This is a genomic window from Asanoa iriomotensis (assembly GCF_016862515.1).
Lineage (GTDB): Bacteria > Actinomycetota > Actinomycetes > Mycobacteriales > Micromonosporaceae > Asanoa > Asanoa iriomotensis.
Genome location: NZ_BONC01000052.1, coordinates 1 through 57,058, shown reverse-complemented (window position 1 = coordinate 57,058; position 57,058 = coordinate 1). Strand labels below are relative to the sequence as shown.

The 57,058-nt window shown below is 72.4% G+C and carries 51 protein-coding genes and 1 pseudogene; 13 read left to right on the top strand and 39 right to left on the bottom strand.

The window, feature by feature from the left end:
- The 5 genes from Air01nite_RS29255 to Air01nite_RS29235 form a co-directional block, all read left to right on the top strand.
- Positions 1-1,199, top strand: a 1,199-nt coding sequence (locus tag Air01nite_RS29255) for a hypothetical protein (RefSeq protein ID WP_203706559.1), incomplete at its 5' end; no start/stop codon positions are given.
- A gap of 125 nt (positions 1,200-1,324) precedes the next feature.
- Positions 1,325-2,047: an ABC transporter ATP-binding protein gene (locus tag Air01nite_RS29250; protein ID WP_203706558.1), complete on the top strand. Its 723-nt coding sequence runs from the start codon at positions 1,325-1,327 to the stop codon at positions 2,045-2,047.
- A complete protein-coding gene (locus Air01nite_RS29245; RefSeq protein WP_203706557.1) occupies positions 2,047-2,781 on the top strand; it encodes an ABC transporter permease in 735 nt (244 codons plus the stop codon). The genes Air01nite_RS29250 and Air01nite_RS29245 overlap by 1 nt, the downstream gene beginning before the upstream one ends.
- A 20-nt stretch (positions 2,782-2,801) precedes the next feature.
- Entirely contained in the window at positions 2,802-3,413 is a 612-nt protein-coding gene (locus Air01nite_RS29240) for a TetR/AcrR family transcriptional regulator (protein ID WP_203706556.1), read from the top strand.
- Between the two features lie 10 nt (positions 3,414-3,423).
- Positions 3,424-4,167, top strand: a complete 744-nt coding sequence (locus Air01nite_RS29235) for a class I SAM-dependent methyltransferase (protein ID WP_203706555.1) — start codon at positions 3,424-3,426, stop codon at positions 4,165-4,167.
- On the opposite strand, the gene Air01nite_RS29230 is transcribed toward Air01nite_RS29235, so the two are convergent.
- Both Air01nite_RS29230 and Air01nite_RS29225 read right to left on the bottom strand, forming a co-directional pair.
- Complete coding sequence (locus tag Air01nite_RS29230) at positions 4,164-5,960, bottom strand: ABC transporter ATP-binding protein (protein ID WP_203706554.1); 1,797 nt, start codon at positions 5,958-5,960, stop codon at positions 4,164-4,166. The two genes, Air01nite_RS29235 and Air01nite_RS29230, sit on opposite strands and share 4 nt — an antisense overlap.
- The gene (locus Air01nite_RS29225; RefSeq protein WP_373310488.1) at positions 5,957-7,804 is read right to left on the bottom strand and encodes an ABC transporter ATP-binding protein; all 1,848 of its coding nucleotides are present in this window, start codon (positions 7,802-7,804) and stop codon (positions 5,957-5,959) included. Before Air01nite_RS29225 ends, Air01nite_RS29230 begins: the two co-directional genes overlap by 4 nt.
- 175 nt (positions 7,805-7,979) lie before the next feature.
- On the opposite strand from Air01nite_RS29225, the gene Air01nite_RS29220 reads away from it, so the two are divergent.
- From Air01nite_RS29220 to Air01nite_RS29210, 3 genes are all read left to right on the top strand, one after another.
- The gene (locus tag Air01nite_RS29220; protein ID WP_203706552.1) at positions 7,980-8,609 is read left to right on the top strand and encodes a TIGR03085 family metal-binding protein; all 630 of its coding nucleotides are present in this window, start codon (positions 7,980-7,982) and stop codon (positions 8,607-8,609) included.
- A 76-nt stretch (positions 8,610-8,685) separates the two neighbouring features.
- The gene (locus tag Air01nite_RS29215; RefSeq protein ID WP_203706551.1) at positions 8,686-9,624 is read left to right on the top strand and encodes a terpene synthase family protein; all 939 of its coding nucleotides are present in this window, start codon (positions 8,686-8,688) and stop codon (positions 9,622-9,624) included.
- Positions 9,625-9,775: 151 nt separating this feature from the next.
- Complete coding sequence (locus Air01nite_RS29210) at positions 9,776-11,596, top strand: AMP-dependent synthetase/ligase (RefSeq protein ID WP_203706550.1); 1,821 nt, start codon at positions 9,776-9,778, stop codon at positions 11,594-11,596.
- A gap of 1,492 nt (positions 11,597-13,088) precedes the next feature.
- Here the strand turns inward: Air01nite_RS29210 and yczR are convergent.
- Positions 13,089-14,543, bottom strand: a complete 1,455-nt coding sequence (gene yczR / locus Air01nite_RS29205) for a MocR-like transcription factor YczR (protein WP_203706549.1) — start codon at positions 14,541-14,543, stop codon at positions 13,089-13,091.
- A gap of 60 nt (positions 14,544-14,603) precedes the next feature.
- Between yczR and yczE the strand changes: the two genes are divergently transcribed.
- Together yczE and Air01nite_RS29195 are read left to right on the top strand one after the other, a co-directional pair.
- The gene (gene yczE / locus Air01nite_RS29200) at positions 14,604-15,269 is read left to right on the top strand and encodes a membrane protein YczE (RefSeq protein ID WP_203706548.1); all 666 of its coding nucleotides are present in this window, start codon (positions 14,604-14,606) and stop codon (positions 15,267-15,269) included.
- Between the two features lie 82 nt (positions 15,270-15,351).
- Positions 15,352-15,780, top strand: a complete 429-nt coding sequence (locus Air01nite_RS29195; RefSeq protein ID WP_203706547.1) for a hypothetical protein — start codon at positions 15,352-15,354, stop codon at positions 15,778-15,780.
- A 124-nt stretch (positions 15,781-15,904) separates the two neighbouring features.
- On the opposite strand, the gene Air01nite_RS29190 is transcribed toward Air01nite_RS29195, so the two are convergent.
- From Air01nite_RS29190 to hisD, 9 genes are read right to left on the bottom strand one after another with little or no spacing between them, the layout of a single operon-like run.
- A complete protein-coding gene (locus Air01nite_RS29190; protein WP_203706546.1) occupies positions 15,905-17,146 on the bottom strand; it encodes an MFS transporter in 1,242 nt (413 codons plus the stop codon).
- Between the two features lie 42 nt (positions 17,147-17,188).
- Positions 17,189-17,944, bottom strand: coding sequence for an imidazole glycerol phosphate synthase subunit HisF (hisF, locus tag Air01nite_RS29185; protein WP_203706545.1), 756 nt, complete (start codon positions 17,942-17,944; stop codon positions 17,189-17,191).
- Complete coding sequence (gene priA, locus Air01nite_RS29180; RefSeq protein WP_203706544.1) at positions 17,941-18,663, bottom strand: bifunctional 1-(5-phosphoribosyl)-5-((5-phosphoribosylamino)methylideneamino)imidazole-4-carboxamide isomerase/phosphoribosylanthranilate isomerase PriA; 723 nt, start codon at positions 18,661-18,663, stop codon at positions 17,941-17,943. The genes hisF and priA overlap by 4 nt, the downstream gene beginning before the upstream one ends.
- Before the next feature lie 19 nt (positions 18,664-18,682).
- Positions 18,683-19,006: a hypothetical protein gene (locus Air01nite_RS29175; protein WP_203706543.1), complete on the bottom strand. Its 324-nt coding sequence runs from the start codon at positions 19,004-19,006 to the stop codon at positions 18,683-18,685.
- Complete coding sequence (gene hisH, locus Air01nite_RS29170) at positions 18,999-19,616, bottom strand: imidazole glycerol phosphate synthase subunit HisH (RefSeq protein WP_203706542.1); 618 nt, start codon at positions 19,614-19,616, stop codon at positions 18,999-19,001. The genes Air01nite_RS29175 and hisH overlap by 8 nt, the downstream gene beginning before the upstream one ends.
- Positions 19,613-19,777, bottom strand: a complete 165-nt coding sequence (locus tag Air01nite_RS29165; protein ID WP_203706541.1) for a CG2302 family histidine operon protein — start codon at positions 19,775-19,777, stop codon at positions 19,613-19,615. Before Air01nite_RS29165 ends, hisH begins: the two co-directional genes overlap by 4 nt.
- On the bottom strand, positions 19,774-20,385 hold the full coding sequence (hisB, locus tag Air01nite_RS29160; RefSeq protein ID WP_203706540.1) for an imidazoleglycerol-phosphate dehydratase HisB: 612 nt from the start codon (positions 20,383-20,385) through the stop codon (positions 19,774-19,776). The genes Air01nite_RS29165 and hisB overlap by 4 nt, the downstream gene beginning before the upstream one ends.
- Positions 20,382-21,452 carry a histidinol-phosphate transaminase gene (locus Air01nite_RS29155; RefSeq protein WP_203706539.1) on the bottom strand — a complete coding sequence of 357 codons (1,071 nt, stop codon included), beginning with the start codon at positions 21,450-21,452 and terminating at the stop codon, positions 20,382-20,384. The genes hisB and Air01nite_RS29155 overlap by 4 nt, the downstream gene beginning before the upstream one ends.
- Positions 21,449-22,768, bottom strand: coding sequence for a histidinol dehydrogenase (hisD, locus tag Air01nite_RS29150; protein ID WP_203706538.1), 1,320 nt, complete (start codon positions 22,766-22,768; stop codon positions 21,449-21,451). Before hisD ends, Air01nite_RS29155 begins: the two co-directional genes overlap by 4 nt.
- Before the next feature lie 91 nt (positions 22,769-22,859).
- Here hisD and Air01nite_RS29145 point away from each other — a divergent pair, with 91 nt between their 5' ends.
- Positions 22,860-23,636, top strand: a complete 777-nt coding sequence (locus tag Air01nite_RS29145) for an LON peptidase substrate-binding domain-containing protein (RefSeq protein WP_203706537.1) — start codon at positions 22,860-22,862, stop codon at positions 23,634-23,636.
- Here Air01nite_RS29145 and Air01nite_RS29140 read toward each other — a convergent pair.
- From Air01nite_RS29140 to Air01nite_RS29125, 4 genes are all read right to left on the bottom strand, one after another.
- Positions 23,629-24,516, bottom strand: a complete 888-nt coding sequence (locus Air01nite_RS29140) for a phosphotransferase family protein (protein WP_203706536.1) — start codon at positions 24,514-24,516, stop codon at positions 23,629-23,631. The two genes, Air01nite_RS29145 and Air01nite_RS29140, sit on opposite strands and share 8 nt — an antisense overlap.
- A gap of 3 nt (positions 24,517-24,519) precedes the next feature.
- Complete coding sequence (locus Air01nite_RS29135) at positions 24,520-25,710, bottom strand: DUF2567 domain-containing protein (protein WP_203706535.1); 1,191 nt, start codon at positions 25,708-25,710, stop codon at positions 24,520-24,522.
- Positions 25,711-25,905: 195 nt separating this feature from the next.
- Entirely contained in the window at positions 25,906-29,445 is a 3,540-nt protein-coding gene (gene dnaE, locus Air01nite_RS29130) for a DNA polymerase III subunit alpha (RefSeq protein ID WP_203706534.1), read from the bottom strand.
- Between the two features lie 781 nt (positions 29,446-30,226).
- Complete coding sequence (locus Air01nite_RS29125; RefSeq protein WP_203706533.1) at positions 30,227-30,520, bottom strand: Clp protease N-terminal domain-containing protein; 294 nt, start codon at positions 30,518-30,520, stop codon at positions 30,227-30,229.
- 22 nt (positions 30,521-30,542) lie between these two features.
- Between Air01nite_RS29125 and Air01nite_RS29120 the strand changes: the two genes are divergently transcribed.
- A complete protein-coding gene (locus tag Air01nite_RS29120) occupies positions 30,543-31,421 on the top strand; it encodes a hypothetical protein (protein WP_203706532.1) in 879 nt (292 codons plus the stop codon).
- Positions 31,422-31,441: 20 nt separating this feature from the next.
- Here the strand turns inward: Air01nite_RS29120 and Air01nite_RS29115 are convergent, their stop codons facing one another.
- From Air01nite_RS29115 to Air01nite_RS29095, 5 genes are all read right to left on the bottom strand, one after another.
- Complete coding sequence (locus tag Air01nite_RS29115; RefSeq protein ID WP_203706531.1) at positions 31,442-32,833, bottom strand: AAA family ATPase; 1,392 nt, start codon at positions 32,831-32,833, stop codon at positions 31,442-31,444.
- A gap of 157 nt (positions 32,834-32,990) precedes the next feature.
- The gene (locus tag Air01nite_RS29110; RefSeq protein ID WP_203706530.1) at positions 32,991-33,935 is read right to left on the bottom strand and encodes a hypothetical protein; all 945 of its coding nucleotides are present in this window, start codon (positions 33,933-33,935) and stop codon (positions 32,991-32,993) included.
- A 23-nt stretch (positions 33,936-33,958) separates the two neighbouring features.
- The gene (locus tag Air01nite_RS29105) at positions 33,959-34,840 is read right to left on the bottom strand and encodes an RluA family pseudouridine synthase (protein WP_203706562.1); all 882 of its coding nucleotides are present in this window, start codon (positions 34,838-34,840) and stop codon (positions 33,959-33,961) included.
- 38 nt (positions 34,841-34,878) lie between these two features.
- Entirely contained in the window at positions 34,879-35,508 is a 630-nt protein-coding gene (gene lspA, locus Air01nite_RS29100; RefSeq protein ID WP_203706529.1) for a signal peptidase II, read from the bottom strand.
- Between the two features lie 145 nt (positions 35,509-35,653).
- Complete coding sequence (locus Air01nite_RS29095; RefSeq protein WP_203706528.1) at positions 35,654-36,073, bottom strand: TraR/DksA family transcriptional regulator; 420 nt, start codon at positions 36,071-36,073, stop codon at positions 35,654-35,656.
- Positions 36,074-36,119: 46 nt separating this feature from the next.
- On the opposite strand from Air01nite_RS29095, the gene Air01nite_RS29090 reads away from it, so the two are divergent.
- Positions 36,120-37,202, top strand: a complete 1,083-nt coding sequence (locus Air01nite_RS29090; protein ID WP_203706527.1) for a hypothetical protein — start codon at positions 36,120-36,122, stop codon at positions 37,200-37,202.
- Between the two features lie 49 nt (positions 37,203-37,251).
- Here the strand turns inward: Air01nite_RS29090 and Air01nite_RS29085 are convergent, their stop codons facing one another.
- The 18 genes and pseudogenes from Air01nite_RS29085 to rsmH form a co-directional block, all read right to left on the bottom strand.
- Entirely contained in the window at positions 37,252-38,751 is a 1,500-nt protein-coding gene (locus Air01nite_RS29085; protein WP_203706526.1) for a potassium/proton antiporter, read from the bottom strand.
- Positions 38,748-39,050, bottom strand: a complete 303-nt coding sequence (locus tag Air01nite_RS29080) for a DUF167 domain-containing protein (protein ID WP_203706525.1) — start codon at positions 39,048-39,050, stop codon at positions 38,748-38,750. Before Air01nite_RS29080 ends, Air01nite_RS29085 begins: the two co-directional genes overlap by 4 nt.
- Before the next feature lie 700 nt (positions 39,051-39,750).
- Positions 39,751-39,936: pseudogene (locus tag Air01nite_RS41995) on the bottom strand (hypothetical protein); the annotation flags it as partial.
- A gap of 143 nt (positions 39,937-40,079) precedes the next feature.
- Positions 40,080-40,892, bottom strand: a complete 813-nt coding sequence (locus tag Air01nite_RS29070; protein ID WP_203706524.1) for a DivIVA domain-containing protein — start codon at positions 40,890-40,892, stop codon at positions 40,080-40,082.
- 51 nt (positions 40,893-40,943) lie between these two features.
- A complete protein-coding gene (locus tag Air01nite_RS29065; protein WP_203706523.1) occupies positions 40,944-41,237 on the bottom strand; it encodes a YggT family protein in 294 nt (97 codons plus the stop codon).
- A gap of 44 nt (positions 41,238-41,281) precedes the next feature.
- Entirely contained in the window at positions 41,282-42,016 is a 735-nt protein-coding gene (locus Air01nite_RS29060) for a cell division protein SepF (RefSeq protein WP_203706522.1), read from the bottom strand.
- A 196-nt stretch (positions 42,017-42,212) separates the two neighbouring features.
- Positions 42,213-42,929, bottom strand: coding sequence for a YggS family pyridoxal phosphate-dependent enzyme (locus tag Air01nite_RS29055; protein ID WP_203706521.1), 717 nt, complete (start codon positions 42,927-42,929; stop codon positions 42,213-42,215).
- 12 nt (positions 42,930-42,941) lie between these two features.
- Positions 42,942-44,051, bottom strand: a complete 1,110-nt coding sequence (gene ftsZ / locus Air01nite_RS29050; protein ID WP_203706520.1) for a cell division protein FtsZ — start codon at positions 44,049-44,051, stop codon at positions 42,942-42,944.
- A 190-nt stretch (positions 44,052-44,241) separates the two neighbouring features.
- A complete protein-coding gene (locus Air01nite_RS29045; protein WP_203706519.1) occupies positions 44,242-45,027 on the bottom strand; it encodes a cell division protein FtsQ/DivIB in 786 nt (261 codons plus the stop codon).
- Positions 45,027-46,505 (bottom strand): UDP-N-acetylmuramate--L-alanine ligase, encoded by a 1,479-nt coding sequence (gene murC, locus Air01nite_RS29040; protein ID WP_203706518.1) that lies wholly within the window; start codon positions 46,503-46,505, stop codon positions 45,027-45,029. Before murC ends, Air01nite_RS29045 begins: the two co-directional genes overlap by 1 nt.
- A 36-nt stretch (positions 46,506-46,541) precedes the next feature.
- Positions 46,542-47,651 (bottom strand): undecaprenyldiphospho-muramoylpentapeptide beta-N-acetylglucosaminyltransferase, encoded by a 1,110-nt coding sequence (gene murG / locus Air01nite_RS29035; protein ID WP_203706517.1) that lies wholly within the window; start codon positions 47,649-47,651, stop codon positions 46,542-46,544.
- Entirely contained in the window at positions 47,651-49,048 is a 1,398-nt protein-coding gene (locus Air01nite_RS29030) for an FtsW/RodA/SpoVE family cell cycle protein (RefSeq protein WP_239091040.1), read from the bottom strand. The genes murG and Air01nite_RS29030 overlap by 1 nt, the downstream gene beginning before the upstream one ends.
- A gap of 229 nt (positions 49,049-49,277) precedes the next feature.
- Positions 49,278-50,411, bottom strand: coding sequence for a phospho-N-acetylmuramoyl-pentapeptide-transferase (gene mraY, locus Air01nite_RS29025; RefSeq protein ID WP_203706516.1), 1,134 nt, complete (start codon positions 50,409-50,411; stop codon positions 49,278-49,280).
- Positions 50,408-51,796 carry a UDP-N-acetylmuramoyl-tripeptide--D-alanyl-D-alanine ligase gene (locus Air01nite_RS29020; RefSeq protein ID WP_203706515.1) on the bottom strand — a complete coding sequence of 463 codons (1,389 nt, stop codon included), beginning with the start codon at positions 51,794-51,796 and terminating at the stop codon, positions 50,408-50,410. The genes mraY and Air01nite_RS29020 overlap by 4 nt, the downstream gene beginning before the upstream one ends.
- Positions 51,793-53,382, bottom strand: a complete 1,590-nt coding sequence (locus Air01nite_RS29015; protein ID WP_203706514.1) for a UDP-N-acetylmuramoyl-L-alanyl-D-glutamate--2,6-diaminopimelate ligase — start codon at positions 53,380-53,382, stop codon at positions 51,793-51,795. Before Air01nite_RS29015 ends, Air01nite_RS29020 begins: the two co-directional genes overlap by 4 nt.
- 23 nt (positions 53,383-53,405) lie before the next feature.
- Positions 53,406-55,667 carry a peptidoglycan D,D-transpeptidase FtsI family protein gene (locus Air01nite_RS29010; protein WP_203706560.1) on the bottom strand — a complete coding sequence of 754 codons (2,262 nt, stop codon included), beginning with the start codon at positions 55,665-55,667 and terminating at the stop codon, positions 53,406-53,408.
- A gap of 2 nt (positions 55,668-55,669) precedes the next feature.
- Entirely contained in the window at positions 55,670-56,188 is a 519-nt protein-coding gene (ftsL, locus tag Air01nite_RS29005) for a cell division protein FtsL (protein WP_203706513.1), read from the bottom strand.
- A partial coding sequence (rsmH, locus tag Air01nite_RS29000) for a 16S rRNA (cytosine(1402)-N(4))-methyltransferase RsmH (RefSeq protein ID WP_203706512.1) occupies positions 56,185-57,058 on the bottom strand: 874 nt, incomplete at its 5' end. The genes rsmH and ftsL, both read right to left, overlap by 4 nt.

Here is a 57,058-nt window from a genome sequence, read left to right as displayed (position 1 = left end):
AAGCCGACGCCGAGCCGGAAGCCATCGTGGAAGCGGTCGCTGACGACGCGACCGAGGCTGAGACGGAGCCCGAGGCGACCGCCGACGCCGACGTGGAGCCCGAGGCCGCCACCGACGCGGACGGCGAAGCCGAAACCGAGGCAGTCGCCGACGATGCGACCGAAGCCGAGGCGGAGCCCGAGGCAGCGGCCGACACCGAAGCGGAGTCGGAGGCCGCCGCCGACGCGGGCGACGAAGCCGACGCCGAGCCGGAGGCGGTCGCCGACGTCGAGCCCGAGGTGACCGCTGAGGCCGACGCCGAAGAAGGCGACGCGGAGCCCGAGGCCGCCACCGACGCTGATGCGAGCGACGAGGCCGAAGCCGTCGCCGACGTGGCGGGTGACGCCGCGCCCGAAGAAGTCGCTGATGATGAGGCCGACGTGGAGCCGGCGGCTGTCGCCGACGAAGCTCAGGCGGACGCCGAGCCGGAAGCCGTTGCCGAGGCAGTGGCCGACGACGAGGCCGAAGGCGACGCGGAGCCTGAGGCGGTCGCCGACGCCGAGCCCGAGGCCGTCGTCGAGGCGGAAGACGAGGCGGAAGCCGTCGCGGAAGACGCCGAAACCGAGCCCGAGGCGGTCGCCGAAACCGGCGGGGCCGACGCCGACGAGGTCGAGCCCGAGGCGGTCGCTGAGGCCGTGGAGCTGGTTGACACCGCGGCCGTCGATGCGCCGGCCGTGGAGGCGGCCGCCGACGCCGAGGGTCTGGTGGAGACCGCCGCGGCGCCTGAGCCCGCTGCCGCGGCGGACGCCGAGGAAGCCGACGAGGACGACGAGCCGGCAGCAGCAGCGGCCGCGGTCGTGGCGGCACCGAGTTTGGCTGACATCGGGTCGCCGGCCGCGGACGTGCGGCCGGTCAGTGGGCCGCCGATGCGGCCCGGTGACGTGCCCGAGACCCGGATCGCCGTCTGGAGTGCCGAGGCTGCCGACGCGTTGCGGGCCGAGTGGCACGAGGTCAAGGCGCAGTTCGTCGACGAGCCGACCGATGCCCTCGACCACGCACAGGCGCTGGTCGGTCGGGCCGTGCAGCAGCTCGCCGAGACGCTGCTCGCGCAGCAGCTCGAGCTCGACCCCCGCCGGGCGGACGAGGCTCCGGACACCGAGGCGATGCGGGTGGCGATGCGCCGTTACCGCGACTTCCTCGACCGGGTGCTCGCGCTCTAAAGACACACCCGGAAGCCCCGGTCTCCCCCACCACGCGGGGAGGCCGGGGCTTTCGCTTGCGTACACCCTTCTATTTCATCTACCGTTGAGTTCAACAGGCGTTGAATTTCAGAACAGGAGGACCGATGGAGACCGCGATCGAGGTCACCGACCTCGTGATCAACCGCGGAAAGCGGGAGGTGCTGCACGGTTTGAGCTGCGCGATCCCGCGCGGCAGCATCACCGGGCTGCTCGGGCCCAGCGGCAGCGGCAAGACCACCCTGATGCGCGCCGTGGTCGGCGTGCAGCTCGTCGCCTCCGGGCGGGTCACCGTCCTCGGCGAGCCGGCCGGCTCACCGGCCCTGCGGCACAAGATCGGCTACCTGACACAGGCGCCGAGCGTCTACGACGACCTCACGGTGCGGGAGAACGCCCGCTACTTCGCGAGCCTCTACCGGCTCGGCGCGGCCGACGCCGACGCGGCGCTGGCGGCGGTCGGACTCAGCGACGCCGCACACCAGCTCGTCGCCAACCTCTCCGGCGGCCAGCGCAGCCGCGCGAGCCTCGCCTGCGCGATCGTCGGCCGGCCGGAGGTGCTGGTCCTCGACGAGCCCACCGTCGGACAGGACCCGGTGCTCCGCGACGACCTCTGGGGCCGGTTCCGCTCCCTGGCCGCGGCCGGCACCACGATCCTCGTCTCCAGCCACGTCATGGACGAGGCCAACCGCTGCGACCGGCTGCTGCTGATCCGCGACGGCCACCTGATCGGCGACGACACCCCGGCCGCGATCAAGAGCACGGCCGGCACCGACGACCTCGACGAGGCGTTCCTGCGCATCATCCGTCAACAGGAGAAGGCGGCCGCGTGATGTCCCCCCGCACCCTCGCCAGCACCATCGACCGGATCGTCCGCCAGCTCCGCCACGACCGCCGCACGGTCGCGATGGTCATCGTCGTACCCCTGCTGCTGTTGACCCTGCTCTACTACATGTTCGACGGCGGGCCGCTGTTCGACCGCATCGCGCTGGTCATGCTCGGCATCTTCCCGTTCATCATCATGTTCCTGATCACCAGCATCGCGATGCTGCGGGAGCGCACCAGCGGCACCCTCGAACGCCTCTTCACCACCCCGGTCGGCAAGCTCGACCTGCTGTTCGGCTACGGCATCGCGTTCGGCCTGGTCGCCGCCGTGCAGGCCGCGGTCGCCGCGGGTCTGGCCTACTGGCTGTTCGACCTGAGCACCGCCGGCAGCGCCTGGCTGGTCATCGTGATCGCGGTGGCCAACGCGGTGCTCGGCGTCGCGCTCGGCCTGCTCTGCAGCGCCTTCGCGCGCACGGAGTTCCAGGCCGTGCAGTTCATGCCGGTCGTGGCGCTCCCGCAGATCCTGCTGTGCGGCCTGTTCGTGGCCCGCGACCAGATGGCCGGCTGGCTGAGGGCGATCAGCGACGTGCTGCCACTGTCCTATTCGGTCGAAGCGCTCACCGAGGTCGGCCGGCACCCGGACCCGACCGGCACGATGTGGCGGGACCTTGGCATCGTGGTCGGCGCGATCATCCTCGCGCTCGTCCTCGGTGCTGCGACGCTGCGGCGCCGCACGGCTTGAACCAACGAAAGGCAGAGAAAGTGGTACGACGGACCGGACGCCGGCCCGGCAACCCCGACACCCGCGACGCGATCCTGGCGGCGGCGCGCAGCGCGTTCGCGGAGAAGGGCTACGACGGCGCGTCGATCCGCGCGATCGCGACCGGCGCCGGGGTCGACCCGGCGCTGGTCCACCACTATTTCGGCACCAAGGACAAGCTGTTCCTGGCCGCGATGAACATGCCGCTCGACCCCGGCGAGATCATCCCGGAGGTGCTGGCCGGCGATCCGGAGGGCCTGGGCGAGCGGTTGGTCAGGATGTTCCTCACCGTCTGGGACTCGCCGGCGGGAAAGGCCGGGGTCGGCCTGCTGCGGTCGGCGATGAGCAGCGACTGGACGGCCCGGATGTTCCGCGATTTCGTGGTCACCCAGGTGCTGCGCCGGGTGATGAACGCCGTGCCGATGCCACCGGAGGAGGCACCCCTGCGGGTCAGCCTGGTGGCCAGCCAGCTCGCCGGGCTCGCGATGGTCCGCTACGTGCTCAAGGTGGAGCCGCTCGCCTCGACCCCGCGCGAGGTGCTGGTCGCCGCCGTCGGCCCGACCATTCAGCGCTACATCTTCGGCGACCTGCCCAAGCCCAAGGCGGCGGACTAACCTGGCGCGCATGGCCGAGTCACTGCCGTTCGACCGCGTCGCCGACACCTACGACGAGACCCGCGGCGGCGAGCGGCGCGGGCGCGAGTTCGCCGCCGTCCTGGCGCCGCACCTGCTGCCCGGCCGCACGCTGGAGATCGGCGTCGGCACCGGGTTGGTGGCCGATGCCCTCAACCGCCGGCACGGCGCGTCCGCGGTCGGTGTCGACCTCTCCCCCGCGATGCTGGGCCACGCGCACGCCCGCCTCGGCGCGCGGGTCACGGTCGGCGACGCGCGGCGGCTGCCGGTCCGCACCGGCAGCGTCGACAACGCGGTGTTCGTCGGCGCCCTGCACGTGATCGTCGACCTGGCGGCGGCGCTGGCGGAGGCGGCGCGGGTGGTCCGCCCCGGCGGCCGGGTCGTCTCGCTCACCGCCGCGACCGAGCGAGGCAAGGGCGACGAGTTCGGCGACCTGCTGGCCGGGCTGCCCGGCCGCGACCGGGTCGACACGCCGGCCGCGGTGCTCGCGGCCGCGACCGCGGCCGGCCTCCACACGCTGCAGAGCGGCGAGGTGACCGCGCGGTCCTTCGCGGAGTCGCCGAACCAGCTCGCCGAGATCATCGAGAACCGCGTCTGGTCGAACCTCTGGAACGTCGACGGCGCGGTCTGGGCCACCACGGTCGAGCCCATCGTCCAGGGCCTGCGCGACCTCCCGGACCCCGACGACCCACGCGACCGCCGACTGCCCTTCCAGCTCTCCGTCTTCGGGCGCTAGCGGGTTTGTTCGAGCCAGCTCGCATAGAGCTTGGCGTAGACCGAGTCCGTCTCCTGGACCAGCTGGTCGTGCGGGCCGCGCTGGACGATGCGGCCCTTGTCGACGACGATCACCTCGTCGGCGGCCTGCGCCGTGGAGAGGCGGTGCGCGATCGCGACCGTCGTGCGGCCGCGGGTCACGGCGTCGAGGGTCCGCTGCAGCCGCACCTCGGTCGCCGGGTCGACGGCGCTGGTCGCCTCGTCGAGGACCAGCAGGTCCGGATCCGCCACGTACGCCCGGGCCAGGGCGACCAACTGCCGCTCGCCCACGCTGAGCGCCTCACCGCGCTCGCCGACCCGGGTCGCCAGGCCCTGCGGCAGCCCTTCGACCCAGTCGATCAGGCCCAGCTCGGTGAACGCCAGCTCGAGGTCGGCGTCGGACAGGTCCGGCCGGGCGAACCGCACGTTGTCGGCCACCGTCGTGTCGAACAGGAAGCCGTCCTGCGGCACCATCACCACGCGGGAGCGCAGCGAGTCGAAGCGGACCTGGTCGAGCGGCACGCCGGAGAGCCGCACGCTGCCCGTGGTCGGGTCCATCAGCCGGGTCAGCAGCTTCGCGAATGTCGTCTTGCCGCTGCCCGTCTCGCCGACCACCGCGACCCGGGTCTTCGCCGGGATGTCGAGGTCGACGTCGTCGAGGACGATCGGGCCGCCGTACGTGAAGGACACGTCCTGGAACCGCACGTCGACCGGCCCGGGCGGCAGCTCGGCGCCCTGCTCGCCGGGATCGGCCACGTCGGGGCGCACGTCGAGGACGTCCAGCACACGGCGCCAGCCGGCCACCGCGTTCTGGGCCTCGTTGAGCACCTCGGTGGCAATCTGCACCGGCTGGATGAAGAGCGTGACCAGGAAGAGGTACGCGGTGAGCTGGCCGATCGACAGCGTGCCGCCGACGCCGAGCTGCACGCCGACGACCACCACGGCCGCGGTGGCCAGCCCCGCCGCCAGCTCGCCGCTGGAGAAGCCGATGACGCTGGTGCGCAGCGCCCGCATCTGTGAGGTCCGGTGGTCGTCGATGGCGGTGTTGAGCCGGACCCGGGTGCGGTCCGACACGCCGTACGCCCGGATGACGGGAGCGCCCACGACGCTCTCGGACACGGCCGCGAGCAGCGTGCCCATCTTTTGCCGGACGGTGCCGTAGGCGCCGGCCAACCGCTTCTGGAAGGCCCGGATGACGAAGACGGCGGGCGCGAACGCGATCAGCACGACGAGCGTGAGCTGCCACGAGTAGTAGGCCATCACGCCGGCGGTGACGACGAGCTGGCCGGCGCTGATGATCAGGATGACGCCGCCCCATTGCAGGAACTGCGTGATCTGGTCGATGTCGCTGGTGACCCGCGAGACGAGCGAGCCGCGCCGCTCGGACTGCTGGTGCAGCATCGAGAGGTCGTGGATGTGCCGGAACGTGCGGACCCGGACGTTGGCGAGCGCGGTCTCGCTCACCGTGAACAGCCGTCGCATCATCAGGTAGCCGCAGAGCGTGGTGATCGCCAGCACGCCCGCGGTGATCGCGACGACCGTGCCGACGAAACCGACGTCGAGCCCGCCCGGGCCGGCGATGCCCCGGTCGATGCCCTGCTGGATGGCGACCGGGACGGCGGCGCGGCCGATCATCGAGACGACGGCGAAGAACAGGGTGCCGCCCAGGCCCAGCCGCAGCTCGGGCGAGAGCGCCAGGCCGCGCTTGATGGTGGCCCAGGTCGACTCCGGCGCCTCCGCCTTGTCGACCGCGGCCGCTGCGGTGGGGGCGGTCACGCGGTCACCGCCCCTTCCTCGTCGTACGCGTGGTCGCGTTCCCGCTCGGCCTCGGCCCGCTCGTAGGCGGTGACCAGGTCGGCGTACCCCGGTGTGGTGGTGAGCAGTTCGTGGTGTGTGCCGGCGGCGACCACCCGGCCGTGCTCGACGTAGACCACCTCGTCGGCGAGCGCGATCGTGGCCCGGCGGTAGGCGACCACCAGGATCGAGGTCGGCTGCTCGCCGCCCCGCAGGCCGGCCAGGATGGCGGCCTCGACCCTCGGGTCGACGGCGCTGGTGGCGTCGTCGAGCACGAGCAGGCGGGGCCTGCCGGCGAGGGCGCGGGCGAGCGTCAGCCGCTGGCGCTGGCCGCCGGAGAGCGACGTGCCGCGCTCCCCGACCATCGTGTCGAGGCCCTCGGGCAGGCGGCGGATGAAGTCGTCGGCCTGGGCGAGGCGCAGGGCGGCCCAGACGGTCTCGTCGTCGATGCCCGGCCGGTCGAGGGAGACGTTGGCGCGCACGGAGTCGTCGAAGACGAACGGGATCTGCGCGACCAGGGCGGCGGTGCCGGCCAGCGCGGTGGCGGTGAGGTCGCGCAGGTCGTGTCCGTCGATGTCGACCGTGCCGGTGGCCGGGTCGACCAGGCGGACGGCCAGCGAGGCGATCGTGGACTTGCCGGAGCCGGTCGGGCCGACCAGGGCGACGGTCTTGCCCGCGGGAACGACCATGCTGATGTCGTGCAGGACGGTCGGGCCGTGCTCGTCGGCGGTCGCGTTGATCATGTCGTCGCCGTCGGTCTCGGCGCCGGCGGGATAGGCGTAGTCGACGCGGTCGAAGGCCAGCTTGGCCGGTGTGTCCGACTTTTCCGGACTTATCGTGCCGTAACGCATCTCGCCCGTGGCCGTGAGCACGTGCTGGAGGCGGTCCCAGCCGGCCACGCTGCGCGGCAACTCGGCCAGCACCCAGCCGATCGCGCGCACGGGGAAGGCCAGCACCGTGAACAGGAACGCGACGCTGACGAGGTCGGTCACCGAGATGTCGCCGCTGCGCAGCCGGAACGTGCCGACCACCAGCACGGCGAGGGTGCCGAGGCTGGGCAGCGTCTCCATCAGCGGGTCGAACAGGCCGCGAAGCCGGCCGACGGAGATCAGCGCGTCGCGCAGCTCACGGGCCCGGCCGGCGAACCGGTCGGTCTCCTCGGTCTCGCGGCCCATGGTCTTGACCACGAGCGCGCCGTCGAAGCTCTCGTGCGCGATCGCACTGACCTCGCCGCGCATGAACTGGGCCCGGGCCTGACGCGGTGCCATGCGGCGCGAGTAGAAGACGTTGATCAGGAACAGCCCGAAGAACGTGGCGACGCCCACCAGGGCCAGCACCCAGTCGGTGAAGAACAGCGAACCGACAGCGCCGAACAGCATCACCACCGTGCCGACGGCGAACGGCAGCGGCGCGATCGGGAACCAGGCCGCCTCGACGTCGGAGTTGGCGTTGGACAGCAGCGTGCCGGTCGCGTGCCGGTGGTGCCAGGACAGCGGCAGGTCGAGGTAGCGGCCGGTGACCAGCCGCCGGTAGCGGGCCTGGAGGCGGAACTGCATGTAACCGGCGCCGAGCCGGCGGCCGAAGATGCCGACGACCCGGAGCACGCTGACCGCGAGCACCGCCATCGCGCCGAGCCAGAGCAGCGCCTGGTTGATCTCGCCGTCCTCGATCGCCGGCACGATGACGCCGCCGACGATGTGCCCGATCACGTAGGCGCTGCCCACGACGAGGCCGCCGAACAGGACGCTGCCGCCGACCGCGAAGGCGAAGATGCGCGGTTCGTCGCGGATTGCCCGGCCGAGCACGCGGAAGCCCCGGGCGAGCACGTCCCGGCTGGTCACGCTCGCCACTGTGGTTGCCCCTCTGCCTGTCGACGCGGCCACACGTAAGCCGCTTGTTGCACAGTCATCCTTACCGGACCCAAGCCTCCGGTGCGAGCGGGTATTCCGTGTGTCCGCCGTCACAGAGGCCGGTTCGCGCGCCCTGGCTACGATTCTCGCCATGTCCCGGTTCGTGCGGTCCGAACGCGAGAAACTGGCTGACCTTTTCGCCACAGTCGGGCCCGAGGCGCCGACGATGTGCACCGGCTGGGTCGCCCGCGACCTGGTCGCGCACCTGGTGATCCGGGAGCGCCGGCCCGACGCGAGCCTCGGCATGTTCGTCCCACCGCTGCGGGGGCACGCCAAGAACACGCTGCGTTCGTTCGCCGCGCGCCCGTACACCGAGCTGGTCGATCTGGTCCGCAACCCCCCGATGTGGAGCCCGGTGAGCAACCCGCTGACCGAGGGCATGACCAACACGCTCGAGTTCTTCGTCCATCACGAGGACGTGCGCCGGGCGCAGCCCGACTGGCAGCCGCGCGAGCTGCCCAAAGAGGACCAGGCGACGCTCTGGCGCAACGCGTCGCTGATCGCCCGGTTGCGGCTGCGCCGATTCCCGGCATCGCTGCTGGTGCAGGCGCCCGGGTTCGGCGAGGTCACCGCGGGCGCCGGCGGCGAGCGACTGCGGCTGGTCGGCGCGCCCGGTGAGCTGGCCTACTTCCTCTCCGGGCGGCAGCGCGCGGCCCGGGTGCAGATCGACGGTCCGCCGGCGTTGACCGAACGGCTGCGGACCGCCCCGCTGAAGATCTGATTCGCCGGGCCGATCCACTCTTTCCCTCCGGCCGACGCGCCTACATCATCGGGAGACCGGCCTTCCGGAGGGAAGTATGCGGACGTTCGCGGCGACGGCGTTGACTCCCCCGCCGTATGACGCGGTCGTCCACCCCGCCGTCGACGAGATCGCGGCGCACTCCGCGGACTGGGCCGAGGCGTTCGGCCTGGCGCCGACGCCGGACGCCCGCGAGCGGCTGAGTCGGGCCAACGCGGCCGAGTTGGCCGCCCGGGCCTGTCCCGACGTGCCGGAGCCCGCGGTGCGGTTGCTCGCAGACCTGATGACGTGGCTGTTCGCCTTCGACGACCGGTGCGACGAGGACGCGATGGGCACCGACCCGGGCCGGCTGGCCCCGGCGTTGGCGCCGTTGCTGGAGGTGGTCGACCGGTTCGGCACGGTCGCGCACTACCAGCCCGCGGGCCCGACCGCGGCGGCCCTGCACGACCTGTGCCGGCGGATCCGCGCCCTGGACAAGCCCGGTGGGCTGCTGCGGTTCTCGGCGGCGTTCCGGGAGTACCTGTTCGCGCTGCTCTGGGAGGCGACCAACCGGCAGCTGCACCGGGTGCCACGGTTCGCCGAGTACGTGCAGATGCGCCGGCACACGGGCGCGGTGCTGCCGAGCTTCGCGCTGACCGACCTGGCCGCCGACGGCCTGGCCACGACCACGGACCGGGTAGACCCGCGGGTGGTCCGGCTCGACCTGCTCGCCGCCGACCTCGTGTGTTGGTGCAACGACGTCTTCTCGTACGGGAAGGAACGGCTGCGGGACGGGCACAACCTGGCGAGCGTCATCGCACACGAGCTGAACTGGCCGGAGCGGGCGGCGCTGACGGAGGCGGCGGCGCGCTACAACGCGGGTATCGCCGCATACCGGGCGCTGGAAGCCGAGGTGCTGGAGGACGCGGACGGCCGGCTGTCGCGGATGCTGATGTCCCGGCGCCGTTGGCTGCGCGGCACCTACGACTGGTCGATGGGCGCCCGCAGGTACTCCTGAGCGTGGCCCTTCGCTGAGTCTGCTATGAAGACCCTGGTCAGGCCATGATCGACACGGGCCACTGGGACTGGCATCCGTGCCGTTGTTGGCCATACTCTTCGGTAGCAAGTGACCACGATCACATGGCCAAACTAAAGGTGGGTTTCCGGATATGTCGCTCGATGTCCCTTACCGGTCGATTCCCGACATGTTCCTCAAGCGTGTCGCCGCGTCGCCCGACGCGCGGGCGTTCGGCTACCCGGGCGCCTCGGGTCCGCAGTGGATGACGTGGCAGCAGGCGGGCGAGCGCGCCCGCGCGCTCGCCGCGGGCCTGCACGGCCTCGGCGTCGGTGCCGAGGAGCGGGTGGCCATCCTGGCCAACACCCGCATCGAATGGGTCATCGCCGACCTCGGCATCATGTGCGCGGGCGGCGCGACCACCACGGTCTACCCGACCACCGAACCGGAGGACGCGACGTTCATCATCGCGGACTCGGGTTCCAAGGTCGTCATCGCGGAGAACCCGATGCAGGCGGGCAAGCTCGCCGGCGCTTCGCTGCCGACGGTGACGCACGTCGTGCTCATCGACGGCGAAGCCGACCCCGCGGCGACCCCGCCGCAGATCACGATGGCCGACCTCGAGAAGCAGGGCGCCGCCGCGCTGGCCGGCGACCCGGACCTGATCGAGCGCCTGGTTTCACCGATCGCCCCGGACCACCTCGCGACGCTGATCTACACGTCGGGCACGACGGGCCGCCCGAAGGGCGTGGAACTGCTGCACGCGGGCTGGTGCTGGGAGGCGGTGGCACAGGCCGACCTGGGCATCCTGCGCGCCGACGATCTGCAGTACCTGTGGCTGCCGCTGTCGCACTCCTTCGGCAAGACGCTGCTGTGCGGCATCATCCACGTCGGCCTGCCGACCTATGTGGACGGTCGCATCGACGTCCTGGTCGACAACCTCGGCATGGTCAAGCCGACGCTGATGTGCGGCGCGCCCCGGATCTTCGAGAAGGTCTACAACCGCGCGATCACCAACGCCACGTCCGAGGGCGGCGCCAAGGCCAAGATCTTCGGCTGGGCGGTCGCCACCGGCAAGCGCAAGGTCAAGCTGGAGCAGGCGGACCAGCCGGTCCCGGCGGGCCTGAAGCTGCAGTACGCGCTCGCGAACCGCCTGGTCTTCAGCAAGCTCCAGGCCCGCCTGGGCGGCAACATCCGCACGCTGGTCTCGGGCGCGGCCCCGCTGAGCGTCGACATCGCGGAGTTCTTCGCGGCGGCGGGCCTGCCGATCTCGGAGGGCTACGGCCTGACGGAGACCAGCGCCGGCAACTTCGTCAACCGCCCGGGCGGCCTGCGCATCGGCACGGTCGGCCAGCCGCTGGGCGACCTGGAATGCAAGATCGACGAGGACGGCGAGGTCCTGCTGCGGGGCACGCCGGTGATGCGGGGCTACCACAACCTGCCGGAGGAGACGGCGGCCGCGTTCACGGACGACGGCTTCTTCCGCACCGGCGACATCGGCGAGATCTCCGAGGACCGCTACCTGAAGATCACGGACCGGAAGAAGGACCTGGTCAAGACCTCGGGCGGCAAATACATCGCCCCGTCGCACATCGAGGGCCTGTTCAAGGCGCTCTGCCCGTACACCTCGCAAGCGATCGTCGTCGGTCAGGCCCGCAACTTCTGCACGATGCTGATCACCCTGGACCCGGACGCGGTCGTGGGTTGGGCCGCCGGCGGCGAGCTGGCCGGCAAGTCCTACGCGGAGATCGTCACGTCACCGGCGGCCAACGCGATGGTCGAGGGCTACATCACGGAACTGAACGCGAAGCTCAACCGCTGGGAAACGATCAAGAAGTTCACGATCCTCCCCCGCGACCTGACCATCGAGGACGGCGAAATGACCCCGTCCATGAAGATCAAGCGCCGCGGCGTGGAGTCGAACTTCGAGGCGGAAATCAACAAGATGTACGAGGGCTCGGTCGCCGAGATCTGAGCCTCCCCGCAGTCGGGCCCGCCAGGATTCGTCCCGGCGGGCCCGAACGTTTCCCGGGCTGACCGCGCCCACCCACGCATTCCGCCGTGTGGCGGCCGAGAACGCGTCGGGCGTGCCGGGTGTCAACCCCACCTGTTCGTCCTGGGCCGACCATCCCTGCTCGCCGCAGCTTCCGTCGTGCGTGGGGCATCCACCCCGAGCCCGATCGCCGGCCGCGCCCGGCCGGCGGAAGCTGATTCCAGCGCGATCGCGGGCGGGTCGTGCGAAAGCGGGCGCACGCATTGGTCGGGTCTCCGAAACTCTCCGCCGCGCAGGCGTCGGTCGCGGTGCGAGTGCGGGCGCACGCACAGGTCGGGTCCCCCAAACTCTCCGCCGGCAGTCGTCGGTCGCCGTGCGAGAGTCCAACCAGGGCGGTGGATCCAGGGATCTAGAGATCAAATCTCCAGATCCGACGCCCAAATGGTCACCGGTTCCCGTCGAACAAACACTCCCGACCCCGACAACTGAGCCACCCCACGCGACGAGTTAGCGAGGGATCGCTGTCGCAGCAGCAAGGAAGTACCTAGATGATCTATTTCCGAGGGGATGGCAGGAGCTTTGGCAGGCCGGGTGGCCGGGTGACCTGCTCTGCACCACGGACTGTTTCGCTTCGGGTTGTCCCGGGGGAGATCATGTGTGGCTGGTCAGCGCGGGATGGTGCGCGTCGAATGATCCGGTGCGGTTGGTCTGCGCGACACGCCGCCGCGTCGCCTGATCTCGCACACCTGATCACGTGGGTGGGGTTGTCCTGATCCTGTGAGGTTCACACGATCATGGCCAAGGCTGGCCCGATTCGGGCCGTGCTGACTGGTCGACGACGGTCCCGAGGATGTGCGCGCCTCTCGCCGGCCGGGCCGGCCGTCGCGGCCGCGGACAACACCGTCGCCAGATCTGCGAGCCCTCGAACACGGCCAGCCCGCCGACGCAGCCGAAGCAACACCGTCGCCAGATGTGCGAGCCCTCCAACACGGCCAGCCCCCCGACGCACCCGAAACCATCGCCGCCAGATCTGCGAGCCCTCCAACACGGCCAGCCCCCCGACGCACCCGAAACCATCGCCGCCAGATCTGCGAGCCGCGCGGGCGGCGGCGCGTGCAAGCTGTCGAGCGCGGCCGGGATGTGTCGCGCAGGCGGGTCGAGCGACGTTGGTCTTGCTCGTTACGCCATGGTTGTGTGGATCGGGACGCCCTCACGTCGGCTCGCTGTCCTGATGACCCTTGGAGTTGATCATCTGATCTGCCGCCGGGCACAGTGGCCCGTCCTGAGTGACCGCGTTTGCGGAAGTCCGGATCGGCCGCGCGCACCGGGTGCGCGGGTCGGCGACCGACCGCGCGCGCTCAACTGGTTTGACGGTGACCCGGCGCGGGCCCGGCAGCGGAGCGAAGCGCAGCGGTGTCCGGCGGGAGCGTCGGTCCGGACCACCGCGGGCCCGGGACCGCACGCCGCCCTTGACCTAAGCGATGACCACCGGCTTGCGCCAGCTCGGGTGGGGGGTCCGGTCCAGGTCGTAGCGGACCGTGGCGATCCGCTTGACCGCGTCGACCAGGTCGCCGGCCGGCAGCGTGTACGGCAGCCGGAGGAACCGTTCCAGCGTCCCGTCCAGCCCGAACCGCGGCCCCGGGGCCAGCCGCACCCCGACCTCCTCCGCCGCGCGGGCCAGGGCGCTCGAGATCGGGCCGTCTAGCTCCGCCCACAGCGTCACTCCGCCGTGCGGTGCGTGGACCTGCCACTCCGGCAGGTGTTCGGTCAGTGCCTCCAGCAGGGCGTCGCGTTGGGCCGCCAGCTGGATCCGGCGGGCCGGGACGATCGTGTCGGCGCGGTCCAGGAGTTGCGCCGCGACCAGTTGGTCCAGGACCGGGCTCGACATGTCGACGCCGACCCGCAGCGCTGCCAGGCGTTGGACCGTGGGGGCCGACGCGCGGACCCAGCCGATGCGCAGGCCGCCCCAGTAGGGCTTGCTCATGCCGCCGATCGTGATCACGCGGCTGTGGCGGTCGAAGAGCGCCACCGGCGGCGGAACCGACACACCGTCGAGCGGCAGGTCCACGAACGACTCGTCGACCACCAGGTCCGTGCCCGTCGCGTGGGCCGTGGCCACCAGGCGCTCGCGCAGGTCCGCCGGCATCAGGTGGCCGGTGGGGTTGTGGAACTCCGGGATCACGTACGCCAGACGAGGGGTGGTCTGTCGCAGCGCGCCCAGCAGCAGCTCGCCGTCCCAACCCGTCGCCGGGTCCAGGCCGTGCGTCGTGATGCGCGCCCGGCGCGCCGAGAGCGCCGCCAGCGCGTTGGGATAGGTCGGTGACTCCATGAGCACGCCGTTGCCGGCCTGGACCGTCAGCCGCAGCACCAGGTCCAGCGCCTGCTGGGTGCCGCTCGTGACCATGATCTGGTCGGGGCTCGTCGGCAGGCCGCGGTCCGTGAAGCCGCGGGCCACCGCCTCGCGCAGCTCGGGCAGGCCGGTCGGGTGGTAGCCGGCGTCGCCGAGATATCTGGGCAGCTCGTCGGCGGCGGCGCGGGCCGCGGGGATCAGCTCCGGTGGCGCGGCCAGGGCGGCGCAGCCCAGGTCGATCATGCCGAACTCGTTGAGCGGGGTCCACAGGCCGCTGCTGGCCACCCGGTGCCCGCCGGGCAGGGTGGTCCAGCTGCCCGCGCCGCGGCGGCTGGTGAGGTGGCCGCTCTCGCGGAGCTCGCGGTACGCGGCCGTGACGGTCGTGCGGCTGACCTTGAGGGCCTCGGCCAGCTCGCGTTCGGCGGGCAGGCGGATCCCGAGCGGCAGGCGGCCGTCGGACAGCAGCCCGCGCACGGCGCCGGCCAGGGCGGCGTAGTCCGGGTTGCGGCGGCGGCCCGGCAGCGCGTGCCACTGGCCGAGCAGACGGGCGAGTTGGCTTCCGCGGACCAGGCTTGTCATATCCACTCCTCGCGAATTGGCTCTTCAGCACCGAACCAATTGGCCTTCAGAGTGGCATGCATGGCGTCCGAGAGCAACTCTTCCACCGGCCTGCGCGACCGGCTTCCCCGCAGGCTGGTCCAGCTTTTCGTGGGGCTGGCCCTGTACGGCGCGAGCATGGCGCTGATGATCGAGGCCGCCCTGGGGCTGGATCCGTGGGACGTCTTCCACCAGGGGCTCGCGGAGCGGACCGGGCTCTCGTTCGGGACCATCGTGATCATCGTGGGTGCGGCCGTGCTGCTGCTCTGGATCCCGCTGCGGCAGAAACCGGGCATCGGCACCGTCAGCAACATCGTCCTCATCGGCCTCGGCGTGGACCTGACTCTGGCTCTGCTGCCGACGCCGTCGGCGCTCGCGGTGCGGATCACGTTCCTCGTGCTCGGGATCGTGCTCAACGGGGTCGCGGGCGGCCTCTACATCGGGGCGCGGCTCGGGCCGGGGCCGCGGGACGGGCTGATGACCGGATGGGTCGCCCGGCGTCCGGGACGGTCGATCCGGCTCACCCGGACCGTGATCGAACTCTCCGTCCTCGGCGTGGGCGTGCTGCTCGGGGGCACGGTCGGGGTCGGGACCATCGCGTACGCCCTCCTGATCGGACCGTTGAACCACGTCTTCATTCCGCTGTTCACGGTGCGTCCGACGGCGGACCGGATCCCGGCGACAGCGCTGCCCGACCCGGCTGCATGATGCATCGAAACTGGTGAAGGTTTCAGGTAAACAAAAGATCACCACAATGTTCATGGCCCGTTGACGTTGGCATCATTGGTCCATGGGGCAGGACGGCTGGCGGCGATCCGACGCTTGGATCTTCGTCGCGGTGGTGATGGCGAACGGTGCCGGACGACATATGCGCTCGGCGACCACCAGACGGCCGGAGGGCGTGCGGCTCGCGGACGTGCTCTCGATGGCCGACCATCTGCGCCAGGTGCTGCCCGGTCGGCGCGAGGTCGAGGAGGCCGTGCGGCGTCTGACCGGCGCCGACCTGATCACGGTGGCGGACGGCTGGTTCCGGGTCACCGCGTCCGGCGCGACCATGTGGCGCAACCGGCGGTCGGGGGTGGGCGCGGTCGACACCGTCTACACAGCGCTGCTGCGACGCCCGCTGCCGGACGACGGCGAGTGGACCCTGGACGAAGCGGACCACGCGGCGGCGATCCTGGAGTACGCGGGCCGCGGCGACGACCGGGTGCAGCCGTGAACGACCTGGACGTCTTCGTGTGTGCCTGGCCGGTCGGCGCCGACCTCCGCCGGGGCGTGTCCGGACCCGGCAGCTAGGTCCGACCTCGGTACGCGCGGCGTGCATCCGAACAAGGCGCGCAGTGTCAGGTCAGAGCGGGCGCCGGCTCCGCCGGTGCGGGTTGGCGGTGTCGGGAAACCCAGTCGACCAGCGGCACCGCGATGAGGGCGGCGGCCAGGAAGACCGCGCCGATCACCAGCCACCCCCAGCCGCCCGTGGTCACGGCCAGGGCGATCAATGACGCCGGCGCCACCATCTCGATCGCCGAGTTGCCCATGCGGAACGCGCCGAAGTACTCGCCGCGGCGGCCCGGTGGCGGGAGTTCGGCGGCCAGGGTCCACGAACCCGCCGACTGCCACATCTCCGAGAGCGTGAACAGGACCGTCGCCACGACGAAGACGACCAGGGTGACCGCGCCCGAGGTGGCGCCGGCCAGGTAGAAGATCGGGCAGCCCAGGGCCGCGGCCAGGCCGCCGAGGCGCAGCGCGCGGGCGGCGCCCGGCAGGGTGTGCGCGTCGCGGGTCATCGCGACCTGCAGCGTCGTCGCCATCAGCGTGTTGATCAGGGTGAGTACGCCGATCCACCACTTCGGGGCGTCCGTGTGCGTCAGCAGCCAGAGCGGCGCGACCTGCAACTCGATCGTCCCGTAGGCCAGCAGCACCGCGCACAGCACCGTCACCGCCAGGAAGTGCCGGTCCGCGAAGACGTGCCGCTGCCCGGCGGTGCGCTGCCGGGCCCGTCCGGCGGGGCCGGCGGGCAGCCGCGCGATCAGCACCAGGTTGGCCAGCAGCACCACCGCGTTGGTCAGGGGCAGCGCCAGATAGGCCCACCGGGTGTCGATCGCCAGCGCCAGCGCCGCCAGGCCCGCGCCAGCCGACCAGCCCACGTTGAGCCAGGAGCGCGCGAACGCCTGCGTGCGCACCCGGGTCTCCGAGTCGACCGTCTCGACCAGGTAGACGTTGCGGCCCGCCTGCGCCACCCCGTTGACCAGCTCGAAGAACACGATCATCGCGAGGAACGCGAAGAACCCGTGCGCGAACGGCCACAGCAGGAAGCCGGCCGCGCTGCCCGCGACGCCGAAGAGCCACGCGCGGCGCGGGCCGAAGCGGTCCGCGAGCGTGCTCAGCGGCACCGAGCACAACAGCACGGCGCCGGCCGCGGCGGACAGGCCGATGCCGATCTCGTGCGGCTTCAGCCCGACCACCCGCGTGAAGAACACCGTGCTGCCGGTGATGAACGTGCCGACTCCGACCCCGAAGATCAAGCTCACCAGCGCGTACGCCCTGGGCAAGCCGGCCGGCGGAATCAGGTTCTCCCGCACCCCCATGGCAGGCATCCCACCACGGCCACGGTTGGCCGTGCGACCCCGTTAGCGCACCGGGTGGCCAGCCTCACGCAACGCGACCTTAACGTCGGCGATCCGCAACTCTCCGAAGTGGAACACGCTCGCCGCCAGCACCGCGTCGGCGCCCGCGGAGACGGCCGGCGGGAAGTGTGCCGTCGCACCGGCACCGCCGCTCGCGATCACCGGGATGTCGACCACCTCGCGGACCGCCTGGATCAGCTCCAGGTCGAAGCCCGCCTTGGTGCCGTCCGCGTCCATCGAGTTGAGCAGGATCTCCCCCGCGCCCAGGTCGGCGACCTGGCGGGCCCAATCGACCGCGTCGAGCCCCGTGCCGCGCCGACCGCCGTGCGTGGTCACCTCGAACCCGCCACCCGCCGCGCGACGGACGTCCAGCGACAGCACCAGCACCTGGTTGCCGAACCGCGACGCGATCTCGCTGACCAGCGATGGCCGGGCGATCGCCGCCGTGTTGACGCCGACCTTGTCCGCGCCGGCCCGCAGCAACGTGTCCACATCGGACACCGAGCGGACACCGCCACCCACGGTCAACGGGATGAAGACCGATTCGGCGGTACGCCGTACCACGTCGAGCATCGTCGCCCGGTCGTCCGACGACGCGGTCACGTCGAGGAAGGTCAGCTCGTCGGCGCCGGCCGCGTCGTAGGCGGCGGCCAGCTCCACCGGATCCCCCGCGTCCCGGAGGTCGACGAAGTTGACGCCCTTGACCACCCGGCCCGCGTCGACGTCGAGGCAGGGAATCACCCGGACCGCGACGCTCACGACGCCAGCACCGCCAACGCCTCGCGCACCGTGAACGCGCCCGCGTAGAGCGCCTTGCCGGCGATCACGCCCTCGACGCCCGCGCTCTCCAGCGTCGCCAGCGCGCGCAGGTCGTCCAACGTGGACACACCGCCGGAGGCGATCACGGGTGCGGGGGTACGGGCGCATACCTCGCGCAACAGGTCGAGGTTCGGCCCGCGCATCGTGCCGTCCTTGGTGATGTCGGTGACCACGTAGCGGGCCGCACCGGCCTTGTCGAGCCGCTCCAGCACCTCGTAGAGGTCGCCGCCGTCGCGGGTCCAGCCCCGGGCCGAGAGCGTACGCCCGCGCACGTCCAGCCCGATCGCCACGCGGTCCCCGTACTCGCCGACCACCCGGTCACACCACTCCGGGTCCTCGAGCGCGGCCGTGCCGATGTTGACCCGGGCGGCCCCGGTGGCCAGCGCGGCCCGCAGCGACTCGTCGTCGCGGATCCCGCCGGACAGCTCGACCCGCACGTCGAGCCGCCCGACCACGGAAGCCAGCAGGTCGGCGTTGGACCCTCGGCCGAACGCGGCGTCGAGGTCGACCAGATGCACCCACTCCGCCCCGTCGTGCTGCCAGGCCAGGGCCGCCTCCAGCGGGTCGCCGTAGCCGGTCTCGGTGCCGGCGGCGCCCTGCACGAGGCGGACGGCCTGGCCGTCGGCGACGTCGACGGCGGGCAACAGGTGCAGCGTCATGGAGTTCCTCCGGGAACGGTTATCCGGCGCGCCGGCCCAGGGCGACGATGACCAGGGCGGGCAGGCAGAGCAGCAGGAGCACGGTGAGCACGAGGCGCAGCGCGACGTCGTCGACCAGGAACCAGACGAGCCCGAGCAGCACGAGCGTGACGATCACGATGCCGGCCCGCTCGCCCCGGCTGCGGCGGGCGAGCAGGCGGCCGGTGCGGCGGCGCTGCGGTGTGAGGCGGGCGACGACGGCACGGCGGCGCTGGCGGCGCGCGGATAGGCGCGCCCGCTTGGCGCGCAGCTTGGCCGCCTCGGCTTCGCGGGCGGCACGGCGGAGGGCGCGTTCCTTAGCCAAGGGTGGCCAGCCAGTTCTCGAGCAGCGTCGCGCCCGCGTCGCCGGACTTCTCCGGGTGGAACTGGGTCGCCGACAGCGCTCCGCGCTCGACGGCGGCCACGAACGGCTCGTCGTGGGTGCACAGCGTGGCACCGGGCACCGGTTCGTGTGCGGCGTACGAGTGGACGAAGTAGAACCTCGTGTCGTCCGGCAGCCCGGCGAACAGCACCGAGTCGGCCGGCGGTGCGACGGTGTTCCAGCCCATGTGCGGCACCCGGCGGGCGGCGAGCCGCGTGACCGTGCCGGGCAGCAGGCCCAGCCCCTTGGTCACCACGCCGTGCTCCTCGCCGGCCTCGAACAGCACCTGCATGCCCACGCAGATGCCGAGCACCGGGCGGCCGGCGGCGACCCGATCGCCGATCACCCGCCCGGCGGATCCGGGGAGCGCCTCGATGCCGGCCATGCAGGCGGCGTAGGCGCCGACGCCAGGCACGACGAGGCCGGCCGCGGCCGCGGCTGCCTCCAGCGACGGGGTCACCGTGACCGAAGCGCCGACCCGCTCCAGGGCCCGCTGCGCCGAGCGCAGGTTCCCCGAGCCGTAGTCCAGGACGACGACCGTGCGCGCGGTCATGACGGCAGCAACCAGAGCACGCCGCCACCGAGCGCCAGCAGGGCGAGCAGCCCGACGAAGCCCACCGCGCCACGCGAGGCACCCTGCTTGTGCAGCGAATACGCACCGCCGGACAGGATGCCGGCCAACGCAAGCAGCAGAACCGGAACGACCGAGCTCACAAGGCACCCTTCGTGGACGGTACGGCGCCGCCGGAGCGCGGGTCGATCGCGACCGCCTCGCGCAGTGCCCGGGAGACGGCCTTGAACTGTGCTTCGACCACGTGGTGGGCGTCCGGGTTGCCGCCCGGCCGCGCGGCCCGGAGCACGTCGACGTGCATGGTGATGCGGGCGGCCAGGCCGAACGACTCGAAGATGTGCCGGGTCATGCTGGTCGGGTAGACCGGCCCGATGTACGGCGCCAGCGGCGGCTCGTCGTGCACCACGTACGCCCGCCCGGACAGGTCGACCGCTGCCCGCACCAGCACCTCGTCCATCGGGACCGTGGCGCTGCCGTACCGCTGGATCCCGGCCTTGTCGCCGAGCGCCTCCGCGAACGCCGTGCCCAGCGCGATCGCCGTGTCCTCCATCGTGTGGTGCGCGTCGATCTCCAGGTCGCCGACCGTCTGCACGGTCAGGTCGAAACCACCGTGCCGGGCGATCTGGTTGAGCATGTGGTCGTAGAAGCCGACCCCCGTGCTGATCGACGCGCGGCCGGTGCCGTCGAGGTCGATCTCGACCAGCACCTTGGTCTCGTTGGTGGTGCGCTCGACGCGCCCGATGCGGCTCACAGTTCCTCCATGGCGGCCAGGAAGGCGTCGGTCTCGGCAGGGGTCCCGGCGGTGACCCGCAGCCAGCCGGCCAGGCCGACGTCGCGGACCAGCACGCCGCGGTCCAGCAGCGCCTGCCACGCGACCCGCTGGTCACCGCCCACCTCGAACAGCACGAAGTTGGCGTCGCTGTCGGCCACGCGCAGGCCACGGGACCGCAGGGTGGCCACGATCCGGTCGCGCTGCTCCTTGATCGCCTCGACGGTGGCGAGCAGCCCGTCGCGGTGCGCGACGGCGGCGCGGGCGGCGGCCTGGGTCAGGGCGCTCAGGTGATAGGGCAGCCGGACGAGCTGCACGGCGTCGACCACGGCCGGGTCGGCGGCGAGGTAGCCCAGCCGCCCGCCGGCGAACCCGAACGCCTTGCTCATCGTGCGGGTGACCACGAGCCGCGGGTGGCCGGGCAGCACTTCCAGGGCGCTCGGCGTCCCCCGCCGGGCGAACTCCGCGTAGGCCTCGTCGACGATCACCATGCCCTTCGCCGCGTCAAGCGCCGCCGTCACGACCTCCGGCGGCAGCGCGGTGCCGGTGGGGTTGTTGGGCGAGCACAGGAAGACCAGGTCGGGCCGGTGTTCCAGGATCTGCGCGGTCACGTCGGACGCCGTCAACGAGAAGTCCGCGCCCCGCCGGCCGTCGAGCCAGGCCGTGCCGGTGCCGACCGCGAGCAACGGATGCATCGAGTACGCGGGCGTGAAGCCGAGCGCCGTGCGCCCCGGCCCGCCGAACGCCTGGAGAAGCTGCTGCTGGATCTCGTTGGAGCCGTTGGCGGCCCAGACGTCGGCGGCGGTCAGCCCGTGGCCGAGGTAGGCGGCGAGGTCGGCCCGCAGCGCCACCGCGTCCCGGTCGGGGTAGCGGTTGAGGTCGCGCAGCTCGTCCTGGACCGCCTTGGCGATCGCCTCGACCACGTCGTCGGGCACGGGGTACGAGTTCTCGTTGGTGTTCAGGCGCACCGGCACGTCGAGCTGCGGCGCACCGTAGGCCGTCAGCCCGCGCAGGTCGTCCCGCAGCGGGAGGTCGTCGAGGTGGGTCATGCGCTGAACCTCGCGGTGACGGCCTCGCCGTGTGCCGGCAGGTCCTCGACGGTGGCCAGGGTGACCACGTGCGGCGCGGCCTCGCGCAGCGCGGGCTCGTCGTACTCGATGATGTGGATCCCCCGCAGGAACGACTGCACCGACAGGCCGCTGGAGTGCCGGGCGCAGCCGCCGGTGGGCAGCACGTGGTTGGAGCCGGCGCAGTAGTCGCCGAGCGAGACCGGCGCGTAGGGGCCGACGAACACCGCGCCCGCGTTGCGCACGCGCATCGCGATGGCGCGGGCGTCGCGGGTCTGGATCTCCAGGTGCTCGGCGGCGTACGCGTCGACGACGCGCAACCCCTGGTCGAGGTCGTCGACGAGGACGGTGCCGGACTGTTCGCCGGTGAGCGCGGCGGTGATGCGCCCGGTGTGCTTGGTGACGGCCACCCGCGTCGCCAGCTCGGCGTCGACCGCGTCGACGAGGCGCTCGGACGGTGTCACCAGCACGCTGGCCGCCAGCGGGTCGTGCTCGGCCTGGCTGATCAGGTCGGCGGCGACGTGGCCCGGGTCGGCGGTGTCGTCGGCCAGGACCGCGATCTCGGTGGGGCCGGCCTCGGCGTCGATGCCGACGGTGCCGCCGGAGCGGAGCAGCCGCTTGGCCGCGGTGACCCAGACGTTGCCGGGGCCGGTGATGATGTCGACCGGCCGGCAGACGCCGGTGCCCGCGGCGTTGGTGGTGCTGCCGTGGCCCAGCATCGCGATCGCCTGTGCGCCGCCGACCGCGTAGACCTCGTCGACGCCGAGCAGGGCGCAGGCCGCCAGCACCCGCTGGTCCGGCAGGCCGTTGTTGTCCTTCTGCGGCGGGCTGACCACGACCAGCGCGTCGACGCCGGCGACCTGGGCGGGCACCACGTTCATCACGACCGTCGAGGGGTACATGGCGAGGCCGCCCGGCACGTACAGGCCGACGCGCTCGACCGGGACCCAGCGTTCGGTGACCGTGCCGCCGCGTACGACCTGGGTGGTGGTGTCCTGCCGTCGCTGGTCCTCGTGCACGCGGCGGGCGCGCGCGATCGCCTCCAGCAGCGCGGCGCGGACGTCGGGGTCGAGGCTCTGCTCGGCGGCCTTGATCGTCTCCGGCGGGACGCGGAGCTCGTCGAGGGTGACGCCGTCGAAGTTCGTCGTCGCCTCCTGGACGGCGCTGAACCCATGCTCGCGCACCGCCTCGACGAGCGGGCGGATGGTCTCGACGGCCTGCGACACGTCGAGCCGGGCGCGGGGCAGCAGACCGCGCGGGTCGGTGTCGACGCCGCGCAGGTCGATCCGGTTCAACACCCCTGAAAGTCTAGGCGTCCCAGCAACCGGGATTCGGGCGCCGTTCGCACTGTTCGGGTCCCGGTGCCCCATCAGGCGCTAGGCTCGGACGGTGACGTCGCGGCTGCCCGTTTTCCCCCTTGGGACGGTGCTTTTTCCCGGCCTCGTGCTGCCGTTGCACATTTTCGAGGAGCGCTACCGCGACCTCGTGAAGCATCTGCTCAGCCGGCCGGACGGTGATCCGCGCGAGTTCGGCGTGGTGGCGATCAAGCAGGGCTGGGAGACATCGCCGACCGCGGTGCCGCCGGGCCCGCCGTCCACGCAGCCGCCGCGGCTGGGCCCGGTGCCCACGACGACGCCGCTCCCGCCGCCGCCCGCCGCCGCACCCGCCGGTCCGGGCGACGTGGCGCTGCACGAGATCGGCTGCACCGCCGAGCTGCGCCAGGTGACCGAGCTGCCGGACGGCCGCTACGACATCGTCACCGTGGGCCGGCGCCGGTTCCGGGTGGTGTCGATCGACCGGACCACCGAGCCCTACCTGATGGCCGAGGTCGAATGGCTACCCGAGCCGGCGGGCCAGGAGGAGCTGGCCGACCTGCTGGCGCCCCGGGTGCTGGCGGTGTTCCGGCAGTACCTGACCTTGATCCGCGCCGACGAACAGGAACTGACCGAGCAGCTACCGGAGGACCCGACGGTCCTGTCCCACCTCGTGGCGGCGACGGCGGCCCTGACGCTGGAAGACCGGCAGCGCCTGCTGGCGACACCGGACACGGCGGGCCGGCTGCGGTCGGAGCTGCGGATGCTGAGCCGGGAGTCGGCGCTGCTGCGCCAGGTACGCGCGGTGCCGGTGCCACTGCGCGAGCTGGCGGTGCCGGCGAGCCCTAACTGACCACGGCGGCGACGTAGTCGGTCAGCCGCCGCGTCAGCCGTTTTGGGGTCAGGTCGGTGCGACCGAGCTCCCGCCAGGGCCCGGCGACCTTCTCGGCGTCGGGGGCGAAGGCGAGGGCGTCGATCAGTCGCCAGTACGGGTCGCCGGTGGCCTGGCCACCCGCGGCCCGATAGTGGTCGGCGAAGCGGAGCCCCGCCTCGGCACCGTGGAGGAGGGCGGTGGCGGTCGCGCAGTGCGCGACGTCGAGGTCGGTCGGTCCCCAGGAGGTCTCGACCCAGTCCACGACGCCGGTGATCGCGTCGCCGGTGAAGAGCACGTTGCCGGGGTGGAAGTCGCGGTGCAGGAAGCTGCCTTGCCATGGTGGCGGCTCGCGGCGGATCAGCGCGACGGCACGGCGCCAGAGCGGGCTGTCCTCGGGCACGCGGACCCGGTCGGGGTCGGTCCAGGCCTGGTAGGTCCGAGGCCGGTGCGCCACGGCATGGATCGCCACGAGCTGTCTGGCGAGCGCGGCGGACCGGTCGGCGGCGAGGTCGACGCGGCCGGGCAGCAGCGACATCAGCAGGGACGGGTGGTCGCAGAACTCGGCGGTGGGATCGACGGCGTGGAGTCGCGCGGCCGGGACGCTGGTACCGGCGAGCATCTGGAGGATCGTGGCCTCTCTTGCGAGCAGGCCGGGCGCGTGACGGACGAAGAAGGGCTTGATGAAGGACCGCAACACCAACTGGTACGGGTCACCGGTCCCGACGACGTCGAGCCGGCACATCCGCGAGGTCCACCCACCGCGCAACTCGGTGACGGCCGCGACGCGATGGCCCGACGGTAGAGCCTTCTCCACCCACGCCCGGGTACGCGGCTCGATCCCGCGCAGGGCGTCGCTCAAAGCTCAGCGCCCGAACGCCGGCGGTTCGTGCGCCCCATCCGGCCGATGCCCACCGGCGTCCGCCCCACTCGCCGCACCGCTCGACCACCCCGACCCCGCCGCACCTGGCGGACCACCGAATGCGCCCTGCCCGCCTTCGGGCGGGGCCGAACCCGGCGGCCCGGTGGGGACGCCGGGCGCGCCGAGGGCGGGCGGTTGTGTCGGGTCGTTGAGCACGTAGAACGGGTTGGTCGGCTGTGCCGTGGGCAGCGGGACCCGGGTCTCCGGCCGCAGCGACGGGGTGCGCGACCAGCCGGCCAGCAGGGTGTAGACGATCACCGTGCCGAAGGTCGCGATCAACAGGTCGCCGTGCACGAACGGGATGACGTCCCAGAGCTTCGTGAAACCACCGGCACGCAGGTCCGGCGGCCGAATGATCATGTCGCCCGGCTGGGCCGCGAGCACTTCCGCGCGGTAGTCGCCGACTCCGATCCGCTTGCCGACCTGCCAGGCCAGGATGCTGGCGCCTACGGTGCCGACGAGCAGGGCGCACAGCGTCAGCGGCCCGCGGTAGCGCTTGAACCCGATCCACGTCGCCAGCGCCGCGACCACGCCAAGCGCGAACATCAGGATCGTGAACCACCCGTCGGCGGCGATGAACTCCTCCGGGCTCGGCGTGGCGAACACCGCACCGTCGTCGGTCTTGATGATCGGCACACCCGGTGCGATCACCGCCCAGAGCAACCCCAGCGGCGCACCGACGACGGCGACGACCACCGCGGTCAGGCCCGCGGCCCCGAGCCGCTGCTTCAACGGGATCCGCGGCGCCCGCGCCACCCACGGCCCGTCGCCGCTCGCGTCTAGCGGCGCATCCGTGCCCGGATCGGCCGTCAGCGAGGACTCCGAGGCCACCAGGTCCGGGCCCGGCGCGACCGGACCGATCGGCGGCCCCTGGCCGGCCGTTCCCGGCGGCGCACCCGTGGCCGGCGGCCAGGACTGCTCATGATTTCCCGGCGCCCGCCAACCGGCCGGCGGCGTCGCCCACGGTCCGACGTGGTTCCCGGACGCCGGCGGACCGGTGACGTCTGGTGCGGGTGGCGGGGGCGGCGAGGCGTCCGCCGTCGTCCACGTGCCGTCCCCGGGAACGGGGTTGGCGCCGGATCCGGCGGGCGCCGCCCAGGACCCGTCGGTCGGTTCGGGGCTGGCGGCGGTCACCGACCGATCCTCTCAGGCGAATCGCCCAATGCCCACCGCACCCCGCCGTCAACGATCAAGCCCACGGCCCCACCGACCACCCCAGCCCCACCGGCCCCACGATGGCGCGCCCTGCCGATCAACGCGGCCTGCGACCACCCAGCCGCCGCCCTGGCGAAGGCCGTGGCCTGCGCCCGCCGTCTCAGGCGGGCCTGATCACCGCGCCAGCTCGACCGCCGACGGCCCGAGCAACGCCTTGAGATCTGCCATCAGCGCGGTCGTCGGCGCCACCCGCAGCGGGCTCAGCCTCAGGACCGTGGCCTTGGAGCCGTTGACCAGGCGCACGTGGACCTCGGACGGCCCAGGATGCGTGTTGAGGATCTCGCGCAACCGCTCGACCAGCGGTGGCGTCACCCGGTTGGTCGCGATGTTCATCACGACCGGCTGGTTGCCGTCGGCGCCCGCTGTCGAGATGTCCGGGATGGACATGTCCATCGCCATGATGCGGGCCTGGTCGTCGCGGCGGTCGACGCGGCCCTTGACCACGACGATCGCGTCCTCGGCGATGTACTGCCCGACCAGCTCGTAGGTGTTGGGGAAGAACAGCACCTCGACGCCGCTGGTCATGTCCTCGATGGACGCCGACGCCCACGGCCGGCCCTGCTTCGTGATCCGGCGCTGGACGCCCGTCAGGATGCCGGCCAGCATGACCACCGCGCCGTCGGCGATCGCACCCTCCTCGGACAGCGCCGCGATCGGGGTGTCGGCCGCGGCCGACAGCGCCCGGTCGAGGCCCGAGAGCGGGTGGTCCGACACGTAGAGGCCGAGCATCTCGCGCTCGAAGGAGAGCTTGTCGGGCTTGTCCCACTCGCTGTCGGGGATCGTCGGCGCGGCGACCATCGCGGTCTCGGGCGCGTCGCCGAAAGCGGCACCGAAGAGGTCGTACTGCCCGACCGCCTCGTTGCGCTTGATGCTCATGAACGCGTCGATCGCGTCGGCGTGGATCGCCAGCAGGCCCTTGCGGGTGTGGCCGAGCGAGTCGAAGGCGCCCGCCTTGATCAGCGACTCGATCGTGCGCTTGTTGCAGGCCACCGCGTCGACCTTGCGGAGGAAGTCGTAGAAGTCGGTGTAGGCGCCGTGCTCCTTGCGCGCCCGCACGATCGCCTCGACGACGTTGACGCCGACGTTGCGGACCGCGGCCATGCCGAACCGGATGTCGCCGCCGACGGCGCCGAACCGGGCCCGCGACTCGTTGACGTCGGGCGGCAGCACCTTGATGCCCATGCGGCGGCACTCGGCGAGGTAGACGGCGGCCTTGTCCTTGTCGTCACCGACCGAGGTGAGCAGCGCCGCCATGTATTCGGCGGGGTAGTTGGCCTTGAGGTAGGCGGTCCAGAACGAGACCAGCCCGTAGCCGGCGGTGTGTGCCTTGTTGAACGCGTAGTCCGAGAACGGGACCAGGATGTCCCAGAGCGTCTTGATCGCCGCGTCGGAGTATCCCTTGGACCGCATGCCCTCGGAGAAAGGCACGTACTCCTTGTCGAGGATCTCCTTCTTCTTCTTGCCCATCGCCCGCCGCAGCAGGTCGGCGGCGCCCAACGAATAGCCGGCGAGCTTCTGCGCGATCGCCATGACCTGCTCCTGGTAGACGATCAGCCCGTAGGTGTCGCCCAGGATGTCTTCGAGCGCGTCGGCCAGCTCGGGGTGGATCGGCACGACGGGCTTGCGGTTGTTCTTGCGGTCGGCGTATTCGTTGTGTGCGTTGGCGCCCATCGGACCCGGCCGGTAGAGCGCGAGCACCGCCGAGATGTCCTCGAAGTTGTCGGGGACCATCGAGCGCAGCAGCGAGCGCATCGGCCCGCCGTCGAGCTGGAAGACGCCCAGCGTGTCGCCGCGGGCCAGCAGCTCGTAGGTCGGCTTGTCGGCCAGCGGCAGCTTTTCGAGGACGACCGTCTCGCCCCGGTTGTCGGCGATGCCGTCGAGGCAGTCGTCCATGATCGTGAGGTTGCGCAGGCCGAGGAAGTCCATCTTGAGCAGGCCGATGGACTCGCAGGCGCCCATGTCCCACTGCGTGATGATCGCGCCGTCGTTGTCGCGCCGCCAGATCGGCAGGACGTCCATCAGGGGCTCGCCGGACAGGATCACGCCCGCGGCGTGCACGCCCGGCTGGCGGATCAGGCCCTCGATGCCCTTGGCCGTGTCGACGACCTTCTTGGTGTCGGGGTCGGTTTCGTAGAGGGTGCGGAACTCGGCGGCCTCGGCGTAGCGGTTGTGCGACGGGTCGAAGATGCCGGATAGCGGGATGTCCTTGCCCATCACCGGCGGCGGCATCGCCTTGGTGATCTTGTCGCCGACCGCGAACGGGTAGCCGAGCACCCGGGCCGCGTCCTTGATCGCCGCCTTCGCCTTGATCTTGCCGTAGGTGACGATCTGGGCGACCCGCTCCTCGCCCCACCGCTCGGTGGCGTAGCGGATCATGTCGCCGCGCCGGCGCTCGTCGAAGTCCATGTCGATGTCGGGCATCGAGATGCGGTCGGGGTTGAGGAACCGCTCGAACAGCAGCCCATGGTCCATCGGGTCGAGCTCGGTGATCTTCAGCGCGTAGGCGATGATCGCGCCCGCCGCCGAACCTCGGCCCGGCCCGACCCGGATCTTCTCCTTGCGCGCGTATTCGCACAGGTCGGCGGTGACCAGGAAGTAGCCCGGGAAGCCCATCTTGCAGATGACGTCGAGCTCGTAGTCGGCCTGCTTGAGCCGGTCCTCGGGGACGCCACCGGGGAACCGCTCGCGCAGCCCGCGGTGCACCTCGGCACGCAGCCACGACTCCTCGGTGTAGCCGTCGGGCACCGGGAACGACGGCATCAGCTTGCGGTGCCCGAACACCGACGAGTAGTCGCCGATCTTCTCGGCGATCTCCAGGGTGTTGGCGCAGGCGCCCGGCACCTCGGCGTCCCACAGCGCCTTCATCTCGGCGGCGGACTTGAGGTAGAAGTCGCGCGCGTCGAACTTGAACCGCTTGGGGTCGGCCATCGTGGACCCCGACTGCACGCAGAGCAGCACCTCGTGCGAGTCGGCGTCCTTCTCGTAGGTGTAGTGCAGGTCGTTGGTCGCGACGGGCTTGAGGTTGAGCCGCTTGCCGAGGGCGAGCAGGTCCGCCCGGATCCGGGTCTCGATGTCGAGCCCGTGGTCCATCAGCTCGAGGTAGAAGTTGTCGCGGCCGAAGATGTCCATGAACTCGGCGGCCGACGCGCACGCCTTGTCGAAGTCACCGATCCGCAACCAGGTCTGCACCTCGCCGGACGGGCACCCGGTGGTCGCGATGATCCCCTTGCCGTGCTCGTGCAGCAGCTCACGGTCGGCCCGCGGCTTGAAGTAGTAACCCTCCAGCGAGGACCGCGACTGCAGCCGGAAGAGGTTGCGCAACCCCTCGGCGTCGGCGGCGAGCATGGTCATGTGGGTGTAGGCGCCACCACCGGAGACGTCGTTCTCGCCACCGTCGGCCCACCGCACCCGCACCCGGTCACGCCGCGGCGTGTTGGGTGTGAGGTAGGCCTCGACCCCGATGATCGGCTTGACCCCGGCACCGGTGGCCTGCTTGAAGAAGTCGTAGGCGCCGTACATGTTGCCGTGGTCGGTCATCGCCAGCGCGGGCATGCCCAGCCGGTTGGCCTCGGCGAACAGCTCCTTGAGCCGGGCCGCACCGTCGAGCATCGAATACTCGGTGTGCACGTGCAGATGCACGAACGAGTCGGACACCCGGGACCCCCTTCACTCAAGCGCCGTGACGAGACTAGTCGCGAGGTACGACAGTCGGCATCAAGCGGGCCCGGGTGAGTTGAAGATCAAATTCTCATGAACTTCAAGATCAGACTTTCCCGGGCCCGCGGTGGCCCGGACCGCCGCTCCCGCCGGACACCGCTCCGCTGCGCTGCCAGGTCCGCGGTGCCTCACCGCCAAGAAAGAAATGATGCGCGGCCGGCACGCCGTCGATCGGCGCACCTGGTGCGCGCGCCAGCGCGAGGTGGGGACTGCCGTCGACCCCCGGCAAACTCGGTCAATCGGGGCGGGCCGCCCGGGACGGCGGCAGATCTTGGTAGTCCCTTGCGGCTATAGCAGCAATCATTTACCGACGTCCGGCGCACGGGGTGTCCTGGATGGCGGGGTCGGCAGTGGGTCGACGTCAACCGGCGATCAACCGGCGCATTAGATGTGAGGATTTGATCTCTAATTCCCAGATCCACCACACAGGCATCCTAGGATGAATCTGCTCGCGGGGCGCGCCCGCCGACGCTGGGAAGGTGCAGGTCGCGGCGGTCACTACCTCGTCGAGGATCTCCGACGCCGACGCGCACAGTTGCTCGCGGCTGCTCGGGGACGGCTGCTCGCGGCAGCCGTCACCAGGAAGCCCGGCCCTACCGCCCGGCCCTACCGCCCTGGGCGTGGCCGCGCCCCATCACCAGGCCATCCTGCCGGGCGGCGGCCGCGGGTCAGCCGACCCGCGAACAGGCCAGAACGACAACGCCCGCTCAGCGCGGCGCTATCGCCAAGCCGTCGGCATTTGGCTGAGCAGTTCCTCCGTCGACGCGCGCAGGGCCGCGCTGTCCACGCCGCAGGCGTCGAGCAGTGGAGCCGTGGTCGGTGCTTCGAGCAGGGCGAGCAGGTAGTGGGTCGTGCCGGTCGGTCGGTGGCGACGGTGCAGCGAGATCTCCTCGGACCGCTCCTTCGCCGCGAGCAGTTCGTCGCCGAGGAAGGGGCCGCCGGGGCGCATGCGCCGGACCTGCTCCGCCAGGGTTTCGGCGCTCGGCTCCGGCGGCTGCGGCGCGACCGACATGGCGGCCACCAGGGCGTCGGGGGTGACGCCCGCCGCACGCGACAGCGCCGCCCCGGGCGTTGGCCGCCCGGCGTTGGGGTATGAGCTGAACCTGCGCCGCCGAGACGGCGGTGTCCACGCGGAGCAGCGCCAGCATCGCGTGGCCCGCGCCGGCGACCGGATGGTCCAGTCGGACCGCCTGCGCTCTGGCGTCGCTACGCACATCGGCCAAGTAGGGTTCTTCCCGGGCCATCCGGGCAAGACCGCGCATGAACCGGGCACCGAGCCCGCCGCCGGTGCCCGCCAGCAGGTCCGCGTCGGGCTCGGGGTATGGCGCGGCCGTCACGTCCAGGTGGCTGTCCCGCCCTACCGACGCGAGGGCGGCCGCGTGCGCGGCATCGTTCGCGGCGAGGAACCGCGTGCCCGCGCAGTCGCGCAGCCGCAGCATCGCGATGAAGAGATGGGCCGTCCCGGCGAACGCGACCTCGCGGGTGCGGGCCTCGGCCAGCGTGTCGCCGACCCCGGTCCGCACCGCCGCCGTCCATCTCGGACGGTCGGCCCAGGACACGACGTCGGTTGCCCGGACCATCGCGAGCGGCCCCGCCTGCCGGCGGACCTGCCACTCCACCTCGCGCAGCGTCGCCGCCACCTCGGCGTCCGGCGCGGGGTCCGGGCCGTTCTCACCGGCGATGTAGCGCAGCGGCGCGTGCCCGCCCAGCCTGATCTCCCGCAAGCCCGCGCGCTGCTGCTGGTGGATGAACAGGGGTGGCGCCCGGACCTGCGCCAACACGTCGATGGTCCCGACCACGCCGACGCCGCGGCGGACCGCCGACGCGTAGGCGCGGAACAGCGCGTTGTGCACCCCGGTGCCGACACCGACCCATCGAGCATCGCCCATCGCCGCCTCCGCACCACACGGTAGGCGGTGATCGCCACTCGCGGTCAGCGGGCGAAGGGCTCCAACATGATGCTCGCGGCCTTCAACCAGGCGTCGCGGGTCTCGGGCTGGAGCTGCTGGTATTCGATCGACGAGCCGGCCTCCAGAGCCGGGTCGTAGGGCACCACCGCGACCGCCCGGGTGCGGGTGGCGAAATGGGCCGCGAAGTCGTCGAGCAGCGGCGACTTGCCCGGCGTCGGGCAGGACAACAGCGTCACCGCGTTGGTCGCCAACTCGCCCATGCCGACGTCGTAGAGCAGGTCGAGCATCCAGTCGGCGGTGAAAGCGGCGTCTTCCCGCGGCACCGTGGTGATCACGAGCTGGTCGGCGGCCTGCAGGACCGTCTGCCAGTTGGCGCTCTCCACGTTGTTGCCGGTGTCGACGCAGATGACGTCGTGCGTGCGCCGCAGCAGCTCCATCACCCGGCGCACCGTGTACTGGTCGAGCCGCTGGGCGAACCGCGGGCTCTCCTCGCCGGCCAGCACGTCGTAGGAACCGTCCGACGCGTGCCGGAGGAACTCGTCGAGCGCCTCGGTCAGGCCGTACCCGTGCTGTGCCTCGACCTCGGCCAGGTTGGTGATCAGGTGGCGGATCGTGCGGGCGTGCCGGGCGCTGCCGGCCCGCAGCCCCAGCGTGCCGCGCAGCTCGTTGTCGTCCCAGGCCAGCACGCCCTGGCCGCGGATGCTGCCGACGGTCGCGGCGGCCAGCACGGTCGCGGTGGTCTTGTGCACGCCGCCCTTGGGGTTGGCGAACGCCAGCACCCGCGAGCCGCCGAACTCGCGGCGCAGCACACTGGCCGCGCGCTCGAGCTCGGACTTGCCGGACGCCGCGGGCGCGCGCCACTCGAGCCCGGCCGGCTCGGGCGCGGCCACCGGCGGCGGGGCCACCGGCGGCTCGGCCAGGCGCGGCTCGGCCCGGGCGTAGCTCTCGTATCCCCCGCCCGTGTAGCGCTCGGCGTAGTCGCCGCCGTCGAACCGGTCGCCGGTGTAGCGGTCCTCGCCATAGCCGGCCTGCGCGCCGTAGCCGTAGTCGGTGTCGCCGCCGTAGTAGCTCCCGGACCGGTAGGCCCCCGGCTCGTAACTGTCCTGTGGGGGTGGCGACGGATAGCTCTCCTGCGCCGGCGTGTAGCTCTCGGGCTGCGCGTAGCTCTCCTGCGCAGGCGGATAGCGCCGCTCGGGCGGATAGGACACGGGCGCCACCGCCCGGCCCTGGTATCCGTTGACCGGAGCGACCGGCTGGTCGTGGCGCTCGACCGGAGCGCGCGGCGCGGCCACCCGTGCCTCCCGGATCTCGTGGTTTTCGCCGGTGCGGCCGCCCAGCAGCGCACGGTCGAGCAGCGCCCGCCACCGCGGGGCCGGCTCAGCCGGTCGACCCCATCCGGTTTCGGTGCCCTCCACGCCTTGCCCTCCCGACGCGTACGCCCGCTCGACAGATCCGGCTACGAAGCAACCCTATGCGGCCCACTCCAGGACGCATATCCCCACTGTGCAGATGGCGCACCGTCAGACTGGTCCAACGTGCCGGGCCGGTCAGCGGATGTGGGCCACCCCACGATTACCCCGGCTCCGGTGAACCGGTCAAATCGCCGCCCGCCGGGCCCGTCGGCGCCGCTGTCGGCGGTGCCGTGGTCGGCGCCGCCTCCTCCCCGGTCGGCGTCGGCTCGGCCGTCGGCGTGGGTGCCGGCGGTGTCGGTGTCGGCTCGACGACCGAGGTGGGCTCGGGGTCGGGGCCCGGCAGCGGCGGCAGGAACACCGCCCGGTCCAGCGTGCGGACCTCGGGTGCGGGGTCGACGGCGCGCACGCCCGGTCGCGCGGCGAGGCGCTTCAGGTCGGGCGCCGCCGCGCGCAGGACCGCCGCGTAGACACATGAGCAGTTCGCACGGTATGCGGTCGCCTCCGCGATCGCCACTCGGGCGGCTGTCTCGTACACGGGACGCAGGTCCGCTTCCTCGGGTGTGCCGACGACCTCAGCCGCGCGTTCCTGGTATTCGCGCGCCTCGCGTTCCTTGCGGTCGGCGAACCGGAGCATCCCGGCGACCACGTCCTCGGGCACCCGCCGCACCGGCATCCGGGCGATCTGGGTCTGCATGCCGGGCAGCGGCGCGCGGATGAACACTTCGGACACCGGCGCGCCGTCGAGCACGGTCGGCAGCCGGTCGGGCGCGAGATAGGCCGCGAACATGACCAGCGCGTACGGCGGACCCTTGCCGGACGCCTCGGCGGAGAGCGCGTCCAACTCGCGCCGGGACTCGGCGAGGTAGCTCGGCACCGAGGCGCCTTCCGGCACGCCGACCCGGACCACCTCGCCGGCGGGCGGATCGCCCGACCCCGGCCGTTCCGCCACCCAGACGGCGGTCGCCAGCACTGCGGTGACCGAGACCAGCGAGACCACGGTCAGCAGGCCGGTGTGGCCGGTGGGCCGGCGGAGCCGGTCGAGCAGGCGACCCAGCGGCGGGATGACCGCGTCGTCGATCCGGCGGAGCAGGTCGTCGAAGCGCACGATCCCTCCCCAGTCGAGTCCGGTCAGTCCCGCAGGATGTCCAGCGCGTGCCGCAGGTCGTCAGGGTAGCTGCTCTCGAAGAGCACCTCGTCGCCCGTGCCGGGATGGACGAACGCGAGCGCCCGGGCGTGCAGCCACTGCCGGGTCAGGCCGAGCCGGGCCGACAGCGTCGGGTCCGCGCCGTAGGTCAGGTCGCCGACGCACGGATGGCGCAGCGCGGAGAAGTGCACCCGGATCTGGTGTGTACGCCCGGTCTCGAGCCGCACGTCGACCAGGCTGGCGGCCGGAAACGCCTCGATCGTGTCGTAGTGGGTGACGCTGGGCTTGCCGCCGGAGACCACGGCCCACCGGTAGTCGTGGTGCGGGTGCCGGTCGATGGGCGCGTCGACGGTCCCGCGCAGCGGGTCGAGGTGCCCCTGCACCACGGCGCTGTAGCGCTTGTCGACCTCGCGCACCTTGAAGGCCCGCTTCAGGTCGGTGTACGCGCGCTCGCTCTTGGCCACCACCATCAGCCCGCTGGTGCCCACGTCGAGCCGGTGCACGACGCCCTGCCGCTCGGCGGCGCCGCTGGTGGAGATCCGGTGCCCGATCGCGGCCAGCCCCCCGACCACGGTCGGGCCGGTCCAGCCGGGGCTGGGGTGGGCGGCGACGCCGACCGGCTTGTCGACGACCACGATGTCGTCGTCCGCGTAGACCACGTGCAGCCCCGGCACCGCCTGCGGCACCACCGCGACCGTCTCGGACTGCGGCTCCGGCAGCGTGACCTCGAGCCACGCGCCCGCGGCCACCTTGTCGGACTTCGGCCGCGGCGTGCCGTCGACGACCGCGTCACCGGCCTCGACGATGGCCGCGGCGGCCGTGCGGGACAACCCGAAGAGCCGCGAGATCGCCTGGTCGAGCCGCATGCCGTCGAGCCCGTCCGGCACGGGCAGCGCGCGCGAGGTCACTTGTCGCCCTCGCCCGACCCTGCCGCGTCGTCGCCGTCGCCGTCCCTTGCCTTGACCGCCTCGGCCTTCTGCCTGCGCAGGGGTATCCGCGAGCCGTCCCGTTGCCGGCCGCTGAACTCCAGGATGATGGCCAGCACGACGCCACAGGTCAGGGCGCTGTCGGCGATGTTGAAGACCGCGAACTTCTCGCCGTACGGCGCGAACAGGCTGATCATGTCGACCACGTGGCCCTGGAACGGGCCGGGTGCCCGGAACAGGCGGTCCGTGAAATTGCCCAGTGCGCCGCCGGCGACCAGCCCGAGCGCGATCGCCCAGGGCATCGAGCGCAGCTTGAACGCCATCCAGGTGATCCAGCCGATGACGGCGATCGTGATCAGCGGGAACACCCAGGTGTGGCCGCTGGCCATGCTGAACGCGGCACCGCTGTTGCGGATCAGGCTGAGGTAGATCGCGCCGCCGAGGATCCGCACGGGCCCTCGGCCGGTGAGCTCCTCGGTCGCGAAGTGCTTGGTGAGCTGGTCGAGCAGGATGATGAAGGCCGCCACGGCGACCAGGGCCCAGACGGCCACCGACCGGGCGCGCTTGGGCGGTGCCGGTTTCTCGTCCGCGGGCGTGGTCGCGGTCATCTGTCCCTCGTCGGCGGCGTTCAGCTCGGGCCTGCTTCCTCGTCGGCTGGATTGCGCCCGGATGCCCGAATAACGGGAAGCCCGGTCGGGCCGCGGGTGACACGGCCCGGCCGGGCAACTCTACGCGAAAGCGTGGGCGCCTTCCTTACCGGCGCTCCTCCAGCTGCTTGCAGGTGACGCAGAGGGTCGCGGAGGGGAACGCGGCCAGCCGCTCGACCGGGATCGGGTTGCCACACCGCTCGCACCAGCCGTAGTTGCCTTCGTCGAGCCGTTCCAGCGCTCGCTCCACCTGGCTGATCCGGTCCAGGATGCTGTTGGCGAGGGAGATCTCCTGCTCGCGCTCGAAGGTCTTGGTGCCGGTGTCGGCCTGGTCGTCGCCCGCCGAGTCGGTGAAGCGGTCGCGCTGCAGAACGGTGATCTCGGTCAGCGTCTGGCTGTGCTCGACCGTCAGCTCTTCCCGTCGGGCCGAGAGCGCCGCGCGGATCTTCTCCGTCTCCGCCGCGGAGCGGGTGCCCCTGGGCGCCTTGCGGCTCGCGGCGGTCTTCGTGTCGGCTGGCTTCACCATGGCTTCTCCCTCAGCCGCGGCCCCCGCGGCGGTTTGTGCTGCCGCCGTGGAGGACGAACGCTTCCTCCGCGGCGCGACCGGGTCGGCAGACCCGGTCTGGATCGAGGTGTCGGCTCCGGCCGGCGCGCGTGTCGCGCCCACCTCCGACCTGGTGGCGCGGGTGCGGTTCCCCGCCTTCGAGCCGCGGGGGGCGGCCGTGCGGTCCGAGGCCGCCGCCGTGCGGGCCGCCTTCTTCGCCGGCGCCTTGCGCGCCGGCGTGGCCTTCTCCTGTGCATCCGCGGGGACCCCCGTCACGGGTGCCGCGGCCGTCTTCTTGGCCGGCGCCGCCTTCTTGGCGGCCTTCGCCGGCGCGGCCTTCCTGGCCGGCGCCTTCTTGGCGGTGGTGCTCTTCGCCGGTGCGGCCTTCGCGGCCCGCTTGGCAGCCGTCTTCTTCGCGGGCGCGGCCTTCGCCGTGCTCTTCGCGGCAGCCTTCTTGGCCGGCGCGGCCTTCGCGGGCGGGGCCTCGGCAGCGGTCGCCTTGGCCGCCTTCTTCGCGACGGCCTTCCGGCCGTTCGGCGTCGCCTCGGCGGGCGCCGCTGGCGCCGCTTTCTTGGTCGCCTTGGCGGGGCTGCTCTTCCTGGCCGCACCAGCCTTGGCCGCCGGCGCCGCCTTGCGCCCCGACCCGGCCTGTGCCGCCACCACCGTCTTGCGCCCCGACCGGGGCCGGTCGCCGGACCCGGAGGCCGGCTCGATCCGCGCCGTCGCGACCGCCTTGGTCTGCGCCGCCGACGCGTTCCGCGCGGACCGGTCCGGCTTGTCGCCGGTGCCGCGAGCCCGCGTGGGCGCGTTTCCGTCGGTCGATCGCTTGGGCGCCGCCGCGTTCGTGCGCGCGGCGCCGGCCGTGGTCCGGGCGCGGCCCGACGCGTTGCGGCGGCGTGGGCGGTCGGGGTCCTGCACGACGGCGCGCGTGCCCGGCGCGCCGGCCGTGGCCGGTGCATTCCGGGCGATGCTCGCGCGGTCGGCCATCACGTTCCCCCACGTGCAAAACGGGCGCGCGGCGGGCCGCCGCGCACTCCGGAGGTTGGCAAGAATACGGAACGTGAAGACGTCCGACAACATGCCGCACCGATTCCGCCAGTTCCGCCCGTGATTGACCATGAATCGGTGGCAATCAGGGCAAAAGGAACCCTAACCGATGGTTAGCCCCTTTCCTCCCCGTACTCGGCAAACCAGCGGGCCAAACGTCCCCGCCGGCTCACGGCCCGGAGGCGGCGCTCGGCGGCGTCCCGCACCGCCGCGGTGGCCACGATCAACAGGCTGTCGCCGACCTTGAGGCGGGTGTCGGGGCCCGGCACGAAGCCGCGGCCGTCGCGGAGCACCAGGGTCACCGACGCGCCCACCGGCAGCCGGAGCTCGTCGAGGTGCACGCCGGACAGCTTCGAACCCGGCGGCACCTCGAGCTGCAGCAGGTCGGCGCCCATCCGCTCAAGCGGCGCGGTCTCCACCTGCAGCTCCTGTGCCTCACCCGGCGAGATCAGCCGCAACGCCCGGGCGACCGGCGCGATCGTGGTCGCCTGGATCAGCGTGAAGATCAGCACCAGCACGAAGACCACGTCGAAGAGGCGTTCCGCCCCGGGCAGACCGGCCGACAGCGGGATGGTGGCGAGCACGACCGGCACCGCGCCCCGCAACCCCGCCCAGGCCAGGAACGCCTGGGCCCGTAAGGGCACCGCGAACGGGGTGGCCGAGATCAGCACGGACAGCGGCCGGGCGAAGAAGACGAGTGCGACGCCGACCACCAGGGCCGGCACCACCACGTCGGCCAGCCGGTCGGGCGAGGCGAGCAGCCCGAGCAGCACGAACAGGCCGATCTGGGCGACCCAGGCCAGGCCGTCGGCGAAGCCGAGGATCGCCGGCCGGTGCGGCAGCCGGGAGTTGCCGAGCACGACGCCGGCGGTGTAGACGGCCAGGAAGCCGGACGCGTGCGCGACCGCGCCGGCCGCGTAGGCCAGGACGGTCAGGCCGACGACCGCGATGGGATACAGCCCCGACGAGGGCAGGGCGGCCCGCCGCAGCACCCAGCGGCCGACGAAACCGACCCCGAGACCGATCGCCCCGCCGACCACGAGTTCGTAGATGACCAGCAGGACCTCGTACCACCACGGGTGCGGGAACGGCCCGACGGTCGAGAGCAGCACCACGACGATGACCACCGGCGCGTCGTTCATGCCGGACTCGGCCTCGACCGCGGCCACCAGGCGCGCCGGCAGGCGCAGCTTGCGCAGGGTCGCGAAGACGGCGGCCGCGTCGGTCGACGCCACGACCGCGCCGTACAGCATGGAAAGCTGCCAACCCAGATCGAGGAACGCGTGTACGGCGACGCCGACCACGACGATGCTCACCGCCACGCCGACCGTGGCCAGCGTGAGCGAGACGCCGAGCACCGGCCGCAGCGTCGACCAGCGCGCCGTCAGGCCGCCCTCGGCGATGATCACGATCAGGGCGATGAAGCCGAGGGTGCGCGTCAGCGACACGTTCTCGAACTGGACGCCCAAGCCCGCCTCGCCGAGCAGCAGGCCGAGCGCCAGGTAGACCAGGAGGCTGGGCAGACCCAGTCGGGTCGACAGCCGCACCGCGGCGACCGCCACGAGCAGCACCCCCGCCCCCAGCAGCAGGGCGAGGTTGAGGTCCGCGGTCACGTCCCCGTGTCGCGCAGCAGGGCGAGCCGGTCGAGCGCCGCGCCGCTGTCGGGCACCGCGACCGTGAAGAGCTTGTCGCGGCTGGCCGCGCCGGCCTTCAGCGCCACGGCCGCGCGCCGCACGCCCAGCGCGCCGGCCACCGCGACCCGGGCGGCCTCGGTCGCTCGGCCGTCGACGGCCGGCGCGGTGACCGCGACGACCAGCGCCGGACCGTGCGGGCCCTCGTGCCGGCCACCCACCCGGGCGCGCGAAGCGCCGGGCTTGACCCGGACGGCTATCACGACAGACCCGCTGACCATGCCTCATTGTGCCAAGAAGGACACCCACAACATGGGTGCCCTTCTTTAACAACAGTTTTCAGACTCGGCGTGCTCCGGCGAGCAGTGCGCTGTCGGGTTCGCAGAGGCTGCACGGCGTGAAGCCGAGATCTGCCGCCTCGCTCACCGGCAACGGCTCGCTCTCGCGGCCGAGCAGGTGCACGCAGCCCGTGATGTGGTAGCGCGGGCGTCCGTCGATCACCAGGACCGGTGCGGACATCCGGGCCACCCGGGCCGCGTCGGCCGCCGAGACGAACTGGGCCGCCGGCTCGTCCGGTGGGTCCTCGTCGTCATCGTCATCGTCGTCGTCCGGCACCGCCGCGGGGTACGCCTGCTGCGGTGGTGGCGGCTGCTGCCCGGGCCACCCCGAACCCTGCGGCCCGTCGGGGGCCCGCAGGTCGGCGAAGCCCTGGTCGAACTGGCCGGTCCGGTCGTCGACAAGGCCCCCCGGCTCGTCGACGGTCGCGGCCGCCGCCCGGCGGCGGCCGTATTCCGTGCCCTCGCCCGACCGATAGGCGCCCTGGCCGGGCACGCTCGGTGGGCTGACGGGGTCCGCGACCGCGACGGACGTCTCGTCCGCCCCCCATGCGGTCGCCCGTCGGCGGCCGGGCTCGTTGCCCCTGGCCGTCGAGCGGTGGTGGAACACTCTCGAGTCATCCTCGTCGCCGGCACGCGTGAACCGCTCGTCATCGGTGAAGCTGCCCTGCGCGCGTGCGGCGGCGGCCTGACGGGCACCGACGACGAGCGCGACTGCGGCGAACAGGCTCGCCGCGATCGACAGGACCAGCAACACGCTCGAACCACCTGCGAGTCCGAGCACGAGCAGCGTGACAGCACCGAGGATGAGCACCAAACTTGCAACGATCACGGCTCACCCCCGCCGCTTTCTGTATAGATGTCGTGGGTCCGGCGTGCCCCCGGGGAGACCCGGGCGCGCCGGAGTCACGGCACCGTCCGGGGGACGCATGCCCGCCCCCGGTTGGGCTACGGAACCGTCGGTCGAAGGCTCAGTCAGCGACCGGCTTCGAGGGAACCGGAACGTCCCCCGCCGCCGTAGGAGCCCGCCAGACCAGCGGTGGCCAGACCAGGTGCGCCGGATGTCACGGACCGATTGCCGTCGGTCCGGGTCATCTCGGCCTCGAGGCCCTGCCCGCGACCGTCGAGGTCACGAAGCTGGCTCTCCAGGTAGGCCTTGAGCCGGGTGCGGTACTCCCGTTCGAACTGCTTGAGCTCTTCGATGTGCTTCTGCAGTGCGGTGCGCTTGGCGTCGAGGCCGCCCATGGCCTCCTGGTGCCGCTGCCGCGCGTCACGCTCGAGCGCGTCGGCCTTGGCCCGCGCCTCGCGGGTGACCTCCTCGGCCTTGGTGCGCGCGTCGGAGAGCAGCTTGTCGGCCTCACGCCGGGCGTCGGACACGTGGTCGTCGGCCGTGCGCTGGGCCATCATCAGGACCCGGAGGGCCTGCTGCTCGCCGTCGCCGCCCACCACCGGGGCGCCCTGGGCACGCATCTGCTCAAGCTCGCCCTGCATGGCGCGGGCGGCCTGCTCAGCGGCGGCCTTGTCACGCTGGACCCGGTCGATCTGGGCCTTGAGGTCGTTGAGCTCCGCGGCCATGCGAGGGTCGGCACCCGGGCCGGCTGGCGCGCCGCCACGGGGTCCGCCACGCTCGACCTGAGCGCGCAGCTCGTTGTTCTCCTCGATCAGACGGGCGAGCTCGCGCTCGACCTCATCGAGGAATGCGTCGACCTCCTCCTCGTCGTACCCCCGTTTGCCGATCGGGGGTTTCTTGAAGGCGACGTTGTGCACGTCGGCCGGGGTAAGCGGCATCGAAACTCCTCGGGTCAGTTGCGGCCGCGTAGCTCCTGGTCAGACCGTGTGTCAGATCCAGGGCTGCACCACGAATCTCATCAGCACGAACAGGATAACCAAGAGCACAAGCGAAGCGAGGTCGATGCTGAGGTTACCGATCCGCAGTGGTGGGATCACACGCCTCAACGTCTTGAGGGGCGGATCGGTGACGCTCCACACCACTTCGAGTCCGGCGGCCGCACCTCGCCTCGGCTGCCAACGACGGCCGTACTGAAGCACCGCGCTCAATACGAAACGTGCGAGCAGGATGATCAGGAAGAAGTACAACAGCAGGTAGAGCACCTGGAACAGAATCGACAACACGACTCGCTGAACCCTCCGTCAGGCCGACTCTGCCCTGCTCAGGGCTACGGCAGGGTGAAGAAACCGCCCTCAGCGATCTTCGCCTTGTCCTCTGCGGTGACCTGGACGTTGGCCGGTGAAAGCAGGAACACCCGGTTGGTGACGCGCTCGATGGTACCCCGCAGACCGAACGCCAAGCCCGCAGCAAAATCCACCAGACGGCGGGCGTCCGACTCATCCATTTCGGTGAGGTTGATGATCACTGGAACACCGTCGCGGAAATGCTCGCCAATGGTGCGGGCCTCGCGATAGGTGGTCGGGTGCAGGGTGGTGATCTGATACCGCTGTTCGTCGTCGGCGACCACCGCGCGCTCGCGCAGCTGCACCTGAGGTGCCAGCGCGAGGTTGTCGCGGGTGGGGTAGCTCACGGGCGCCGGGCTCTCCGGAGCCGGCGCGCGGGTGATGGATCGCACGCTGGTGCGGTCGACGGCGCGGCTCTCCCGGGCCTCGGCCAGCTCCGCCTCGGCCGCCTCCAGGCGGCTCGGGGTGCGCTCGGTGTGCCGGGTCGACCGGGCCCGCGGCACCGCCGGCACGTCGTCCTGGTCTTCCTCTTCCTCGGCGAACTCGTCGGCGTACCGGCTCGACCGGTAACGCGACTCGCGGTAGCCGGCATCACCGGACCGGCTGTTGCCGGACCGGCCACCACCCGACCGGGCGTCGTAGCCGTCGTCGTAGGCCTGGTCGTCGTCTTCCTCTTCGACCAGTCCGAGCCAGACGCCCGCCTTTCGCAACGCTCCCATGTGCCGCGCCCCTCCGTCCGCCGTGTGGCACGTACCCCCCTGCACGAACCACTGTCACGCGCGTGGACTCCGCCTATGCATCGGCACCAGGCCGACCTTCCTCTGCCGTCACCCTCCCGGTTGACGGCGCGCCCCCCGGCGCTGCGAAGCTCGGCATGGAAAACAACACCGATGTAGTTTGGTGTCCGCCGTCAGGCTACCCCAGGTAGTGACGCTTACCGAGCAACGCGCTACCGACGCGCACATGTGTCGCGCCGTGCGAAACGGCGCTTTCCAGGTCATCGGACATTCCCGCCGACAGGACCGTGGCTGTCGGATGATCGACATGGAAGGCGGCCGCGACCTCGGCGAGCTGGGCGAACGCCGCGTCCGGCGGCGCACCCAGCGGCGCGACCGCCATCAGCCCGGCCAGCCGCAGCGCCGGCGCGCCCGCCACCGCCTCCGCCGCGGGACCGAGACCGCGGTCCGGGTCGGCCGAGCCGGGCAGCGCGCCGCCCCGCTCCGGGTCGCCGTCGAGGCTCACCTGGATCAGCACGTCGACGACCCGCCCGTGGCCGGCCGCGCCCCGGTCGAGCGCCGCCGCCAGGCGCACGCTGTCGACGGACTGCACGACGTCGGCGTACGCGGTGACGGATCTGGCCTTGTTGCGCTGGAGCTGGCCGACGAAGTGCCAGCGCACCCGCCCGCCGATCGCGGCGGCCTTGGGCGCCGCCTCCTGGTCGCGGTTCTCGCCGACGTCGGTGACACCGAGGTCGGCCAGCAGGGCGACGTCGGTGGCCGGGTAGGTCTTCGTGACCGCGACCAGGGTGACCTCGTCGGTGCGCCCGGCGGCCGTGCGGGCGGCGTCGATCCGGGCGCGCACCCGCGCCAGGTTGGCCGCCAGCTCGGCCCGCCGGGTGTCGTCAGCACTCACCCGGTCAGGCTATTAGCTGCCGTTTTTGAGGAAGTCAGGGACGTCGACGTCGTCGAAGAGCACCCGGCGGGCCGGCTGGGACGGCGCCACCGGCGGCGGGAGCTCCGCGGGCGGTGCGGTGTTGACCGGCTGCGGCTGGGCGACCTTGCGCACCTCGGACGGCTTGTAGGCGGGCGTGCCGCCGTCGAAGCCGGCCGCGATGACGGTCACCCGCACCTCGTCGCCGAGCGCGTCGTCGATGACCGCACCGAAGATGATGTTGGCGTCCGCGTGTGCGGCGTCGGTGACGAGCTGCGCCGCGTCGTTGATCTCGAACAGGCCGAGGTCGGAGCCGCCGGCGATGGAGAGCAGCACGCCGCGCGCGCCGTCCATGCTCTGCTCCAGCAGCGGGCTGGAGATGGCCGCCTCGGCCGCCTCCACCGCGCGGTTGTCGCCGCGGGCGCTGCCGATGCCCATCAGCGCGCTGCCCGCGCCGCTCATCACGCTCTTCACGTCGGCGAAGTCGAGGTTGATCAGACCGGGCGTGGTGATCAGGTCGGTGATGCCCTGGACACCGGAGAGCAGCACCTGGTCGGCCTGGCGGAACGCGTCCATCATGCTGATGCCGCGGTCGCCGAGCGCCAGGAGCCGGTCGTTGGGGATCACGATCAGCGTGTCGCACTGGTTGCGCAGCTCGTCGATGCCGGCCTCGGCCTGCACCTGGCGGCGCTTGCCCTCGAACGAGAACGGCCGGGTGACCACGCCGATGGTCAGCGCGCCGAGCTTGCGGGCGATGTTGGCGACGACCGGCGCGCCGCCCGTGCCCGTGCCGCCGCCCTCGCCGCAGGTCACGAAGACCATGTCGGCGCCCTTGAGCACCTCTTCGATCTCGTCGCGGTGGTCCTCGGCGGCGCTCTTGCCCACGTCGGGGTTGGCGCCGGCACCGAGGCCGCGGGTCAGCTCGCGGCCGACGTCGAGCTTGACGTCGGCGTCGCTCATCAGCAACGCCTGGGCGTCGGTGTTGATGGCGATGAACTCGACGCCCTTCAGGCCGACTTCGATCATTCGGTTGACGGCGTTGACGCCACCGCCACCGATGCCGACGACCTTGATGACCGCCAGGTAGTTGTGCGGAGGTGTCATCGGGGGTGCCTTCCCTTCCCGTGTGCGGCCGGACCGCGGCATGCCGCCGCTACGCGAAGGGCAAGGGGTAAACCCTCACCCTCTACTAGAGGCTTAGAGTTATGTCAACTGCGCTGCCTCTCGGGCAACGTAAGCGGGACGTGACCGTGATCCAAGGACCGGCTACGGCGTGTCGCCACGCGGTATTTCTTCAGCGGATCGTGACGACCTCGGGATCGCTGACGTCGATGGTCGTTCCGTCCTTTTCCAACAGCGCCGTGGTCACCGTGGACTTGGTGCTGTTGCGGCTCGCGTCGCCCCACACCACCGTGCGGCCGCCGTTGAGCTTCAGGGTGATCTGGGCCGGCCCGGCCACGCCGACCTCGACGAGCTGCCGGCGCAGGGTCGGCGAGAGGGCGTCGACGACCTCGACCGCGCCGCGGACGCCGTCGACGTTGCCGCGCGGGTCCGCGATCCGCACGAACGGCAGGTGCGCCGGGCGGCGCCGCAGCTCCTGGAACGCCACGCCGAACCGGTCGACCACGAGGAACCGCCGGCCCTCCGGCACGACCGCCTCGGGGGTGCGCTCGACGACCACGACGGTCAGCGCGTTGGGCCAGTCGCGGGTCACGGTCGCCTTCTCCACCGCCGGCAGCGTGCCGATCCGCGCGGCCACCGCCGCCAGGTCGACGCGGGCCAGCGGAGCGCCGGCGCGCACCGCGGCCGCCGCCCGCACCTCGTCGGGCGTGACCAGCGAGGTGCCGTCGACCGCGACCGACCGCACGCCGAGCAGGCCGGTGCCCAGCACCAGCCAGACCGGCAGACCGAGCACGACCAGGGCGGCCGCGACCGCCGCCCAGGGCAGCGCGGCCCGCAGCCGCCGGCGGCGGGCACGCTGCATGAAGCGCCGGACCGACGACGGCACCGCGTCGTTGCCGGCCCGGACCAGGGTCCAGCGGCGCCGCTCGGGCGCGCTGCCCCCGGGCCGGACGGTCATCAGTGTGCGACCGGCGACACCGAACCCGCCGCCGCACCACCCACGGCCGGGTCCGCCGCCGACAGGGCGGCGAGCAGCTCGTCACCGAGCAGGGAGCTGGGCGGAGCGCCCATCGTGACCACCAGGTCGCCGGCGTGCGCCCGGCGGACCACCTCGGCCGGCACCGCGTCCCAGTCGGGCACGAACACCTTGTGCGCCGGCGGCAGGTCGATCGCCGCGGTCAGCGCGACACCGCCCTCGCCCGGGCCGCGGGTCTCCCCCGGCCCGAAGACCTCCAGGATGATCGCCTCGTCGGCGATGGCCAGCGCGGCGGCCAGCTCCGCCTCCATGTCGCGGGTGCGGTAGACCCGGTAGGGCTGGAACACCACGACCAGCCGGCCACCGGCCGCGACCTCGCGGAGCGTCTCCAGCGCCGCGGTGATCGACACCGGGTGGTACGCGTACTCGTCGTAGACGACGACGCCGTTGGCGACACCCTTGCGCTCGAACCGCCGGCGCACGCCGGGGAACGCGGCCAGCGCCTCCACCGCGACCGGCAGCGCGACGCCCAGCTCGACCGAGGCCAGCACGGTGGCCGCGCTGTTGAGCCCGAAGTGCCCGCCGGGCACCGGCAGGCTGATCTGGCCGACCTGCTCGCCGTGCAGCGCGGCCTGGTAGCGGACGCCGAGCACCGACGAGGAGATGTCGAACAGGCGCAGGTCGGCGTCCTCAGCGGTGCCGTAGGTGACCACCTTGCGCCCCTCGGCCCGCAGCGTCGCCGCGAGCTGCCGGGTGCCCTCGTTGTCGGCGCAGGTCACGATGAACCCGGCCGGGTCGGTGAGCAGCGCGTACTCCAGGAACGCGGCCTGCAGGCCGGCCAGGTCGCCGTAGGTGTTGAGGTGGTCCGCGTCGATGTTCGTGATGATCGACACGAACGGCCGGTAGAGCATGAACGAGCGGTCGCTCTCGTCGGCCTCGGCCACGAACAGGTCACCGCTGCCGTGGTGGGCGTTGGAGCCGGCCTCGGAGATCTCGCCGCCGATCACGAACGACGGGTCGAGCCCGGCGTGCTGGAGGATCAGCGTGACCATCGAGGTGGTGGTCGTCTTGCCGTGCGTGCCGGCCACCGCGACCGTGCGCCGGCCGGTCATCGCGGCCGCCAGGGCCTCGGACCGGTGCATGATCCGCAGGCCCCGCCGGCGGGCCTCCTCGAGCTCCAGGTGGTCCTGGGGGATCGCCGTGGAATAGACCACGGTGTCGACGCCGTCGAGGTTCTCCGGCACGTGCGTCATGTGGATCGTGCCGCCGAGCGCGCGCAGCCCGGCCAGCGCCGGCCACTCCCGCAGCTCGCTCCCGGAGGTGGCTATCCCCCGGGTCAGCAGCAGGCGGGCCAGCCCGCTCATGCCGACGCCGCCGACGCCGATCAGGTGCACCGTGCCGAGATCCTCGGCGGCCAGTTCGCCGGCCGGGGTGAAATCCGCGATGTTGAGCCCTGCCACCGTGCCTCGCTCTCGTCAGTTATCCGCCCGGGCCGTTCAGCTGTGGGTCGCCGCTTCGTAAACGAAGTCGAGCAGCGCCTCGTCACCGTCGCGCCGGCCGTAGCCCGCGGCCGCGTGGCCCATCGCGGCCAGCCGGTGCGGGTCGCGCAGGAGCGGGATCACCGTGCGCTCGACCCAGGCCGGCGTCATCTCGCCGTCCTCGACCAGCAGGCCGCCGCCGGCGTCGACCACGGGCTGCGCGTTGCGGCTCTGCTCCTGGTTGCTGTAGGGGTACGGCACGTAGATCGTCGGCAGCCCGATCGCGGCCACCTCGGCGACGGTCATCGCGCCGCCCCGGCTCAGCATCAGATCGGCGGCCGCGTAGCCGAGCTCCATCTCGCTCAGGTAGGGCACCGTCACGTAGGGCACCTGCAGGTCGTTGGGCACCGAGACCGGCTCGTTGCGGGCGCCGATCACGTGCAGCACCTGGATGCCGGCCCGGGACAGCTCCTTGGCGGCACCGGCGACGGCCAGGTTGATCGACCGGGCGCCCTGCGAGCCGCCGGAGACGAACAGCACGGGCAGGTCGGGGCGCAGGCCGAAGCGGGCGCGGGCGGCCGCCGACGCCGCACGGCGGTCGAGGTGGGCGATCGAGGAGCGCAGCGGCACGCCGACGACCCGGGCATCGCGCAGCGACTCGGCCTGCTTGGGCTGGTGCGGGAAGCCGACCGCCACGTATTTGGTGAACCGCATGCCCATCCGGTTGGCCACGCCCGGCGGCACGTTGACCTCGTGGACCACGATCGGCACCTCGCGGCGCCAGGCGGCCAGGTAGCCGGGCACCGAGACGTAGCCGCCGAACCCGACCACCACGTCGGCGCGGACCTCGTCGAGCACCTTGCCGGCCGCGCGGGTCGACGTCAGCATCCGGTCAGGCGTACGCAGCAACGCCATGTTGATCGACCTCGGGAGCTGGAACGCGGGGATCTGCCGCAGGTCGTAGCCGGCCGGCGGGATCAGCTCGTTCTCGAGGCCCTTCGGCGTGCCGAGGCAGGTGATCCGGACCGACGGATCGTGCCGGCGCAGGCAGTCGGCGAAGGCGAGCAACGGATAGATGTGCCCACCCGTCCCTCCACCAGCCAGCACGACCGACCGCAGCGGACCCATCACCGTCTCCTCTCGCCACCCACACCGGCGCGGTCACGCGCGGTGCGCCCGGCGGCGGACGCCGACGGGCGGCTGGCCGCCGGAGCCGGTGGCAACGGAGGCAGCGGGGCCCAGAGTAGTCGGACCCACCGGGCCGGCGGGCGGGCATGCAGGGCTCGGGCCGCGTCGGGTTCGGCCCGCGCGAACGACGCCAGCATGCCGACGCCGGCCAGCGTCACCACCAGGGCGCTGCCGCCGTCGGAGATGAACGGCAGCGGCAGGCCGGTGATCGGGATCAGCCCGACCACGCCACCGATGTTGATCAGGGCCTGGGCGACGAGCCAGGTGGTGATGGCGGCGGCGACCAGGCGGCGGAACGGGTCGTCGATGCGGCGGGCGATCCGCAGGCCGGTGAACGCGAGCACGCCGAACAGGGCGAGGATCACCGCGCAGCCGACGACGCCCAGCTCCTCGGCGACCACCGCGAAGATGAAGTCGTTGTTGGCCTCCGGCAGCCAGTTCCACTTGAGCCGGCCCTGGCCCAGCCCGACACCGAACCAGCCGCCGTTGTCGATCGCGTACCGGGCCTGGATGCCCTGGTAGCAGCCGGCCTCCTTGCAGTCGGCCGGCGGGTTGAAGAAGGTGAGCAACCGGGCGAACCGGTAGTTGCCGCCCTCGCCGCCCGAGTTCATGGTGGAGGCGGCCGCGATCAGCAGGGCGATCCCGGCGAGGCCGATCACGGACAGGCTGGCGAACACCCGCAGCCGCACCCCGGCGGCCCACAGCACGCCCACCACGATGGCGAGCAGGATCAGCATCGTGCCGAGGTCCTTGTAGCCGACCAGCACGAACAGCAGCGCGACCACCGGGAACAGCGGCATGGCCAGCTCGCGCCACTGGCTCAGCGCCGGGCCCTTGCGGCTGATCACGTCGGCGGCCCAGAGGATCAGGCCGATCTTGGCCAGCTCGGACGGCTGCACCTGGATCGGACCGACGTGCAACCAGAGCACGTCGCTCTCGATAGGGCCGAGCCGGATCTCCTTGACGCCCCGGATGGCCGCCAGCGCGTTCAACCCGTTGAGGAACAGCAGCAGGGCGACCGCGATGCCCAGCAGCGGGCGGGCCAGGGCGCGGAACGTGCGGGCGGGCAGCCGCTGGCAGACCCAGAACGCGGTCAACCCGACGACGGCGAACAGGCCCTGCTTGGCAAGGGCGGAGAACGCGTTGCCGTCGGCGGCGATGTCCTTCGGGCCCGTGGCCGAGAAGACCATGGTCAGGCCGATCACCAGCAGCAGCCCGGCGCTGGAGATCAGCAGGTAGTAGGACGCCAGCGGGCGGGCGAGCAGGCCGCGCAGGGCGGCCACGCCGCCCTCGAACAGCGAGCGGCGCGGCTGACGCGCTTTCGCTTCCTCGGCCACCGGCCCATCATCGACGCTGGACGCGCCCGGACAGCGGAGAAACTTTCGGCGTGTCGGGTTCTGGGGGGGGTGGCTCGCGGGTCAGGGTGGTGCGCCGGCGAGGTCCAGGCGGCGTCCGGGCGTGCGCGGAGATGGGTCGGATACCGGTGTTGTATCCGGCCCGGCTCCGCGTGCGGTCGGTCGTCGTCTGGGCCCGGCGGCGTGCCGCCCTGACCCGCGAGCCACCCCCTTAACTGACAGCGGCGAGGAAGTCGCTGTAGAAGAGGCCCAGGGCCATCGCGACGCCGATGCCGGCGATGATCCAGAAGCGGACCACGATGTTGACCTCGCTCCACCCCGCCAGCTCGAAGTGGTGCTGGAGCGGCGACATGCGGAACACCCGTTTGCCCGTGGTCCGGAACGAGATGATCTGGATGACCACCGACATCGTGATGATCACGAAGAGCCCGCCGATGATCGGGAGCAGCAGCACCGTGCGCGTCGACATCGCCATGCCGGCGATCAGGCCGCCCAGGCCGAGCGCGCCGGTGTCGCCCATGAAGATCCGCGCCGGCGAGGTGTTCCACCACAGGAAGCCGACACAGGCCCCGGCGGCGGCGCCGGCTATCAGGGCTATCTCGAGCGGGTCGCGGACCGCGTAACAGTAGGTGCTGGCGCTCTTGACGTAGGTCGGGTCGGCGCACCAGTGCCGGTACTGCCAGAACGCGATCAGCGCGTACGCGGCGAGCACCATCGTCGACGCCCCGGTCGCCAGGCCGTCGAGCCCGTCGGTCAGGTTGACGCCGTTGGTCGAGGCGAGCACCACGAGCACGAAGAGGATGACCGAGCCGACCTTGCCGATGTCGAGCCAGCTCACCTCGCGGATGAACGAGACGGCCGTGCTGCCGACGGTCTCGGTGTTGGTCCGGCTGCCGGTGGTGTCGAGCATGGTGCTCGGGAAGTACAGCGCGACGATGCCGAAGGTGGCGCCGACCAGGAGCTGGCCGAGCAGCTTGCCGCGCTTGTTGAGCCCGCCGCTGTGCCGCCGGCGGACCTTGAGGAAGTCGTCGATGAAGCCGACCGCGCCGCAGAACACCAGCAGGCCCAGCAGCACCAGCGCGGTGATCGTCGGGCCGACCTGGAAGATCTGCTGGGACGGCAGCGTGGTCAGGGCGAGGTGGCCGGCCACGTACGCGATGATCGTGGCCACGATGAAGACCACGCCGCCCATCGTCGGCGTGCCCTTCTTGGTCAGGTGCATCTGCGGGCCGTCGGTGCGGATCGGCTGGCCGGCCTTGAGCCGGGTGAACACCTTGATCGCGAGCGGGGTGCCGAACAGCGAGACGAGGAACGCCACCGCGATGGCGACGATGACCGCCCTCACGCCGCCGACTCCCGCTCGCGCAGGGCGTCGACCACGTCCCAGGTGCGGTACCGGGAACCCTTCACCAGCACGACGTCGCCCGGCCGCAGATCGGCCCGGAGCGCGTCGATCGCCGCCTCCTGGTCGCCCAGCACCACCGACCTACCTTCCCAGCCCGGATGGGCCGTCGCGCCGTCGTGGATCGGACCGGCCGCCTCGCCGACCACGAACAGCCGGTCGACGCCCAGTGCCGCGGCGAGCCGCCCGACCTCTTCGTGGCCGGAACGTTCGAACCCACCCAACTCGGCCATGTAGCCGAGCACCGCGACGGTACGCCGTCCCGCTCCGATGGCCGCGAGCGCCCGCAGCGCGGCGGCCATCGAGGCCGGGTTGGCGTTGTAGGAGTCGTCGATGACGGTGACCCCGTCGGGCCGCTCGAAGACGTCCATCCGGCGGGCCGAGCGCAGCTCCACCTCGCCCAGGGCCTCGCCCAGCTCGCGCAGCGGCATGCCCAGCTCCCGGGCCACCGCGGCGGCGGCGAGGCTGTTGCCGACCTGGTGCCGCCCGGGCACCCGCAGCCGCACGGGGACGCTGCCCCGGGCCACCCGCAGGGTGTAGGAGGCCAGGCCGTGCGCGTCCACGGTCACGTCGTCGGCGCGCACGTCGGCGTCCGGCGCCTCACCGACCAGGACCACCCGGCCGCGGGTACGCACGGCCATCTTCCGGACCCGCTCGTCGTCGGCGTTGAGGATCGCCACCCCGTCCACGGGTACGGCCTCCGCCAGCTCGCCCTTGGCCGTGGCGATGTTGTCGACCGACCCGAACTCGCCGATGTGCGAGGTGCCGACGTTGAGCACCACGCCGACCCGGGGCCGGGCGATGCCGGCGAGGTGGCTGATGTGCCCGACACCGCGGGCGCCCATCTCGAGCACCAGGTAGCGGGTCTGCTCGTCGGCCTTGAGCACGGTGTATGGGAAGCCCAGCTCGTTGTTGAGCGAGCCGGGCGGCGCGACCGTCGGGCCGAGCTTGGCGGCGAGCTGGGCGACCATGTCCTTGGTCGTGGTCTTGCCGGACGAGCCGGTCAGCCCGATCACGCACAGGTCGGGCAGCTGGGGCAGCACCGCGCGGGCCAGCCCGGCCAGCGCCGCCAGCGGGTCGTCGACGAGCACCATCGGCACGCCCTCGACCGGGCGGGTGCCGAGCACCGCGGTCGCGCCCGCGGCCACCGCGCCGGCGGCGTAGTCGTGCCCGTCGACCTTTTCGCCGGGGAACGCGACGAACAGGCCGCCGGGTCCGACCTTGCGGGAGTCGTACTCGACGGCTCCGGTCACCTCGGCCGCCGGGTCCGCGCCGGCCAGCCGGCCGCCGACCGCGGCCGCGACCTCGTCGAGGCGCATTTTGATCATCGCTGGCCCACCAGGTGGCCGAACCGGGCGCGCAGTGCCGCCGCCAACTCGACCCGGTCGTCGAACGGATGCGTCACGCCGGCCACCTCCTGCCCTCGTTCGTGCCCCTTGCCGAGCACCGCGATCACGTCGTCGTCACCGGCCCGGTGGACCGCCTCGTCGATGGCCGCCCGCCGCCCGCCGGTGACCTCTTCGACGGCCGCGGGCCCCTTGGCTCCGGCTGTCCGCTCAACCGTCGCTCGCGCGCCGGCCAACACCTCGGCCCGGATCCCCGCCGGGTCCTCGGTGCGCGGGTTGTCGTCGGTGACCAGCACCAGGTCGGCGCCCTCGGCGGCGGCCGCGCCCATCAGCGGCCGCTTGCCGCGGTCGCGGTCGCCGCCCGCGCCGATCACGCAGATCAGCCGGCCGCCGCGGGACTCCGCCCGGGCCCGCAGCGCGCGCAGCGCGGCCACGATCGCGTCGGGCTTGTGCGCGTAGTCGACCACCCCGAGGACCGGGCCGGGCGCGTCGACCACCTCGAGCCGGCCGGGCACGCCCCGGCAGGCGGCGACGCCGGCCGCGGCGGTGGCCGCGTCGACACCGACCGCCACCAGCGAGGCGATCGCCAGCAGCGCGTTGGCGACGTTGTGCAGGCCCGGCAGCGCGACGCCGGCGTCCACCGCGACCCCGTCGGGCCCGTGTGCCGTGAAGGCCTGCCCGTAGCCGGCGTCGGCCACCCCGTCGGCCCACCACGTCGCGGCGTGGTCGCCGGCGGCCGAGTAGGTCACCGTCGCTGGCTTGCGCAGCGGCAGCAGGGCCGGGTCGTCGAAGTTGAGGATCTCGACCCGGCAGCGACCGTCGAAGAGCTTGGCCTTGGCGGCGAAGTAGTCGTCGCGGTCCGCGTGGAAGTCCAGGTGGTCCTGGCCGAAGTTGGTGTAGCCGCCGACCGCGAAGCGCACACCGCCGACCCGGCCCATCGCCAGGGCGTGGCTGGACACCTCCATGACCACGGCCGTCACGCCGCGCTCGCGGGCGGTGGCGAGCAGCGCGTGCAGGTCCGTGGCCTCGGGCGTCGTGCGCACGCTGTCGACCACGAGGTCGCCGAGCCGGGTCTCCACGGTGCCGATCAGCCCGGTCACGTGGCCGGCGGCGCGCAGCCCGGACTCGACCAGGTAGGCGGTCGAGGTCTTGCCGGCGGTGCCGGTGAGGCCGATGACCACCAGGTCGGCCGTGGGGTCGCCGTAGACGGCGGCGGCGACCGCGCCCAGGGCCTCGCGGGGATCGTCGACCACGATCGCCGGCAGGCCCGCCGCGGCGGCCGCCGGGGCGCCGGCCGGGTCGGTGAGCACCGCGACCGCGCCGGCCGCGACGACGGCGGGCACGAACTCGGCGCCGTGCCGGCGGGCGCCGGGCAGGGCCGCGTAGAGATCGCCCGGCCGGACCTCGCCGCTGGCGTGGGTGATGCCGGTCACCGCGACGTCGGTGGCGGGCACAGCCGCCCCGACCAGGGCCGCCAGGTCGGCGAGCCGGACGGGAGCGACGGCGCTTGGGCGCGGATTGCCGGGCACGGCGTCAGACCCTACCCGGTCGGCGCCCGGCTTCCGCATACCCACGCTGATCTACGGCTGATCTACGGGAAGGCCGTGTACTTCGGCGCGGACTTGGTGCTCGGCGGGACGCGGTAGTGCTGCAGCGTGTACTGCATCATCTCCCGGAACGCCGGGCCCGCGACGTCGCCGCCACCGCCGCTCGGGGTGAACGCGAAGACCGCGACCACGTACCGCGGCGCCTCGGCCGGCGCCATGCCGATGAACGACGCCACCTCGCCGGCCGCGTATTTCCCGTCGACCACGCGCAGGCCCGTGCCCGTCTTGCCGGCCACCCGGTAGCCCTTGATCCGGCCGTTGACGCCCGTGGCGTCGGGGATCGTGGTCACCGCCTCCATCAGGTAGCGCAGGTCCGCGGCGTGCTGCGGGCTGATCACCTGCCGGGTCTCCGGCGCCGGCGGGGCCACCCGGCTCCCGTCCGGCGCGACGGTGTCCTTGATCAGGTGCGGCTGGATCCACTTGCCGTCGTTGGCGATCGCCGCGTAGACCGCCGCCATCTGCAGCGGCGTCACGTCGACGCTGTGCCCGATCGGGATCGAGCCCGGCGACGTGCCGTTCCACTCGGCCGGCGGCAGCACCCGCCCGGACGCCTCGCCCGGCATCCCCTCGCCCGTCGGCTTACCGAGACCGAACTTGAGCTGGTAGTCGTACACCTTCTGCGGTCCCAGCTTGTCGGCGATCTTGATCGTCGTGACGTTCGACGAGTACGCGAGCGCGCCGGCCATCGTCATCTTCTTGCCGCCGGCCGGGTGGGTGTCCCGGTAGGTCGTGTCGGCCTTGTCGATCGTCGACGGAACCGGCCAGACGGTGTTCTTGTTGATCACACCCTCCTCCAGACCCGCGCCGAAGATGATCGCCTTGTGCACCGAGCCCGGGTCGACGACGAACGAGGTCGCCGCGTCCTCCCGGTCGACGGCCGGATAGTCCTCCCAGTCGGCCGCGTTGAACGTCGGCTGGCTCGCCTGTGCCAGCACCTCGCCGGTCTTGATGTCGATCGCGATGGCCGCGCCCACGGTGCCCTTGCGGGCCTGCACGTTCTCGCTGAGCGACCGCTGGAACTCGTACTGCAGGTCCCGGTCGATCGTCAGGGTCAGCGAGCTGCCCGGCTTGGCCTCCTGGATCTCGCTGTAACCGTTGGGGATCGGGGTGTACGCGGCGTCGTTGCCGAACTCGAAGAGATGCTTGCCGTTGGTGCCGCGCAGCACGTCGTCGTAACGCGCCTCCAGCCCCTCCAGCCCCGTCAGGTCCTCGCCGGTGATCCCGATCAGGTTGGCCGCCAGGTCCGCGCCCGGGATCTCCCGGCGCTCGTCGTACTCGGTGCCGATGCCCTTGATGTTGAGCGCCATCACCTGGTTGGCCTTGTCGATCGGCACACCGCGGGCCAGCCACGCGAACGTCGACTGGACGCCGGTGGGCAGCTTCCGCTTGGCCATGCGCTTCTCCAGGTCGGAGCGCGCGACGCCGAGCAGCGGGGACAGCTTCGCCGCGGCCTCGGCCGGGTTCTCGATCAGCGTCGGGTCGGCGTACACGTAACGGGCCTCGACGCTGTGCGTCAGCGGCACGCCGGACCGGTCGTAGATGCCGCCGCGGGAGGCGAACAGCGTGACGCTGCGCAAGCGGTCCTGGAGGCCGCCGTTCGCGTACGCCGGTGTCGGCATGACCTGGAGCGTGATCAGCCGGATGCCGATGCCGGCGAACATCGCCAGCGCGAGGAACGCGCCGAGCCGCAGCCGCCGGTTCGAGTCGGCCAGCTTGAGCTGGGCGCGGGGCTTGCGGCGCAGCGGCGGCCGCGGCGCGGTCGCCCGGCCCTTGGCCGCCGTGCTCCGGTTGTCGGCCGTGCCCCGGGCGTTGGTCGCCGTGCTCCGCGCCTTGGGCGCCGCGCCACCCGCCTTGGTCGCCGCGCCACCCGCCTTGGTCGCCGCGCCGGTCTGGGCGCGGGGCGCGCGGGACCGGGCGGGCGCGGCGGCCTTCTTCGCCGCGCCCGCCGCTGTGCCGGTCCGCCCCCCGGCCGCACCGGACCGCGCCGCGGGCTGCCGCGGGGTGCGCGGCTCGTCCGCCCGGCCGCCGTCGACCACCCGCAGGGTCGGCGGCGCCGGCTCCGTCGTCTCCGCCGCCTGTCCGCTGGTACGCGAACGCGCCTGCTCGCGCACCGACCGGCCACGCGGCGTGTAGGCCTGTGCCTCGAAGATGCCGCCCCGGCCACTGCGGGCCGGGGCGGAACCGTCGTCGGCGGGACGGCCGCCGCGGGACGGATTGCGCCGGGGATCCGGCGTCCGCGGCGGCACGCTCACCGCCCCTGGTCGCTGGTCACCGACGGCGCGCCGGAGCCAGGCTTCGGAATACCGATGATCTTGCCGTCCTGCAGCCGGATGTAGGCCGGGTCGCCGCCGCTGACCATGCCCAGCTTGCGCGCCTGCGCGGTCAGGTTGCCCGGTGCCTGCGCCTTGGCGATCTCCTGCTCCAGTTGCTGCTGCTGGATGTTGAGCGCGGCACCGCTTTCCTTCAGGCGCTCGATCTGGAACGCGTTCTCGGCGATCTTCGTGTTGACCACGAGGATGCCCAGCACGCCGCCGACCACCAGCACCAGGATCAGTGCCACGAACGGGACGCGCGGCCCCGTCACCGGTGGCGGCGGCGCGACCTTGAGCTGCGGCCCCCCAGCCGCCACCACACCGGTCCGCTCCTTCGGACGCAGGGCTGCGCTGCCCTCCGTCGGGAACTGCCGCGGGTCGCTACGGACGCCCCGCCGCGTTCCGCGCTCCGTGGTCCGGCCCCCCGACCGCGGCGCGCGCTTCTGCTCTGTCATGTTCCCTCCCCCTCGTGCTCGTCGTCCTCGTGGGACTCTCCGGCCGGGGCACGGCGGTCTCCGCCCCCGGGCCGGCCCGCCGTTCGCGCGGCGGGTTGGTGCATTGCCTTGACCCTGCGCGGGCGATCGCGTTCGACCGCGTCGGGATCGATCCGTTCCGCCGCCCGCAGCCGCACCGACGCGGCGCGCGGGTTGGCGGCCACCTCGTCGTCGGTCGGCAGCTCGACGCCGCGCGTGAGCAGGCGCAGCGTCGGCCCCGTGCCGGGCAGCTCGACCGGCAGGTCGATCGGCGCGGACGACCGGGCCCGTTCGGCCATCGCCCGCTTGGTGATCCGGTCCTCCAGCGAGTGGTAGGAGAGCACCACGATCCGCCCGCCCAGGTCGAGCGCGTCCAGTGCCGCCGGCACCGCCCGCTCCAGCGTCTCGAGCTCGCCGTTGACCTCGATCCGCAGCGCCTGGAAGCTGCGCTTGGCCGGGTGCCCGCCGGTGCGCCGGGCGGCCGCCGGAATCGCGTCGCGGACCAGCTCCGCCAGCCGCGCCGACGACGTGATCGGTTGCTTGGTCCGCTCGCGCACGATCGCCGCCGCGATCCGGTTGGCGAACCGCTCCTCGCCGTACACCCGCAGCACCCGGGTGAGCTCCCCGGCGCTGTAGGTGTTGACGACGGTCTCGGCCGTCAGGCCCCGGGTCTGGTCCATCCGCATGTCCAACGGCGCGTCCTGGGCGTACGAGAAGCCCCGGTCCGGCACGTCGAGCTGCAGAGAGGAGACGCCGAGGTCCATCAGCACGCCGTCGACCGCCGGGATGCCCAGGTCGTCGAGGACCTCGGGCAGCTCGTCGTAGACAGCGTGGACCAGACGGACGCGATCG

Coding starts and splice junctions, on each gene's coding strand:
- Air01nite_RS29105 (WP_203706562.1), bottom strand. CDS start 34,840: ATGCGGCTCGACCAGGCGATCTCGCGGCTCTTCGGGTTGTCCCGCACG.
- Air01nite_RS29250 (WP_203706558.1), top strand. CDS start 1,325: ATGGAGACCGCGATCGAGGTCACCGACCTCGTGATCAACCGCGGAAAG.
- murG (WP_203706517.1), bottom strand. CDS start 47,651: ATGGGTCCGCTGCGGTCGGTCGTGCTGGCTGGTGGAGGGACGGGTGGG.
- lspA (WP_203706529.1), bottom strand. CDS start 35,508: ATGACCGCGACCACGCCCGCGGACGAGAAACCGGCACCGCCCAAGCGC.
- Air01nite_RS29195 (WP_203706547.1), top strand. CDS start 15,352: ATGGGGCAGGACGGCTGGCGGCGATCCGACGCTTGGATCTTCGTCGCG.
- Air01nite_RS29220 (WP_203706552.1), top strand. CDS start 7,980: ATGTCCCGGTTCGTGCGGTCCGAACGCGAGAAACTGGCTGACCTTTTC.
- ftsZ (WP_203706520.1), bottom strand. CDS start 44,051: ATGACACCTCCGCACAACTACCTGGCGGTCATCAAGGTCGTCGGCATC.
- Air01nite_RS29070 (WP_203706524.1), bottom strand. CDS start 40,892: ATGCCGCTTACCCCGGCCGACGTGCACAACGTCGCCTTCAAGAAACCC.
- Air01nite_RS29080 (WP_203706525.1), bottom strand. CDS start 39,050: ATGGTCAGCGGGTCTGTCGTGATAGCCGTCCGGGTCAAGCCCGGCGCT.
- hisH (WP_203706542.1), bottom strand. CDS start 19,616: ATGACCGCGCGCACGGTCGTCGTCCTGGACTACGGCTCGGGGAACCTG.
- Air01nite_RS29125 (WP_203706533.1), bottom strand. CDS start 30,520: ATGTCGGTCGCGCCGCAGCCGCCGGAGCCGAGCGCCGAAACCCTGGCG.
- yczE (WP_203706548.1), top strand. CDS start 14,604: ATGGCGTCCGAGAGCAACTCTTCCACCGGCCTGCGCGACCGGCTTCCC.
- Air01nite_RS29235 (WP_203706555.1), top strand. CDS start 3,424: ATGGCCGAGTCACTGCCGTTCGACCGCGTCGCCGACACCTACGACGAG.
- Air01nite_RS29190 (WP_203706546.1), bottom strand. CDS start 17,146: ATGGGGGTGCGGGAGAACCTGATTCCGCCGGCCGGCTTGCCCAGGGCG.
- Air01nite_RS29045 (WP_203706519.1), bottom strand. CDS start 45,027: ATGACCGTCCGGCCCGGGGGCAGCGCGCCCGAGCGGCGCCGCTGGACC.
- yczR (WP_203706549.1), bottom strand. CDS start 14,543: ATGACAAGCCTGGTCCGCGGAAGCCAACTCGCCCGTCTGCTCGGCCAG.
- Air01nite_RS29020 (WP_203706515.1), bottom strand. CDS start 51,796: ATGATCAAAATGCGCCTCGACGAGGTCGCGGCCGCGGTCGGCGGCCGG.
- Air01nite_RS29210 (WP_203706550.1), top strand. CDS start 9,776: ATGTCGCTCGATGTCCCTTACCGGTCGATTCCCGACATGTTCCTCAAG.
- Air01nite_RS29155 (WP_203706539.1), bottom strand. CDS start 21,452: ATGACCCACCTCGACGACCTCCCGCTGCGGGACGACCTGCGCGGGCTG.
- Air01nite_RS29015 (WP_203706514.1), bottom strand. CDS start 53,382: ATGCGGAAGCCGGGCGCCGACCGGGTAGGGTCTGACGCCGTGCCCGGC.
- Air01nite_RS29060 (WP_203706522.1), bottom strand. CDS start 42,016: ATGGGAGCGTTGCGAAAGGCGGGCGTCTGGCTCGGACTGGTCGAAGAG.
- Air01nite_RS29095 (WP_203706528.1), bottom strand. CDS start 36,073: ATGGTGAAGCCAGCCGACACGAAGACCGCCGCGAGCCGCAAGGCGCCC.
- priA (WP_203706544.1), bottom strand. CDS start 18,663: ATGACGCTGCACCTGTTGCCCGCCGTCGACGTCGCCGACGGCCAGGCC.
- ftsL (WP_203706513.1), bottom strand. CDS start 56,188: ATGACAGAGCAGAAGCGCGCGCCGCGGTCGGGGGGCCGGACCACGGAG.
- Air01nite_RS29245 (WP_203706557.1), top strand. CDS start 2,047: ATGTCCCCCCGCACCCTCGCCAGCACCATCGACCGGATCGTCCGCCAG.
- Air01nite_RS29215 (WP_203706551.1), top strand. CDS start 8,686: ATGCGGACGTTCGCGGCGACGGCGTTGACTCCCCCGCCGTATGACGCG.